The organism is Vibrio sp. MEBiC08052 (assembly GCF_001506075.1).
Classification (GTDB): Bacteria; Pseudomonadota; Gammaproteobacteria; order Enterobacterales; family Vibrionaceae; genus Vibrio.
Map to the genome: position 1 here is coordinate 1,018,864 of NZ_KQ947475.1, position 57,671 is coordinate 1,076,534.

54 protein-coding genes, 1 tRNA gene, 2 pseudogenes and 1 riboswitch (1 of these 58 running past the window's edge) are annotated in these 57,671 nt (G+C 46.9%); of the genes and pseudogenes, 32 read left to right on the forward strand and 25 right to left on the reverse strand.

The genetic code is table 11. From position 1 onward, the window contains the following. The 7 genes from VRK_RS21195 to purF all read left to right on the forward strand — a co-directional run. Positions 1-1,227, forward strand: a 1,227-nt coding sequence (locus VRK_RS21195; RefSeq protein ID WP_331456281.1) for a FimV/HubP family polar landmark protein, incomplete at its 5' end; no start/stop codon positions are given. 133 nt (positions 1,228-1,360) lie between these two features. Then, positions 1,361-2,164 (forward strand): tRNA pseudouridine(38-40) synthase TruA, encoded by an 804-nt coding sequence (gene truA / locus VRK_RS04610; protein WP_059122645.1) that lies wholly within the window; start codon positions 1,361-1,363, stop codon positions 2,162-2,164. Positions 2,165-2,328: 164 nt separating this feature from the next. Further along, on the forward strand, positions 2,329-3,243 hold the full coding sequence (accD, locus tag VRK_RS04615; RefSeq protein ID WP_059120302.1) for an acetyl-CoA carboxylase, carboxyltransferase subunit beta: 915 nt from the start codon (positions 2,329-2,331) through the stop codon (positions 3,241-3,243). Between the two features lie 36 nt (positions 3,244-3,279). Further along, the gene (gene folC, locus VRK_RS04620) at positions 3,280-4,542 is read left to right on the forward strand and encodes a bifunctional tetrahydrofolate synthase/dihydrofolate synthase (protein ID WP_059120303.1); all 1,263 of its coding nucleotides are present in this window, start codon (positions 3,280-3,282) and stop codon (positions 4,540-4,542) included. A gap of 6 nt (positions 4,543-4,548) precedes the next feature. Continuing rightward, positions 4,549-5,085 carry an SPOR domain-containing protein gene (locus VRK_RS04625; protein ID WP_059120304.1) on the forward strand — a complete coding sequence of 179 codons (537 nt, stop codon included), beginning with the start codon at positions 4,549-4,551 and terminating at the stop codon, positions 5,083-5,085. Positions 5,086-5,147: 62 nt separating this feature from the next. Continuing rightward, entirely contained in the window at positions 5,148-5,639 is a 492-nt protein-coding gene (locus VRK_RS04630; RefSeq protein WP_059120305.1) for a CvpA family protein, read from the forward strand. Between the two features lie 37 nt (positions 5,640-5,676). Continuing rightward, complete coding sequence (gene purF / locus VRK_RS04635) at positions 5,677-7,191, forward strand: amidophosphoribosyltransferase (protein ID WP_059120306.1); 1,515 nt, start codon at positions 5,677-5,679, stop codon at positions 7,189-7,191. A gap of 128 nt (positions 7,192-7,319) precedes the next feature. Here the strand turns inward: purF and VRK_RS04640 are convergent, their stop codons facing one another. Beyond that, the gene (locus VRK_RS04640) at positions 7,320-8,648 is read right to left on the reverse strand and encodes a Na+/H+ antiporter family protein (protein WP_059120307.1); all 1,329 of its coding nucleotides are present in this window, start codon (positions 8,646-8,648) and stop codon (positions 7,320-7,322) included. A gap of 33 nt (positions 8,649-8,681) precedes the next feature. Next, the gene (rnt, locus tag VRK_RS04645) at positions 8,682-9,338 is read right to left on the reverse strand and encodes a ribonuclease T (RefSeq protein ID WP_059122646.1); all 657 of its coding nucleotides are present in this window, start codon (positions 9,336-9,338) and stop codon (positions 8,682-8,684) included. A 276-nt stretch (positions 9,339-9,614) separates the two neighbouring features. Between rnt and motY the strand changes: the two are divergent. Further along, positions 9,615-10,433, forward strand: a pseudogene (gene motY / locus VRK_RS04650) (flagellar protein MotY); the annotation flags it as partial. A gap of 92 nt (positions 10,434-10,525) precedes the next feature. Here motY and gloA read toward each other — a convergent pair. The 12 genes and pseudogenes from gloA to budA form a co-directional block, all read right to left on the reverse strand. Further along, the gene (gene gloA, locus VRK_RS04655) at positions 10,526-10,942 is read right to left on the reverse strand and encodes a lactoylglutathione lyase (RefSeq protein ID WP_059120308.1); all 417 of its coding nucleotides are present in this window, start codon (positions 10,940-10,942) and stop codon (positions 10,526-10,528) included. 160 nt (positions 10,943-11,102) lie between these two features. Continuing rightward, a complete protein-coding gene (locus tag VRK_RS04660; RefSeq protein ID WP_059120309.1) occupies positions 11,103-11,852 on the reverse strand; it encodes an FCD domain-containing protein in 750 nt (249 codons plus the stop codon). Between the two features lie 16 nt (positions 11,853-11,868). Continuing rightward, positions 11,869-12,501 (reverse strand): endonuclease III, encoded by a 633-nt coding sequence (nth, locus tag VRK_RS04665; RefSeq protein ID WP_059120310.1) that lies wholly within the window; start codon positions 12,499-12,501, stop codon positions 11,869-11,871. Positions 12,502-12,567: 66 nt separating this feature from the next. Next, positions 12,568-13,266 carry an electron transport complex subunit E gene (locus VRK_RS04670; RefSeq protein WP_059120311.1) on the reverse strand — a complete coding sequence of 233 codons (699 nt, stop codon included), beginning with the start codon at positions 13,264-13,266 and terminating at the stop codon, positions 12,568-12,570. Further along, positions 13,263-13,898 (reverse strand): electron transport complex subunit RsxG, encoded by a 636-nt coding sequence (rsxG, locus tag VRK_RS04675; RefSeq protein ID WP_059120312.1) that lies wholly within the window; start codon positions 13,896-13,898, stop codon positions 13,263-13,265. Before rsxG ends, VRK_RS04670 begins: the two co-directional genes overlap by 4 nt. Before the next feature lie 8 nt (positions 13,899-13,906). Beyond that, entirely contained in the window at positions 13,907-14,953 is a 1,047-nt protein-coding gene (rsxD, locus tag VRK_RS04680; RefSeq protein ID WP_059120313.1) for an electron transport complex subunit RsxD, read from the reverse strand. Positions 14,954-14,964: 11 nt separating this feature from the next. Continuing rightward, a pseudogene (rsxC, locus tag VRK_RS04685) lies at positions 14,965-16,980 on the reverse strand (electron transport complex subunit RsxC); the annotation flags it as partial. An 8-nt stretch (positions 16,981-16,988) separates the two neighbouring features. Continuing rightward, complete coding sequence (gene rsxB, locus VRK_RS04690; RefSeq protein WP_059120314.1) at positions 16,989-17,591, reverse strand: electron transport complex subunit RsxB; 603 nt, start codon at positions 17,589-17,591, stop codon at positions 16,989-16,991. Continuing rightward, positions 17,591-18,172 carry an electron transport complex subunit RsxA gene (gene rsxA / locus VRK_RS04695; protein WP_038181867.1) on the reverse strand — a complete coding sequence of 194 codons (582 nt, stop codon included), beginning with the start codon at positions 18,170-18,172 and terminating at the stop codon, positions 17,591-17,593. The genes rsxB and rsxA overlap by 1 nt, the downstream gene beginning before the upstream one ends. Before the next feature lie 355 nt (positions 18,173-18,527). Continuing rightward, positions 18,528-19,286: a meso-2,3-butanediol dehydrogenase gene (locus VRK_RS04700; protein ID WP_059120315.1), complete on the reverse strand. Its 759-nt coding sequence runs from the start codon at positions 19,284-19,286 to the stop codon at positions 18,528-18,530. Continuing rightward, complete coding sequence (gene alsS, locus VRK_RS04705; protein WP_059120316.1) at positions 19,283-20,989, reverse strand: acetolactate synthase AlsS; 1,707 nt, start codon at positions 20,987-20,989, stop codon at positions 19,283-19,285. The genes VRK_RS04700 and alsS overlap by 4 nt, the downstream gene beginning before the upstream one ends. Before the next feature lie 31 nt (positions 20,990-21,020). Beyond that, positions 21,021-21,806, reverse strand: a complete 786-nt coding sequence (gene budA / locus VRK_RS04710; protein ID WP_059120317.1) for an acetolactate decarboxylase — start codon at positions 21,804-21,806, stop codon at positions 21,021-21,023. Positions 21,807-21,903: 97 nt separating this feature from the next. Between budA and VRK_RS04715 the strand changes: the two genes are divergently transcribed. Beyond that, entirely contained in the window at positions 21,904-22,785 is an 882-nt protein-coding gene (locus tag VRK_RS04715) for a LysR family transcriptional regulator (RefSeq protein ID WP_059120318.1), read from the forward strand. A 115-nt stretch (positions 22,786-22,900) separates the two neighbouring features. Here VRK_RS04715 and VRK_RS04720 read toward each other — a convergent pair. Next, positions 22,901-22,976: transfer RNA gene (locus tag VRK_RS04720), tRNA-Asn, on the reverse strand. Positions 22,977-23,553: 577 nt separating this feature from the next. Between VRK_RS04720 and uvrB the strand changes: the two genes are divergently transcribed. The 3 genes from uvrB (at position 23,554) to luxU (ending at position 27,598) form a co-directional block, all read left to right on the forward strand. After that, complete coding sequence (gene uvrB / locus VRK_RS04725; RefSeq protein ID WP_059122648.1) at positions 23,554-25,584, forward strand: excinuclease ABC subunit UvrB; 2,031 nt, start codon at positions 23,554-23,556, stop codon at positions 25,582-25,584. 260 nt (positions 25,585-25,844) lie between these two features. Beyond that, on the forward strand, positions 25,845-27,245 hold the full coding sequence (luxO, locus tag VRK_RS04730; RefSeq protein WP_059120319.1) for a quorum-sensing sigma-54 dependent transcriptional regulator LuxO: 1,401 nt from the start codon (positions 25,845-25,847) through the stop codon (positions 27,243-27,245). A gap of 14 nt (positions 27,246-27,259) precedes the next feature. Continuing rightward, on the forward strand, positions 27,260-27,598 hold the full coding sequence (luxU, locus tag VRK_RS04735; RefSeq protein WP_231735737.1) for a quorum-sensing phosphorelay protein LuxU: 339 nt from the start codon (positions 27,260-27,262) through the stop codon (positions 27,596-27,598). A gap of 53 nt (positions 27,599-27,651) precedes the next feature. Here luxU and yvcK read toward each other — a convergent pair whose 3' ends face one another. Further along, the gene (gene yvcK / locus VRK_RS04740) at positions 27,652-28,572 is read right to left on the reverse strand and encodes a uridine diphosphate-N-acetylglucosamine-binding protein YvcK (protein WP_059120321.1); all 921 of its coding nucleotides are present in this window, start codon (positions 28,570-28,572) and stop codon (positions 27,652-27,654) included. 174 nt (positions 28,573-28,746) lie between these two features. Beyond that, positions 28,747-28,889: riboswitch (molybdenum cofactor riboswitch) on the forward strand. Here yvcK and moaA point away from each other — a divergent pair. After that, complete coding sequence (gene moaA, locus VRK_RS04745; protein ID WP_059120322.1) at positions 28,878-29,861, forward strand: GTP 3',8-cyclase MoaA; 984 nt, start codon at positions 28,878-28,880, stop codon at positions 29,859-29,861. Its footprint overlaps the riboswitch before it by 12 nt. A gap of 20 nt (positions 29,862-29,881) precedes the next feature. Here the strand turns inward: moaA and VRK_RS20850 are convergent, their stop codons facing one another. Further along, on the reverse strand, positions 29,882-30,043 hold the full coding sequence (locus VRK_RS20850; protein ID WP_157371852.1) for a hypothetical protein: 162 nt from the start codon (positions 30,041-30,043) through the stop codon (positions 29,882-29,884). On the opposite strand from VRK_RS20850, the gene moaB reads away from it, so the two are divergent. The 6 genes from moaB (at position 30,035) to udp (ending at position 33,330) form a co-directional block, all read left to right on the forward strand. Beyond that, a complete protein-coding gene (moaB, locus tag VRK_RS04750) occupies positions 30,035-30,541 on the forward strand; it encodes a molybdenum cofactor biosynthesis protein B (RefSeq protein WP_059120323.1) in 507 nt (168 codons plus the stop codon). The genes VRK_RS20850 and moaB overlap by 9 nt on opposite strands. Before the next feature lie 18 nt (positions 30,542-30,559). Beyond that, a complete protein-coding gene (moaC, locus tag VRK_RS04755) occupies positions 30,560-31,039 on the forward strand; it encodes a cyclic pyranopterin monophosphate synthase MoaC (protein WP_059120324.1) in 480 nt (159 codons plus the stop codon). Then, positions 31,036-31,281 carry a molybdopterin synthase sulfur carrier subunit gene (gene moaD / locus VRK_RS04760; protein WP_059120325.1) on the forward strand — a complete coding sequence of 82 codons (246 nt, stop codon included), beginning with the start codon at positions 31,036-31,038 and terminating at the stop codon, positions 31,279-31,281. Before moaC ends, moaD begins: the two co-directional genes overlap by 4 nt. 1 nt (position 31,282) lies before the next feature. Beyond that, a complete protein-coding gene (moaE, locus tag VRK_RS04765) occupies positions 31,283-31,735 on the forward strand; it encodes a molybdopterin synthase catalytic subunit MoaE (RefSeq protein WP_059120326.1) in 453 nt (150 codons plus the stop codon). Positions 31,736-31,911: 176 nt separating this feature from the next. Next, positions 31,912-32,328 carry a CBS domain-containing protein gene (locus VRK_RS04770; RefSeq protein ID WP_059120327.1) on the forward strand — a complete coding sequence of 139 codons (417 nt, stop codon included), beginning with the start codon at positions 31,912-31,914 and terminating at the stop codon, positions 32,326-32,328. A 240-nt stretch (positions 32,329-32,568) separates the two neighbouring features. Next, positions 32,569-33,330, forward strand: a complete 762-nt coding sequence (gene udp / locus VRK_RS04775; RefSeq protein WP_059120328.1) for a uridine phosphorylase — start codon at positions 32,569-32,571, stop codon at positions 33,328-33,330. Between the two features lie 58 nt (positions 33,331-33,388). Here udp and VRK_RS04780 read toward each other — a convergent pair whose 3' ends face one another. After that, complete coding sequence (locus tag VRK_RS04780; protein ID WP_059120329.1) at positions 33,389-34,195, reverse strand: hypothetical protein; 807 nt, start codon at positions 34,193-34,195, stop codon at positions 33,389-33,391. Between the two features lie 353 nt (positions 34,196-34,548). Further along, positions 34,549-36,594 carry a methionine--tRNA ligase gene (gene metG / locus VRK_RS04785; RefSeq protein ID WP_059120330.1) on the reverse strand — a complete coding sequence of 682 codons (2,046 nt, stop codon included), beginning with the start codon at positions 36,592-36,594 and terminating at the stop codon, positions 34,549-34,551. A 281-nt stretch (positions 36,595-36,875) separates the two neighbouring features. On the opposite strand from metG, the gene apbC reads away from it, so the two are divergent. From apbC to VRK_RS04800, 3 genes are all read left to right on the forward strand, one after another. After that, positions 36,876-37,946 carry an iron-sulfur cluster carrier protein ApbC gene (apbC, locus tag VRK_RS04790; protein ID WP_059120331.1) on the forward strand — a complete coding sequence of 357 codons (1,071 nt, stop codon included), beginning with the start codon at positions 36,876-36,878 and terminating at the stop codon, positions 37,944-37,946. 166 nt (positions 37,947-38,112) lie between these two features. After that, positions 38,113-38,754, forward strand: a complete 642-nt coding sequence (gene udk / locus VRK_RS04795; RefSeq protein WP_059120332.1) for a uridine kinase — start codon at positions 38,113-38,115, stop codon at positions 38,752-38,754. Positions 38,755-39,061: 307 nt separating this feature from the next. Continuing rightward, complete coding sequence (locus VRK_RS04800; RefSeq protein ID WP_059120333.1) at positions 39,062-41,206, forward strand: AsmA family protein; 2,145 nt, start codon at positions 39,062-39,064, stop codon at positions 41,204-41,206. A gap of 108 nt (positions 41,207-41,314) precedes the next feature. Here VRK_RS04800 and cobO read toward each other — a convergent pair whose 3' ends face one another. After that, complete coding sequence (cobO, locus tag VRK_RS04805; RefSeq protein WP_059120334.1) at positions 41,315-41,920, reverse strand: cob(I)yrinic acid a,c-diamide adenosyltransferase; 606 nt, start codon at positions 41,918-41,920, stop codon at positions 41,315-41,317. 206 nt (positions 41,921-42,126) lie between these two features. Between cobO and VRK_RS04810 the strand changes: the two genes are divergently transcribed. Beyond that, the gene (locus VRK_RS04810; RefSeq protein WP_059120335.1) at positions 42,127-42,588 is read left to right on the forward strand and encodes a low molecular weight protein-tyrosine-phosphatase; all 462 of its coding nucleotides are present in this window, start codon (positions 42,127-42,129) and stop codon (positions 42,586-42,588) included. Positions 42,589-42,656: 68 nt separating this feature from the next. On the opposite strand, the gene VRK_RS04815 is transcribed toward VRK_RS04810, so the two are convergent. After that, complete coding sequence (locus VRK_RS04815) at positions 42,657-43,919, reverse strand: outer membrane protein transport protein (protein ID WP_059120336.1); 1,263 nt, start codon at positions 43,917-43,919, stop codon at positions 42,657-42,659. Positions 43,920-44,744: 825 nt separating this feature from the next. On the opposite strand from VRK_RS04815, the gene fadI reads away from it, so the two are divergent. The 3 genes from fadI (at position 44,745) to VRK_RS04830 (ending at position 48,884) form a co-directional block, all read left to right on the forward strand. Next, positions 44,745-46,055 carry an acetyl-CoA C-acyltransferase FadI gene (gene fadI / locus VRK_RS04820; RefSeq protein WP_059120337.1) on the forward strand — a complete coding sequence of 437 codons (1,311 nt, stop codon included), beginning with the start codon at positions 44,745-44,747 and terminating at the stop codon, positions 46,053-46,055. Beyond that, a complete protein-coding gene (gene fadJ / locus VRK_RS04825) occupies positions 46,048-48,222 on the forward strand; it encodes a fatty acid oxidation complex subunit alpha FadJ (RefSeq protein ID WP_082671312.1) in 2,175 nt (724 codons plus the stop codon). The genes fadI and fadJ overlap by 8 nt, the downstream gene beginning before the upstream one ends. Before the next feature lie 113 nt (positions 48,223-48,335). Next, positions 48,336-48,884, forward strand: a complete 549-nt coding sequence (locus VRK_RS04830) for an NAD(P)H nitroreductase (protein WP_059120338.1) — start codon at positions 48,336-48,338, stop codon at positions 48,882-48,884. 104 nt (positions 48,885-48,988) lie between these two features. On the opposite strand, the gene VRK_RS04835 is transcribed toward VRK_RS04830, so the two are convergent. After that, complete coding sequence (locus VRK_RS04835; protein WP_059120339.1) at positions 48,989-49,864, reverse strand: LysR family transcriptional regulator; 876 nt, start codon at positions 49,862-49,864, stop codon at positions 48,989-48,991. Between the two features lie 388 nt (positions 49,865-50,252). Between VRK_RS04835 and VRK_RS04840 the strand changes: the two genes are divergently transcribed. From VRK_RS04840 to recR, 5 genes are all read left to right on the forward strand, one after another. Further along, a complete protein-coding gene (locus tag VRK_RS04840) occupies positions 50,253-51,359 on the forward strand; it encodes a response regulator (protein WP_059120340.1) in 1,107 nt (368 codons plus the stop codon). A 248-nt stretch (positions 51,360-51,607) separates the two neighbouring features. Next, entirely contained in the window at positions 51,608-52,153 is a 546-nt protein-coding gene (gene apt, locus VRK_RS04845; RefSeq protein ID WP_059122649.1) for an adenine phosphoribosyltransferase, read from the forward strand. Between the two features lie 66 nt (positions 52,154-52,219). Beyond that, the gene (dnaX, locus tag VRK_RS04850; RefSeq protein WP_059120341.1) at positions 52,220-54,319 is read left to right on the forward strand and encodes a DNA polymerase III subunit gamma/tau; all 2,100 of its coding nucleotides are present in this window, start codon (positions 52,220-52,222) and stop codon (positions 54,317-54,319) included. A gap of 139 nt (positions 54,320-54,458) precedes the next feature. Next, on the forward strand, positions 54,459-54,788 hold the full coding sequence (locus VRK_RS04855; protein WP_059120342.1) for a YbaB/EbfC family nucleoid-associated protein: 330 nt from the start codon (positions 54,459-54,461) through the stop codon (positions 54,786-54,788). Positions 54,789-54,803: 15 nt separating this feature from the next. After that, complete coding sequence (recR, locus tag VRK_RS04860; RefSeq protein WP_059120343.1) at positions 54,804-55,406, forward strand: recombination mediator RecR; 603 nt, start codon at positions 54,804-54,806, stop codon at positions 55,404-55,406. Positions 55,407-55,520: 114 nt separating this feature from the next. Here the strand turns inward: recR and VRK_RS04865 are convergent, their stop codons facing one another. After that, positions 55,521-55,793: a YkgJ family cysteine cluster protein gene (locus tag VRK_RS04865; RefSeq protein WP_059120344.1), complete on the reverse strand. Its 273-nt coding sequence runs from the start codon at positions 55,791-55,793 to the stop codon at positions 55,521-55,523. Positions 55,794-55,930: 137 nt separating this feature from the next. Between VRK_RS04865 and VRK_RS04870 the strand changes: the two genes are divergently transcribed. Further along, entirely contained in the window at positions 55,931-56,374 is a 444-nt protein-coding gene (locus VRK_RS04870) for a YcgN family cysteine cluster protein (protein WP_059120345.1), read from the forward strand. On the opposite strand, the gene rrtA is transcribed toward VRK_RS04870, so the two are convergent. After that, positions 56,341-56,940 (reverse strand): rhombosortase, encoded by a 600-nt coding sequence (gene rrtA, locus VRK_RS04875; protein ID WP_059120346.1) that lies wholly within the window; start codon positions 56,938-56,940, stop codon positions 56,341-56,343. The two genes, VRK_RS04870 and rrtA, sit on opposite strands and share 34 nt — an antisense overlap. Before the next feature lie 270 nt (positions 56,941-57,210). After that, on the reverse strand, positions 57,211-57,671 hold the 3' portion of the coding sequence (locus VRK_RS04880; RefSeq protein ID WP_059120347.1) for a hypothetical protein. Its footprint extends 502 nt past the window's final position; the window shows 461 of its 963 coding nt (coding positions 503-963); its start codon lies off the right edge, out of view; the stop codon is at positions 57,211-57,213.

Genomic DNA, 57,671 nt, shown 5'->3' on the forward strand with positions numbered 1-57,671 from the left:
CCGGAGAGCGACGATGTATCAGACTTTATCGCTGATGAAGCGTTACCAGAATTCGACGAAACCGCAGCGCTGAATGAATCCGATACATCATCACCAGCCGATGCCCCCGTCGTCGAAGAAGATGACGCGCCTGAGGCCGACATCGATGGTGAGCAGGCGATTGAGCCGGAAGCGACGCAAGCCGAAGCAGCAGCGGAGCCGCCGGAGAGCGACGATGTATCAGACTTTATCGCTAATGAAGCACTGCCAGAATTCGATGAAACCACAGCGCTGAATGAATCCGACACATCATCGCCAGATGATGCCCCCGTTGTCGAAGAAGATGACGCGCCTGAGGCCGACATCTATGGTGAGCAGGCGATTGAGCCGGAAGCGACGCAAGCCGAAGCAGCAGCGGAGCCGCCGGAGAGCGACGATGTATCAGACTTTATCGCTGATGAAGCACTGCCAGAATTCGATGAAACCACAGCGCTGAATGAATCCGACACATCACCAGCCGATGCGGGTGATGTACCCGCCACTGGATCAGACGTTGCTCCAGAAACTGACTTAGCCACCAAGTCATCTGATTTTGTCGATGAAGAAATTGGTCTTGATGCGATCCCGAGAACGTCCATTGATGAAGACGCTCTGGGTGCACTATTGGATGAAAACGCTGAGCCAGAGCAGTATGTTTTTGAGCCAAATTTAGATGAAGATCGGATTGCCAGTGCGGGAATGGATTTTGATTCGATGCTGAATATGGGGGGTGAAGATTGGAATGGGTTCAAGCTTTCTCCGGAACAACAAGCGTCGATTCCTGATGAAGTTCCGGAAGAGGAGCTGGATGTTTGGCGAACTGAAAATCAAACACATGAACCTCAGGCGGATTCGGAAGATTGGGAAGTTCAGGACGATTTATTCTATAACGAGTCTGGACAGCAGCGTCATTTAACAATTGATGAACTGATGTCTCAGGTTGAAGGTCATGATCATCCTTTTGAAGAAGTCGATCTCAAACTGGATGTCGGATTAAATGAGTTCCCGGATGTCATCGGGGATATCACTAATGTTGATGTTGATAGTAATGCAGAAGCCGCAGGAAAACTGGATCTTGCCAAGATTTACATCGAAATGAATGATGAAGCAGGAGCAGTGAAGTTGCTGGAAGAAGCGATTGTTGATGGCAATGATGATATTCGTCAGGCCGCAAAACGCTTGATTGACGAGCTGAATCGAAGAAATTAACGGATGAGGTCAGTCGAATGACTCACAAAGTGCCGTACCCTATGGATATGAAAGGTACATCGCTTGTTGTCCATTAGAAATTTTTTCAATTTACGATTATACTGCCGGCCCTGTTTGACAAGAGAAGTAGATGATGAGAATCGCTTTAGGTGTTGAGTATCATGGCGCTCATTATTATGGCTGGCAGCGGCAGCGAGAAGTCCCTAGCGTTCAGGAAGCTTTGGAAAAAGCACTGAGCCAAGTTGCAAACCATCCGATAGAGGTTCAGTGTGCAGGTCGAACTGACGCTGGTGTTCACGGTACCGGGCAAGTTGTCCATTTTGATACCGAGGTACAGCGAAAAACTGCGGCATGGACGATGGGCGTGAATGCGAATTTACCCCAAGACATTGCTGTGAGATGGGCACAGGAAGTTCCGGATTCGTTTCATGCTCGTTTTTCAGCGACAGCGCGGCGTTATCGATACGTGATATACAATGATAATTTGCGGCCTGCTATTTTGTCGGCTGGTGTCAGTCATTATCATGGTGATTTATGTGTTGAAAGGATGCATCGAGCCGGGCAGTTGTTACTGGGAGAAAATGATTTTACCTCTTTCAGAGCCGTACATTGCCAGTCTCGCAGCCCGTGGCGGAATGTCATGCATCTGCAAGTGACTCGTCACAATCGTTATGTTGTGATTGATATTAAAGCGAATGCATTTGTACACCATATGGTCAGAAATATCGCGGGGAGCTTAATTGCTGTCGGCAGAGGTGAGCAAGAGCCCGAATGGATTCAATGGCTATTAGCAGCGAAAGATCGGAAACTGGCTGCCGCAACAGCCAAAGCGGAGGGACTTTATTTGGTTGAAGTCGAGTATCCGCAAGCATTCAATTTACCGGAGCAACCGGTTGGTCCGCTATTTTTACCTGATGCGTTGAACGAATCGCGCTAGTCCGATTCAAATCATAAGATCAGATCGTTGTAACGTCGTTTCACGAAGGTACAACCAGTTTTTTATCAACATACAGAGGTTTATGTGATTTAATCCTTTGGGTGTTTTTATTGTCGAATAATTTTCTCTTGCCGTTGCAAGGGAGAGGAGTAAGGGTCTTCCACATGAGTTGGCTTGAAAAAATTTTAGAGAAAAGCAATATTGTCAGTTCGCGAAAAGCATCGATTCCTGAAGGTGTTTGGACAAAATGTACGTCTTGTGAACAAGTCCTTTATTATGCTGAGCTAGAACGTAATTTAGAAGTTTGTCCAAAGTGTAATCACCATATGCGGATGAGCGCTCGTCGCCGTCTGGAAAAATTTCTTGATGAAAATAATCGTCAAGAAATCGGTGAGATGCTGGAACCGCAGGACAAACTAAAATTCAAAGATTCAAAACGTTATAAAGAGCGACTTGCAGCCGCGCAGAAAACGAGCGGTGAAAAAGATGCTTTGGTCGTCATCAAAGGGGAACTTTACGGTTATCCTCTCGTTGCTTGTGCGTTTGAATTTTCCTTTATGGCGGGGTCAATGGGGTCTGTGGTTGGCGCACGCTTTGTGAAAGCCGTAGAAGCAGCGATCGAGGCCAAGTGTGGTTTGATCTGTTTTTCTGCCAGTGGCGGTGCTCGGATGCAAGAGGCGTTAATGTCTCTGATGCAAATGGCGAAAACCAGTGCAGCACTGGAACGTTTATCCCAAAACGGATTACCGTTTATCTCTGTGATGACTGACCCGACTATGGGGGGTGTTTCTGCGAGTTTGGCGATGCTCGGTGACATTAACATTGGTGAACCGAAAGCGGTTATTGGTTTTGCAGGACGCCGAGTGATTGAGCAGACAGTACGTGAAGACCTTCCTGAAGGATTCCAGCGCAGTGAGTTCCTCCTGGACCACGGTGCAATTGATATGATCGTTGACCGCCGCGAAATGCGCTCTCAGGTTGCAAGCCTGTTGGGTAAGATGATGAATTACCCAGCACAGGCAACAGAATCCGGAAATGATAGCGTTTATGCGGTACCAGAAGCCGAAAAAAAAGAGTAAAGTAGTTTTCCCATATCTCAATACTATGCTTGTTTAATGAGTCAGAACGCTATGCCACAAGCCGCATCTTCGTTATCGATGTGGCTTGATTATTTATCCAGTATCCATCATTCATCCATAGATTTAGGCCTTGATCGCGTTCAGGTCGTGGCTCAGAGAGCCAACCTTTCAAAACCTGCACCAACCGTGATTACGGTTGCCGGCACGAATGGTAAAGGTTCTACCTGTGCGATTCTCGAAGCTATCCTGCTTGCTGCGGGGTACTCGGTAGGTGTCTATAGTTCCCCGCATCTTATTTGTTATAACGAACGTGTCCGGATCAACGGCAAAGTTTTGGCCGATGAAAACCATACGCGCGCATTTGATTTTATCGAAAAACAGCGTGGCACGACGAGCCTGAGCTTTTTTGAGTTCGGGACGCTGGCTGCATTGCGGTTACTGCAAGAAGAGCAAGTTGATGTTGCGATTCTAGAAGTCGGCTTAGGCGGACGGCTAGATGCGACTAATGTCGTTGATCATGATGTTTCGGTCATTACGAGTTTGGCTATCGACCATGTTGATTGGTTGGGGAATGATTTGGGGCAGATCGGATACGAGAAAGCGGGCATTTTTCGGGCCGGTCAGCCAGCTGTGTGTGGTGAACCTCATCCACCGGCGACCGTTGCTGCCTATGCCGATGAAATCGGTGCGGAATTTTTTCAGGTCGGTATTCAATTTGATTATCAGGTTGCAGAAGATGTATGGCATTGGCAGCATGGTGCTTTTGATCTTCGTGATTTACCAATACCGCAATTACCGTTACCCAATGCTGCAACCGCTTTGATGGCGCTTGGGTGTGCTGGGTTAGATATCAGTGATATGGATATCGTTGAGGGATTGAAGCGTGCCACCTTGCCTGGCAGAATGCAGCAGATTAGTCAGCAGCCTGTAATTATGCTTGATGTTGCTCATAATCCACATTCTGCCCACTATCTGGCATCACAAATGAAGCAACGTTTCTTGGATAAGAAAATTCATCTGGTCATCGGCATGTTACATGACAAAGATATTCAGGAAACGATCACCGCTTTATCACCAGTTATTGACTACTGGTATCCGGCTTCTCTGACAGGGCCTCGTGCTGCTTTTGCCAGCGAATTGAATCGCTATATTCCTGTTCCTAGTCAAACCTATGAATCACCCGTTCAGGCTTTTAAAGCTGCGATGACACGAGCAGGTGAAAATGATGCCATTATCGTCGCGGGTTCGTTCCACACGGTTGGAGAAGTTTTGGATTTTTGGAATAAACGAGGAGTGTAAACAGAGATGGCTAGTCGATTCCAAAGTCGTTTAGTTGGAACCGTTGTATTGGTTGCACTTGGTGTCATTATTCTTCCGGATATTCTGGACGGACAAAAATCACACTACAAAGAAGATGTTGCCAGTATTCCACTGAAACCCGATGTTGATCAAGAAACGGAACAGTACCAAATTTTAGAGCCGGAAACCGATCAGATCTCTTTACCAGATTCACCTGTTGCAGTGGACGAAAACGCGAATGCGACGTCATCGAATGATGCTGTTTCTGTCCACGTTCAGGCATCGTCTGAGTCAGATGACTTTCAGAGCAGTGGTTGGATTATTCAGTTGATGGCACTCAAGAATAGCGACAATGCGAAAAAACTCGTGGCAGACTTGCAAAAACGGGGTTATCAGGCACACACCAAACAGGAAAATGGTTATACACGCGTGATTATCGGGCCTGATGTTTCAAAAAGTAAAATGGAAAGACAACTGGCTGAATTGGAAAAAATTACCGGAGCGAAGGGTCAGTTGCTCAAATTTAAACCGTTAAATCCGTAAGAAAACGTTTGCGTCGCTATTTTTTCTGTTAGAATGCGCGCCATCTTAGAATGAGTGAATGTATGAACTGGTTAGATATTGTCATTTTAAGTGTGATTGGCCTGTCAGCACTGATCAGCCTGATTCGCGGTTTTGCGAAAGAGGCATTGTCACTGGGAACTTGGCTGCTTGCATTTTTTATTGCAAGTCACTATTACCCAAAGCTGGCTGTTTATTATACAAATATTCAGGATGACATGTTTCGCAATGGTGCCGCGATTGCAACGTTGTTTATTGCAACATTAATCGTTGGGGCATTGGTGAATTATGTTATTGCTCAGCTTGTACAAAAAACAGGGCTTTCAGGGACTGATCGGGTTCTTGGGGTGGTGTTTGGCGGACTCCGAGGCGTTCTGATCATTGCTGCGGTTCTGTTTTTTATGGATGCGTTTACCGCGTTTCCAAGTTCAAAATGGTGGGAAAACTCACAATTAGTGCCACAATTTCGGTGGATTATTGTGCAGTTTTTCGAACATTTGAAAACATCATCTAGTTTTCTTACCGGCGCGGTATAAATCGGCCGGTATAATGTCGCAAATCGAGGATTAAGACATGTGTGGTATTGTTGGAATTGTTGGTTCAACGCTTGTCAACCAGTCCATCTATGATGCTTTGACCGTGTTGCAGCATCGCGGCCAAGATGCCGCAGGTATTTGTACCATAGATAGCAATCGTTTTCGTCTGCGTAAGGCAAATGGATTGGTTACAGATGTATTTGCTGCAAAGCATATGCAGCGCCTTCAAGGAACGGTTGGCATCGGACATGTCCGTTATCCGACAGCGGGGAGTTCAAGTGCATCCGAGGCGCAGCCTTTTTATGTTAACTCACCGTTTGGTATCACACTGGCTCATAATGGTAATCTCACCAATGCCCAGTCTATCCGGGATAAGCTATTTGAGAAAGATCGTCGCCATGTCAATACAACTTCTGACTCCGAGGTGCTGTTGAATGTTCTGGCGCATGAAATTGATACGGTTAAAGGTAATGTAACCTCGGAAGATGTGTTCAGAGCGGTTGCTAGCGTACACCGTACGATTAAAGGGGCTTATGCTGTCGTTGCGATGATTATCGGGCATGGCATGATCGCGTTCCGAGATCCCAATGGCATCCGTCCACTGTGTTTGGGCAAACGCGATGTTGACGGACGAACTGAGTATATGGTTGCTTCTGAGTCTGTTGCATTGGATGCGGTTGGATTTGAGTTTATGCGGGATGTCGCACCGGGTGAGGCAATTTACGTCACCTTTGAAGGTGAACTCTATACACATCAGTGTGCTGACAATCCTCAGTTGAATCCATGTATTTTTGAATTCGTTTATTTTGCGCGTCCGGACTCTTTCATCGACCAGATCTCTGTCTATAGTGCACGGGTCGAAATGGGCAAAAAACTGGGTGAGCGGATTCAACAGGATTATGCTGAACTCGATATTGATGTTGTGATTCCTATTCCTGAAACCTCTTGTGATATTGCCCTGCAAATCGCACAGGCACTCGATAAGCCGTATCGTCAGGGGTTTGTGAAAAACCGTTATGTTGGCCGGACATTCATCATGCCGGGTCAACAGCAACGTCGTAAATCGGTACGTAGAAAGCTCAATGCTATTCGCTCTGAGTTTAAAGATAAAAATGTTCTGTTGGTGGACGATTCGATTGTTCGCGGTACAACATCAGAACAGATTATCGAAATGGCTCGCGATTCTGGCGCCAGAAAAGTTTATATGGTTTCTGCTGCTCCGGAAATTCGTTTCCCGAATGTTTATGGGATTGATATGCCAAGTGCCAATGAGCTGATTGCTCACGGCCGGGATAATGAATCCATCTGCCGTCAAATCGGTGCGGACGCATTGATTTTCCAGACGATTGAAGATCTCGTCAGTGCAGTTGGTATCGGGAATCCGAATATCAGTCGCTTTGAAACCTCGGTCTTTAACGGTGAGTATGTGACTGGTGACATCGATCAGGACTATCTGGACTATCTGGAAGCGATGAGAAACGATGACGCCAAAGAGCAGAAAGAGATCCAGCAAGAGCTGGCAAGTCTCGAACTCTATAATGAAGAAAACTGAGTTTTTCCGTTGTAACCGTTCAGAATAAAATTCGCTGACATTAAAAAGGCTTCCTCATGGAAGCCTTTTTTATCGATCGATTCGTTATTCACTTGAATTGTTCAGTACCATTAAAGTTGATGAGACAACTACAGAATCATCGCAGCAATCCAGCCGAAGATAATCAGCGGGATATTATAGTGAATAAACGTGGGGACAACGGTTTCCCAGACGTGTTCGTGCTGTCCGTCTGCATTGAGCCCGGATGTCGGGCCGAGTGTCGAATCAGAAGCCGGAGAGCCAGCATCGCCTAATGCTGCGGCGGTGCCAACTAATGCGATTGTTGCCATCGGTGAGAAACCGAAAGCTGCCGCCAGCGGGACATAGATCGTTGCAATAATTGGAATGGTCGAAAATGAAGAGCCGATCCCCATGGTGACTAAGAGCCCGACAACCAGCATCAGCAAGGCTGCCAGTGGCTTATTGTCGCCAATACTATGAGAGAGTGAGGTGACTAACGATTCGACCCCTCCGGTCTGTTTCATTACAGCGGCAAAGCCAGCGGCTGCAATCATAATGAAGCCGATCATTGCCATCATATGAACACCTTTGGTAAAGACATCATGGGTCTCTTTCCAAGCAATAACGCCACCAAAGGTAAACACCATAAAGCCCGTAAGTGCCCCGATAATCATCGAGCCAGTGAACAACTGCACACTCAGGGCGGCAACAATGCCGATAGCTGCCGTCAGAATATATCGGCCATTAATAGTATGTTCCGGATTATGATGAACCACGGTCAATTCAGTTTTACGATATTCTCTGGGTTTGCGATAACTAAAGAAAACCGCAATGAAAAGTCCGACGACCATGCCTGCTCCGGGCAGTAACATCGCGGTTGGAATCTGGCTCGCAGTGACATTGACCAAGCCATTCCCTTGGAGATTTTTCAGCAGAATATCTTTTAAGAAAATTCCTCCGAATCCTATCGGAAGGACCATATAAGGGGTAATAAGACCAAAAGTGAGAATACAGGCAATCAGACGGCGATCTAATTTGAGTTTGGCAAAAACCCCCAATAGTGGCGGAATCAGAATGGGAATAAACGCGATATGGACCGGAATAATATTCTGGGAAGACATGGTGACCAGAATGAGTGCGATCAATACCGCATATTTCAATCCGGTCTGTGTTTCCTGCTGTTCTTTGCCATGAATTTTTCGAATGACCATATGAGCGACTAAATCGGTGAGGCCGGATTTAGAAATGGCAACAGCAAATGCACCGAGCATGGCATAACTAAGTGCAATAGTCGCTCCGCCACCAAGGCCACTTTCAAACGCAGCGACGGATTCGTTCAGACTCATGCCTGAAACGAGCCCGCCAATGATTGCACTAAATGTCAGTGCGACGACAACGTTCACACGAAGCAGTGCAAGTATCAGCATGATACAGACTGAAATAACGACAGGGTTCATACAATTCTCGTGTTGTAGTATTTTGAATTAAGGTTAATTTTCTTCTGATGTGGCATCGGGCAGCGGCCAGCCGCCTAATGCCTGCCATTTATTGACAATCCCACAGAAAAGTTCCGCAGTTTTCTGGGTGTCATAAAGCGCTGAATGTGCTTCTTTATTATCAAATGGAATCCCTGCGGCACGGCAGGCTTTTGCGAGCACTGTTTGCCCATAGGCCAGACCGCTTAAAGTGGCGGTATCAAATGTGGCAAAGGGATGAAAAGGAACTCGTTTGAGATGGCTGCGTTCACTGGCTGCCATGACGAAACGATGATCGAACGTTGCATTATGAGCCACAATGATCGCCCGGCTGCATTCTGCTTCCTTTTGTTCTTTACGCACCTGTTTATAGATTTCTTTCAGGGCTTCCATTTCGCTGATTGCCCCTCGAAGCGGGCTGAATGGGTCATAAATGCCATTGAATTCCAGTGCTTCTTTTTCCAGATTGGCACCTTCGAATGGTTCGATGTGAAAATGGAGCGTGGTTGCCGGCTGAAGCTGTCCTTCATCATCCATCTTGAGTGTGATGGCACAAATCTCAAGGAGCGCATCTGTTTCCGCATTAAAACCGGCTGTCTCGACATCGATGACAACGGGCAGATATCCCCGAAAGCGATTTTTTAAACGCTGTATGTTGTTTACTTCCGTCATTTTGACCATAACCTATATATCAGGGCTCGCATTATTGCAGATTATACGCCTGATAAAAACCGCAGATATTGATTAAAATGTTGAGAGTCATGGATTGCCACGCAAGAGTGGCTAGGTTTTTGCATTTCCTTTCATGTTCCAGCGTGATGTGGCAAGAGGTTGCCACTTCGGTTGTCTGTTCGGGAACCAGATGTTTGAGAGAATAGCATGTCTATAAAGTATGGGTTGATTGCCAGTTTGGGGACGATTTTGAGTCTCTGGGGAAGTGTCGGATATGCGCTGCAAAAGCATTATGTGGCAACGCCCCAACAGTCAAAATGGGAAATGGTGTCTGATACACCGCTTGAATGTCGGCTTGTCCATCCGATCCCGTCTTACGGTAATGCTGAGTTTTCTTCCCGGGCAAGTAAGAAGTTGAATCTCGATTTTGAATTGAAGATGTTACGTCCGATGGGGGAAACCCGAAATGTGTCTCTGGTGTCGATGCCACCGGCATGGCGTCCGGGAGACAAAGCGGAATCTGTCTCGCATTTGAAGTTTTTCAAACAGTTTGATGGTTATATCGGTGGTCAGTTAGCCTGGAATTTACTCAGTGAGCTGGAGAAGGGACGGAATCCGACGTTCAGCTATGAGGAGTGGCAAGATCGGGACCATTTGATTGAGGTCTCATTGTCTTCGGTTTTATTCCTTAGTAAATTCAATGATTTTAGTAACTGTCTCAGTCGTTTGTTGCCGTATAGTTTCGAAGATATTTCGTTTACGATTTTGCATTATGATCGAGATAGTGTGCAGGTGAATAAAGCATCGCAGAAGCGTTTAGCGCAGATTGCTGAATATATTCGCTATAATCAGGATATCGATTTGGTCTTAGTTTCCACTTATACCGATGGTTCGCGTTCAAAGAATGAAAGTCAGAGCCTGTCAGAAAAACGCGCAGAAGTGCTGCGTGACTATTTTAAATCGCTGGGACTACCGGAAAACCGGATTCAGGTAGAAGGGTATGGTAAACGTCGGTCAATTGCCAATGACATGACTCCGATTGGTAAAGAAAAGAACCGCCGCGTGGTGATTTCGTTAGGCCGCACACAAGTATAATTCCCACCATAAAAAAACAGGCAGCTTACTCAGCTGCCTGTTGTATCTTGTCCGTCTCGGTGGCAAGCAGTACAACCAGTCTACTGCGTTGATTAACCTTGAAGACCGGCACTCGCCTGTTTATTCTGAATTAATTCCACCATGTAACCATCCGGGTCTTTGATAAACGCGATATGCGTTGTGCCACCTTTAACGGGGCCCGGTTCGCGAGTGACATCACCACCGGCATCTTTGATCAGCTGACAAGTCTGATAGATATCATCAACACCGATTGCAATATGGCCGTAGGCGTTGCCTAAATCATATTCTTCAACGCCCCAGTTGTAAGTCAGTTCGATGACGGCACCTTCTGACTCATCGCTATAGCCGACAAACGCGAGTGTATATTTGTATTCCGCATTTTCATTTTTACGTAGCAATTTCATTCCCATGATGTCGGTATAAAATTTGATTGAGCGTTCTAAATCTCCGACACGTAACATGGTATGTAAAATTCGATTGTTGGACATTGCTTACTCCTGAAATGACTGGATATTATTTTTGAGTCGCTCATCTGATGACGAGCAGTTGTATCAGTTTAAAGAACATGGCAGATAAGCGCAAATGGCACTGATATGCCGGTCATGATGGGCGCTAAGCATAATGAGTCGAACAGATGAACACGTTGACTCACCGGAAGAGAAACCCGTCGAATTGCGGATCGTCAGCATCCGATAAATGAAATAAAGTCTGTTTAACATGCTCAAGATGTTGCCACATTGCATCTCTTGCTGCTTCGGGCGAACGTCTTTGCAGGGCAAACAGAATTTTCTCATGGTCTTCCAGCCAGGCACTCCGGTAGTTTTCATTGGTAATACGGACATGAAGCTGACGCCACATCGGGCTTTCATCTCGCCGTTGCCAGAGATCCCGGACAATATCGTATAACACACTATTTTGTGAAGCGTGTGCGACGGCCAGATGGAATTGTTCATCGCCATCATAATCGCCATGGCTGGTTTCTAACTGCTTCCGTTCAATATCCAAGGCATCCCGAAGCTTCGAAAAATCATTTTTGGTGAGGTTCATAGCCGCAAAACTGGCAATCTGGCTCTCAATGATCTGACGGGCTTGCAACAGTTCGAATGGTCCGATATCCGAGCGCATTTTCGGTTGGGGTGATGGCGGATTTTGCTGAGTCTGAGTGGATAGGGCGATGACATAGACCCCTGAACCTTTGCGTACTTCCACCAATCCTTGCAGTTCAAGCATGATAATCGCTTCTCTGACTACGGAGCGACTGACCTGCATGGCTTCGGCAATGTCTCTTTCCGGCGGCAAACGATCACCGAGATTAAATTCCCCGGAAAGGATCCGTTGTTGCAGAATCAGGCCGATTTCCTGATAAAGACGTTTCGGGGGTGTCATCGAAGTGTTCATAGAGCCATCTCTTTGATTATTCGGTCTTATCTTTAAACTCACATAGGTCTTCAATAATACAACTACCGCAGCGTGGTTTGCGGGCGACACAGGTATAGCGCCCATGCAGAATCAGCCAGTGGTGAACATCGATTTTGAATTCTCTCGGAACGACTTTCAGTAACTTCTGCTCGACTTCGTCCACATTCTTCCCCGATGCGAATTTGGTTCGGTTGGAAACACGAAAAATATGGGTATCGACGGCAATGGTTGGCCAGCCAAAAGCGGTGTTGAGGACCACATTAGCTGTTTTTCGTCCGACACCGGGCAGTGATTCCAGCGCATCCCGGTCTTCCGGTACTTCCCCTTGATACTTTTCGAGCAGAATCCGACAGGTTTTGATGACGTTTTCAGCTTTAGAATTAAATAAGCCGATGGTTTTGATGTACTCTTTCAGCCCATCCACCCCCAGTGCCAGAATTGCTTGCGGTGTATTGGCAACTGGATATAGCTTATCGGTTGCTTTATTGACGCTCACATCAGTCGCCTGAGCTGAAAGCAGTACAGCAATCAGGAGCTCAAAGGGGGTATTCCAATTCAGTTCAGTTTGTGGGGTGGGATTATTTTCCCGTAGTCGTTCGAGAATTTCGATCCGCTTTTGCTTATTCATGACGCTGTTGCTTCCGGTTGAAATAAGTATGGCTGAGGTGTCATGCCATTGATTCAGTGGTTGTGATTATTGAGTCACTTTCGTGACCCTGGCTCTCTCAATCTGCGGTTTGGCTTGTTTTGGTTGACGAGAAGCCAGATATTTATCAATACAGCTTTTGAGTGCAATCAAAAAACCAACACAGATAAATGCGCCCGGGGGGAGTAGTGCGAGCAAAAAGCTATTGTCCAGATGTAATACGTCTATCCGGAGAACCTTGGCCCACTCTCCCAATAAAAGGTCAGCACCGTTGAACAGTGTCCCGTTGCCGAGGAGTTCTCGAATAGCCCCTAAGACAACCAGTACACTGGTCATGCCCGTTCCCATCCAAAACCCATCCAACGCCGAGGGCAGAACATCATTTTTAGACGCGAATGCTTCAGCGCGACCGATAATAATACAATTGGTGACGATCAGCGGAATAAAAATCCCTAATGACAAGTACAAACCAAATGCAAATGCATTCATCAGCAGTTGTACGCAGGTTACAAGTGCCGCGATGATCATCACGAATACTGGAATTCGGACTTCTTTCGGGACATGGTTTCTGACCAGAGAAACGGTAACATTTGAACTGACCAGTACCGCGAGAGTGGCGATTCCCAGCCCCAGCGCGTTGGTAATTGTTGAAGATACCGCGAGCAGCGGGCATAACCCGAGCAACTGGACTAAGGCGGGGTTATTGTTCCACAAACCGTTTTTCATCAATACTTGTGATTGACTCATGATTGGCCTCCGTGACAATTGTAAGGTTGACGATAAAGCTGCTCTCGGTTTTGATCAACGAATTGTGTGATTTTCTTGACGGCTTTCACCACCGCTCTTGGCGTGATGGTTGCGCCGGTGAACTGATCAAACTGCCCGCCATCTTTACGCACTTTCCACTGTGATTCGTTTTCAGCCGTCACCCGTTGACCGGTAAATGACAGTATCCAGTCGCTGATACGGCGATCAATTCTATCTCCGAGCCCCGGTGTTTCATGGTGAACAAGAACGCGAGTTCCGGTAATCATACCTTGATTATTTACCCCGACAATCAGTTTAATTGCCCCGTTGTAACCATCGGGAGCGATGGTTTCAATCGCTAGCCCCGTTGGCATATTATTTTGCTTGGCGATGTAGGCATGAAGTATCGGTTGTTTTTTTAAATAGGGAATATCCACAACGGTACACGCCCCGGAAAGGACATTGTCGTGAGTCTGGGGTGGAATAACCTGCGCCAAAATGCTGAGGAGTTGTTGTTGCTCCTGTTGTTCAATTCTGTTTTGGGTCAAGTAATGGGTGATCGCAACCACGCCTGTTGATACACAGGCAAAAACTGCGAGGATCACGCCATTTTTTCGTATTGCAGTTAACATCGTGCCCCTCAGTGTCCGTAGGTTCTTGGTTGTGTGTAATAGTCGATCAACGGTACACACATATTGGCGAGAATGACAGCGAAAGCAATCCCGTCAGGATATCCTCCCCAGCTGCGGATAATAAAGATCATCACACCGATAAACGTACCGTAGAACAGGCGGCCTTTGACAGTGGTTGAAGCTGTGACCGGGTCGGTTGCGATAAAGAATGCACCGAGCATCGTGGCTCCGGAAAAAAGATGAATCAATGGCGATGTGGTCGTTTCGACACCAAGCAGTTGGCACAGACTACTGATGACAATTAGTCCGGTGAGATAAGCAACCGGAATATGCCATTGGATCACGCGGACCCGAATCAGTAACAGACCACCGAGCAGATAAGCAAAGTTGACCCATTCCCAGCCAATTCCGGCGATGGTACCGAATTGCTTGTGTGTTAACACCTCAGCCATTGAATGGCCCGTCCGGAACTCGTTTTTGATCGCATCGAGCGGGGTTGCCATGGTGACACCATCGACACTGAGCCGCAGCTGTTGCAGGGAAAGTCCGCGGTCATTAAATCCGCTAAAAATGACTGAAAGGGCGTCAGATAATGAAGTGTTTTCCGCAGACAGCGAGTGTGGAGGAAGCCAACTGGTCATCTGGACAGGAAAAGAGATCAATAATACCACATAGCCAATCATTGCCGGGTTAAACGGATTCTGCCCGAGACCACCATAGAGCTGTTTGGCAATCACAATGGCAAAAATTAAGCCGATGACCATAATCCACCACGGTGCTAGCGGAGGAATCGCAACCGCGAGCAGCCAAGCTGTGACTAATGCACTGTAATCCCTGAGAGCGACAACGGGAGAACGCTGACGTATTTTCATGATCAGGCTTTCCAGTCCGACTGCGACGAGGATACCGAAAATAAGCTGAATGAATGTGCCCCAACCAAAAAAATAGGTTTGTGCGATTAGCCCGGGGCAAGCAGCAATTGCAACCCACTTCATCAAGTCTGAAGTGCTGCGTTTTTGATGCGTGTGCGGAGAACTTGCGATAAAAAATGCCACTACTCTTTTTCCTCCGTATCAGACGCGGATGATGATGGTGATTGTTGCTGCGCTTTTCTGGCTTTAGCGCGGGCAACTGCTGCAGCGACCGCGGCTTTTTTCGGGTCCTGCGGCGGCGTATCGGCGGCTTCGGATGTTGGGGCGTTTGCCGCGGGTGGTGTTTCGTCCGCCTCTCGTGCTGATTGCGGTTGTGCCTGCTGCGCTTTTCTGGCTTTAGCACGGGCAACCGCTGCAGCAACCGCGGCTTTCTGAGAGCCGCCACTGTCTTGCCCTGTTGTCATTGATTGCTCTGTCGCTGCCGAAGTGTCTGGGCTTAGGTCGGCTTCTTTTGCTGCTTTACGTGCCCTGGCTTGACGTTTGCGCTCCTCGCGGAGCTGCATCATTTCACGATTATCCGGCTCATCGGCCCCTGATTGACGGGCTGCTTCTTGTTTCGCTTTGGCTCGGGCGATTGCTGCTGCCACCGCCGGTTTAGCCTCCGATTGCGCCTGTGTATTTTTAGACTTCACCCGTTCAATCGCAGCTGCGACAGCATCCTGCCCGCCATTTTCTTTGACCATAGCCTGACGACGGTTATCGGCAGCTTGTTTGAAGCGATTTTCTCTTTCTTGTTTCTCCCGCTCCATCCGGGCTTTTTTCTCTTCAAAACGAATTCTGGCTCGTTCGGCGGCTTCGGCTTCTTGTCTCCGGGTTCTGATTTCAGCTTTGGCCTGACGATAATATTGGACGAGTGGTATCTCACTCGGGCAGACATAAGCACATGCGCCACACTCGATACAATCTTTGAGGTTAAGCGTCTCGCATTTATCATATTCTTCAGCTTTTGCATGCCATTGGAGTTGCTGAGGCAGCAAAGACGCCGGACAAACATCAGCACACTGACCGCAGCGAATACAGGCTATTTCTTGCCGGGTCGGTGAAATCTCCTTCCGGGTTGGCGCGAGAATGCAGTTGGTGGTTTTGGTGATCGGCACATCGGCATGCGGGAGCGTAAAGCCCATCATTGGCCCGCCCATAATCAGGCGTGGTAACCGCTTATCAGGGTGATAATGGTGAGTTTCCAGCAGATGGCGGATTGGGGTACCTATCAATGCCCAGACGTTACGTGGTTGTTCAAATGTGGCACCTGTCAGCGTTACGAGTCGCTGAATCAGAGGCTCTCCGTGAATAATCGCACGCTGAATCGCATAAACAGAACCAATATTTTGCACCATCAGCCCGATATCGGCCGGCAGCTTGTCTGCCGGAACTTCAAGATTCGTCAGGATCTTGATGAGCTGTTTTTCCCCCCCGGAAGGGTATTTGGTCGGGATGACTCGAATCACGATATTTTTGTCGGTTGCCGCGGTTTCCAGTGCGCGAATTGCTTCCGGTTTATTGTCTTCGACACCGATAATAATGAGTTTCGGGGACAAAATGTGGGCGAGGATGTCTATCCCCTGAATAATTTCCCGGGCATAGTGCTGCATCAGCACATCATCTGCGGTGATGTAAGGTTCACATTCAGCAGCATTAATGATTAAGATTTCCGTTCGGGCCAGCCCTGAAAGTATTTTTTTTGCGGTCGGGAAACCTGCGCCTCCCATACCAGAAATTCCGGCTTGACGAATCATATCAATCAAGGCTTCCGGAGCGTGTAAATGATAATCAGGATAAGCAGTGTGTTGGCACCATGTTTCTTGACCGTCCGGTCGGATGACGACCGCGAGCTCCGGTAAACCCGAAGGGTGAGCGGTTGTCCGTGGCTCGATCGCAGTGACGATGCCGGACGTCGGAGCGTGAACAGGCAGATGAAAAACGGACATCGATTGAGTCAGCGATTGCCCTTTTAAGACAGAATCACCGACAGATACCAGTAAGTCTCCCGGTTTACCGATATGCTGCTTCAGCGGAAGCACCAACTCTTCCGGGAGCGTTGCAACTGCCGGTGACGTTTGATTAGATTGATGTTTATTTTCCGGTGGATGGACACCTCCCGGAAAATCCCATAATCGGCCTGATTTAATTTGTTCGATTAATGACAGCATATCAGTCTCTAGTTGTGATTATGGTTAGATAAAGAAGCGTCTTTGATGGTGTTTGTTTCGGTCACATTGACGACTGGAATTGCGTTCATTTGCCATTTCCATGTTTCAGGTGTTGGTTGAACAGGGATCATTTCAATACAATCTGTCGGGCAAGGTGCCACACAAAGATCGCAGCCCGTACATTCGTCTTTAATGACGGTATGGACTGCTTTGGTACCACCGACAATCGCATCCACGGGACAGGCTTGAATACATTTGGTACAGCCGATGCACATATCTTCGTGAATAAAAGCAACCCGTTTGACCGCATCGCTCAGATCGTGGGCAGGTTCAGGAACATCCACGCCCATCAAATCAGCCAACTTTTCAATCGTTGCCTGACCTCCGGGAGGGCATTTATTGATGTCATCGCCGCTGGCTATTGCTTCTGCGTAAGGGCGACAACCCGGATACCCACATTGACCGCATTGGGTTTGCGGTAGAATCGAATCAATTTGTTCAACGATCGGATCGCTTTCAACTTTAAAGCGGATCGATGCATAACCGAGAATTGCGCCAAAAATTGCAGCGAGCACAGCCAGTGCAATCATGGCAATGAGAATGACGTTCATTACAGTTTAACCAATCCAGTAAAGCCCATGAAAGCAAGCGACATCAGTCCTGCGGTAATCATCGCGATGGACGCCCCTTTAAATGGCGTTGGAACATCAGAAACATTGATTCGCTCACGCATTGATGCGAACAGAATCAATACCAAAGAAAAGCCGACCGCTGCGCCGAATCCATAAATGACCGACTCGATAAAGTTGTGATTTTCGTTGATGTTGAGCAAGGCAACGCCCAGTACAGCGCAGTTCGTCGTAATTAAAGGTAAAAAGATGCCTAACAGACGATAAAGTGTCGGGCTGGTTTTATGCACAACTAATTCCGTGAACTGAACGACCACTGCAATCACCAGAATGAAACTCATTGTGCGTAAGTAGTCGATACCCAGTGGTGTGAGAATGTAACTTTCAACCAGATAGGAACAAACCGACGCCAGAGTCAACACAAAGGTCGTTGCCAAGCCCATGCCGATCGCCGTTTCCAGTTTTTTTGACACGCCCATAAACGGGCATAAGCCCAAGAATTTAACCAGTACGAAGTTATTTACCAGTACAGTGCCGATTAGCAACAAAAGGTATTCGGTCATAATTTGCCGCTTGTGATTTCAATGATCCTCCTATTATCCAGTTTTATATACGGAATAACAACCAAGGAAGTTTATGGTTTTTCCGATGCCCCGGCCTTTTGTCATTGCGTCGTACTTTCAATCGCGGGTTTTGTTTCCGGAACTGGCGTTCATGAGGGATAAGCATTATGGGGAGAGGACTGTTCAAAAAAGCGCTGGGCTGTTAACGGGGATATTTCGACCGCTTTCGGTTACGCCGGGCAAATATGTCGAGTTGCAGCACAAAGTCATGATGTGCCGTTACCCGTCGCAGGATGAGATTACGACAGTTCAGCTTTGCGGTGTAACGCTTTTCACTGAACTGTCGGTTGGATGTTTACACGATTTTAGGCTGACCATCAGATGCGGTGGCACCACCGTCTACCGGTAGGTTCACACCGTTAATGAAAGAGGCGTCGTCGCTCGCTAGAAAAGCGACCACAGATGCAATTTCTTCCGGCTCTGCAGCACGACCCAACGCAATTCGCTCATTGAATTTGTCGCGGATGTCCTGCTCCCAGCCGTTGGTCATGTTGGTTTTCACCAGGCTAGGGCAGACGGCATTGATGCGCACACCATCAGCACCGTGATCCAGTGCCATTGCTCGGGTCAGGTTTACGACTGCCCCTTTGCTGGCACAGTAGAATGCAGCACCCCAGTCACCGCCTAAGCCGGAAACGGAGGCCGTATTAATCATGCTGCCTTTGGTTTTCAGCAATTCAGGCAAGGCAAATTTAGCGCAATAAACCACACCGTCAATATTGACTGAAGAAATCTTTTTCCAATCATCGACACTGCCTTCAATGACGGACCCCGGAACATGCACGCCGGCATTGTTAACCAGAATATCCAGTTTTCCGAAACGAGCGACGACGCTGGCAATCAGCGCTTCCACTTTGTCTGGGTCGGACACATCAATGGTGTGAGCTGAGACGCGTTGCTTATCAAAATCTTCAATCGCTTTAGCAAGCTGTTCTTCATTCCAGTCCGCTAAGGCAATGTTTACCCCTTCAGCGTAGAGTCTTTTGGCGATAGCCAGACCAATTCCATTTGCGGCACCAGTGACTAAAGCAACTTTGTTGTGTAAACCTCTCATACGAGTTCTCCTTCAAGATTTTGAATAAAAATGGGATCCTGATTCGTTGCTGTGCGTGGCAGCATCAGTTTGTAGTTGTCGCTGTAATCGACAGGGATAGCCACGACTGACGGGCCTTCAACGTCCATGGCTTTTTTCAGGGTATCCGCCAGTTCATATTGACTGGTCACAGCAAACCCTTTGGCACCGAATGATTCGGCATATGCTTTGAAATCGATCGGGCCGAATTTCACGCCAGAGAAGCGCTGATATTTTTTCAGCTCCTGCATTTCAACCATATTGTAGGCGTTGTCAACCCATATAATATGAAGGATATTGCATTTCAGTCTGACGGCAGTTTCCAGCTCCATGCTCGATTGCATGAAACCGCCGTCTCCGGAAACGGAAACGACTTTACTGCCGGGTTTCAGCAGGCTGGCGCCAATCGCCCATGGCAGTGCGACGCCCATGGTTTGTTGTCCGTTGGAGACGAGCATCTGACGAGCGCGGAAGCAGCTCAGGTAGCGGGCAATCCAGATATGGAAACTGCCCATGTCGAGACAGAGTGTCGTGTCCGGCGCAATGATCGATTGCATCGTTTTGATCAGTGTCAGTGGATGGAAGCCCTGTCGGCTGTATACATTCGGATAGGTTCTGATGATCTGGCGTTGCTGAGCGACCTCTTCCAAGACTGACATTGCCATAGGAGAGAGGCGAGAATAGGCAGAGATACGATGACTCATTTGATCCAATGATTGGGCAATGTCGCCGACGATTTCCACACACGGTTGGTAGTTGAGCTGATACTCGGCCGGTTCAATGTCAAGATGAATCACCGGACAGCGTTGACTGTTCCATAACTCGGGATCATATTCTATGGGACTAAAACCGATGGTGAGGATCAAATCCGCATCGCGTAGCAGGACATCACCGGGCTGATTGTTGAACAAACCGACCCGACCGGCAAAGTTGTGGTAGTAGTTGATATCAACGGTTCCCGCTGCCTGATAGGTTCCGACAACCGGTAAATGCGTTTTTTGCAGAAAGCGGGTAATCGCAGCTGCGTTTTCGCTACGGCTGGCATGCAGGCCGAGCAAAACCACACAGCGTTGGGCAGCGTCAATTCGGTACACGGCTTCTTCAAGCGCAGTCATGTCGGCACAACCGGATTGAATGCGCCCAGAAGGGACAATAATGTCAGTCTGAGTCTGTTCGGACAAAACATCCTGAGGTAGGCTGAGGAAACAAGCCCCCGGACGGCCTGACTCGGCAATGCGGAATGCGTTGGCTATGATTTCACTGGTAGCGTCTACATGTTGGACTTCGGCACTGAATTTAGTGATAGAACGAAAAATACTGACCGTATCCATACTTTGGTGGGTTTGCTTCTGCTGGTCAGCTCGTTTGACCGCCCCACCGATGGCAATCAATGGATCGCCCTCTGAATTTGCGGTGGCGACACCGGATACCAGGTTGCCACAGCCGGGACCGGAGGTGGCCATAGTGACACCGGCTTTGCCGGTTAGCCGACCGACGACACCGGCCATAAAGGCACCGTTGGCTTCGTGACGTACCGGAATCATCTGAATACGGGTGTCTTCAATTGCATCAAACAACCGATCGATTTTGGCTCCGGGGATCCCGAAAATATATTTGACACCGAGGGACTCCAGTTGCTGAGCAATCAACTGAGCCCCGTTTTTGTTTGAAGATTTGAATTGCATTTTTTTATCCTTATTATTTTGCCTGACATTGTTATTTTTCCGCCTTTTCGATGGCGGTACGAATATCTTCCGGAGCCAGATTCGCACTGAGAAACTCCGTAGAAGCCGGTGTATCGATGACGAGTCGTGACACTTTGCCAATCTGGAGGAATCCGGATGAAATACGGTAATCCTGAATGTGGCCGCCGCCTTGACGGTCATCGGTAATGAAATGTTCGTGATAGCCGGGAACATTAATACCAGTGGTGTATTTGGGACTGCGAAATCCAGCGATGACGCCTTGTTTTTGTGTGAAACGGAAGGTGGGTTGTTCTTTGACAACCTCAAGCATCGGCCGGTAGGGTCGGCTTTGTTTGGGCACCGTGCGGGTGCGGACAAAGTCGAAAATGCCATCAATGCGTAATGCACAGAACACATTGTCACTTGGAATCATGTCATCGATCAGCTGATGAACGGTTTCACGAGACATCCGTGATGTCAGTGGTAGCTCGATATTTGCTTTGAAAAAAGTCATCACTGCAAAAGGAGTTCTTTGTGTCATGTCAGCCGGATTGGCTGAGCCATCAGATTTGAGCTGAAAAACGTTCTTATCAAAAGCAATGAGCTCACCATCGAGTTGGTTGAATGTTCCCAAACCAAAATCACCGTGTTCCAGTAGCTGTTCTACGGTTGTCGAGCCTTCGTAAACGCCGGCAATCAGGGCGCTCATCAGCGAAGTCTGAAAAATTTCACCATCATTGGTCACGTGATGATATTCAGCAAATTCTTTCGCTATATCGAGCGAACAGTCACACTGAGGGTTATAGAATCCGCGCATGAGTTAATCCAGTTGTGCAATCAAGTGTATATTTAGATTGACTTCTTTACCGTACTAAATCCAATATAAAAAAGATTTATTTTGATATGGAAAAAATATGGAATTCCGTTACCTGAAGTATTTTGTTGCAGTAGCCCGGACGCGCCATTTTACAAGGGCTGCTGAACAACTTGGGATTGCACAGCCGCCACTGAGTCAGCAGATTAAAAAGCTGGAACATGAATTGGGTGTAGACCTATTTAAACGTCTATCCAGAGGGGTGGAGCTGACTCAGGCCGGGGAAGTGTTTTACGCTGATGCAGTCAATATTCTCGCGGACGCAGAACGGGCAAAAGCGAAAGTCAGGCAGATTGCCCGTGGTGAAAATACAGAAATAAAAGTTGGGTTCGCAACCTCAACTTCAACCTCCACTCGGGTACTGGCAAAAATGAGCCGTCTTCAGAGTGAGGGGATCAACCTGAAGACGGCCGAGTTGCCGATGTCGGATCTGGCTGTTCAGTTGAGGACTAAACAGTTAGACATTGCGATTATGCGCCTGCCTTGTTACGCCAGTGAGTCTTTTGAGCGCCGATTGCTGTTTGATGATCCGTTTGTGGCGGTGATTCCTAATAGTCATGCATTAGCGCAGTTTAAGCGTATCCGGATGAAACAGCTCCGGGAGCAAAAAATTTTATTGTTCCCACGTGAAACCGGACCCGCTCTGTTTGATTGTATGAATACACTTTTCGCAGATGCCGGCATACAGCTCGAACCACATTTTGCCGCACCGCAGTTGCGCACGACGATTGCGATGGCACAGGCCGGGCTGGGCATTGCGATTGTGCCGTATTCACTGGCCGAGCATCTGGATAATTCCGCTGTAGTTGCGAGTATCGAGGATATAAAACTGACCAGCCGGATTGTGGTCGCTTGGGAAGCATCCAATCTCAATAAGCAAGTGCTAAAGGTGGCGGCAAAGATCAGCCAGCCGGACGGGTGATTACAAGGCGGTTATAAAGATTTGGTATGGACGTCGGTGATTCGATGTAGTCGATTCGAAATCACTGGGTCCGGAGACAAAAAAAAGACGTCCTAGGACGTCTTTTTTTTGAATTTGGCTCCCCCTGCGGGACTCGAACCTGCGACATACGGATTAACAGTCCGCCGTTCTACCAACTGAACTAAGGGGGAATCATGAAAACGGGGTGGATGGTACTTATCCTGACTGAATGTGTCAATGTCTGTGTATCAAAAAAAGCTCATAAAACAGCAGAAAAAACACTTTACTTTTTTGTAGCCCTTGCGGCTCTAGGGCTTTATTTACTTATCCACCAATTTTGTGGATAAGTGTGTTGATGAAAGTTGATTAAATCTAAATAAGCATTTTTTTTGAGCAAATCAGGATTGAAATTTGGATTGTTTTTGGCTCTATCTTAATGTAATTAAAGATTTTTTTTATTTATTCACAGCATTTATGAATGTAATGATAATGATAATCAAATGCGTAAATTGTTAATTTATGTGCCGAGATTGGGGAAAACTAGTGGATTGTTTTTTTTGGAAAAAGAATAGATTTTCTCGCGAGGGTAGGCAATATATCAAAACATTTTTCAGATAGCCAGATTATTTTAGGAGAGTGTGATTTGTTTTGTAAAATAACTTCTTGCTACTTCGTTGGGAAGACAGCGACAATAAGAGATATTTCTTTCCACATCTCCTGTTGTGGAAGGAACAGGTAATGACTCAACGAGATGATGCAGAGGGAAAGATGGGTAAAGCATTCGAACTGGTTTCTGCGTATCAACCTTCCGGAGATCAGCCGGCAGCGATTCAGCAATTATTAGACGGGTTGGATGCCGGTCTGGCGCATCAAACATTGCTTGGTGTGACGGGGTCGGGAAAGACATTTACATTGGCGAATGTGATTGCTCAGGCACAGCGCCCGACGATCGTTCTGGCACCAAACAAAACACTGGCCGCGCAGTTGTTTGGTGAGATGAAAGCGTTTTTCCCTCACAACGCGGTCGAGTATTTCGTCTCTTATTATGACTATTACCAACCGGAAGCTTATGTTCCGACAACCGATACCTTTATTGAGAAAGATGCTTCTGTGAATGCACATATTGAGCAAATGCGGTTATCTGCCACCAAGGCGTTACTGGAAAGGAAAGATGCCATTATAGTTGCCTCTGTCTCGGCTATCTATGGTCTGGGTGATCCGGACTCCTATTTGAAAATGATGCTCCACTTACGCCGGGGAGATGTAGTTGATCAGCGGGCAATGCTTAGACGCTTAGCTGAATTACAGTATTCACGGAATGAGGTTGGATTTGAACGGGGTCAGTTTCGGGTGCGTGGTGAAGTGATCGACATTTTCCCGGCTGAATCGGAAAGTGAAGCGGTGCGAGTGGAGATGTTTGATGATGAAATTGAACAAATCAGCTTGTTTGATCCACTGACCGGTGCCGTCATCCAAAAAGATTTGCCCCGTTACACCGTGTATCCGAAAACCCATTACGTCACGCCAAGGGAGCGCATTCTTGATGCGATTGAACTGATCAAAGCCGAACTGAAAACCCGCCAAGCCTACTATATTGAGCATAATAAGCTGCTGGAAGAACAACGTATTTCCCAACGCACGCAATTTGATGTCGAAATGATGAATGAGTTGGGGTTCTGCTCCGGTATTGAAAACTACTCTCGCTATCTGAGTGGCAGAAATGAAGGTGAGCCGCCACCGACCTTATTTGATTATTTACCTCACGATGGCATTCTCATCATTGATGAATCGCATGTGACGGTGCCTCAAATCGGCGCGATGTATAAAGGCGACCGCTCCAGAAAAGAGACGTTGGTTGAATTTGGTTTTCGGTTGCCTTCAGCTTTGGATAACCGACCGTTAAAATTTGAAGAGTTTGAAGCGTTAGCGCCCCAGACGATTTTTGTGTCTGCCACACCCAGTGCTTATGAAGTGGAGAAATCTGGCGGAGATATCGCGGAACAGGTGGTTCGACCCACTGGATTATTGGATCCGGAACTGGAAATTCGTCCGGTTGCCACACAGGTTGATGATTTATTATCTGAAATACATCTTCGCAGTGCGCAAAATGAACGGGTATTGGTGACGACTTTAACCAAGCGGATGGCTGAAGATTTAACCGAATATCTGCAAGAGCATCATGTCAAAGTGCGTTATTTGCATTCCGATATTGATACGGTTGAGCGGGTCGAAATTATTCGCGATCTTCGCTTGGGTGAATTTGATGTGCTGGTGGGGATTAACTTATTGCGAGAAGGACTGGATATGCCGGAAGTTTCTTTAGTTGCGATTCTTGACGCAGACAAAGAAGGATTCTTACGTTCCGAACGTTCTTTGATCCAAACCATTGGACGCGCAGCCCGAAACCTTCGCGGCAAAGCGATTCTGTATGCCGATCGGGTAACCGGTTCTATGCAGCGGGCAATCGATGAGACCAATCGTCGTCGTGAAAAACAGCAGCGCTATAATGAAGAAATGGGAGTTGAGCCTCAAGCATTGCGCAAAGATATCAAAGATATTCTGGAAATCGGGGATATCGCCAAATCAAGACAGAAGCGCAAAGCACCGCAGCGGCCGTTGTCTCAAGTTGCCGAACCAGATTCTGAATACGGTGCTCTCACCCCGCAACAGCTCGAAAAAGAAATTAGTAAGCTGGAATCACAAATGTATCAATATGCGCAGAATCTTGAATTTGAACAGGCAGCGCAAAAACGCGATGAAATCGAGAAACTTCGCGAACAATTTATCATCAACAGCTAAGATAAATGTATAGATAAAAAAATAGCCAATAGAAAGATAATCTATTGGCTGTCAGAATGTGAATAACTTTATTCACTAACAACGTCAGTTGGCTAGGTGACCCATGAGGGTCGATATTACTATGAGCATATACTATGCCAACTTTAGACTGTTAAAATGCTTGTTTTGAGAGGTTGTTTCAAGGTTTTTTGAAAAAATATTTGCAATATGCAATTCTCAATGCGATCATTGTGCAAAATGCAATTTAAGTTGGCTAAGTTATGCAATCTGAACAGTTACCACAAAAAAGTAGATATCTGCTGATGGTTGAAGATACAGCGTCTGTTGCCGTGCTGTATCGAACCTATCTTGAGCCTCTGGATATTGACATCAACATTGTCGGTACCGGGAAAGAGGCGTTAGAAAGTCTTGAAAAAAGAGAACCCGATCTAATTTTGCTCGATTTACGTCTTCCTGATATGACAGGGATGGATGTTCTACATGAGGTGAAACGGAAATATCCTGATGTTCCCGTCATTTTCATGACTGCTCATGGTTCAATTGATACGGCTGTTGAAGCTATGCGCTACGGTGCTCAGGATTTTTTAATTAAACCATGCGAAGCTGACCGATTACGTGTCACGGTGAATAATGCAATTCGCAAAGCTTCAAAAATTAAAAGTGATTCTGATGATCCGCGCAGCCAAAACTATCAGGGATTCATCGGTAGTAGTCAAACCATGCAGGCGGTTTATCGAACCATTGACTCTGCGGCCGCGAGTAAAGCCAGTATTTTTATTACCGGAGAAAGTGGTACGGGGAAAGAAGTGTGTGCTGAAGCAATTCATGCTGCCAGCCGACGAGGCGATAAACCTTTCATTGCCATTAACTGTGCAGCGATTCCGAAAGATTTAATTGAAAGTGAACTGTTCGGTCATGTCAAAGGCGCTTTTACCGGAGCCGCAACCGATCGGCAGGGCGCTGCCGAGCTTGCTGATGGCGGGACACTATTTCTGGATGAGCTCTGTGAGATGGATTTGGACTTACAGACTAAATTGTTGCGATTTATCCAAACTGGTACATTCCAGAAAGTCGGTTCATCAAAAATGAAAAGTGTTGATGTTCGCTTTGTGTGTGCGACAAACCGTGATCCGTGGAAAGAGGTTCAGGAAGGTCGTTTCCGGGAAGATTTGTACTATCGTTTATATGTTATCCCACTTCATTTGCCGCCACTTCGGGAACGGGGTGATGATGTCATCGAAATCGCTTACTCTTTACTCGGATATATGTCCAAAGAAGAAGAGAAAGATTTTGTTCGTCTTGCTGCTGAAGTTGTGGAACGGTTCAGACAGTACGAGTGGCCGGGCAATGTTCGCCAGTTACAAAACGTTTTACGTAATGTGGTTGTATTGAATCAGGGCAAAGAAATCACGCTTAGCATGTTACCGCCACCGTTGAATCAACCGAAAGAGAGCTATCTCCGTTTGGTTCAGCCGATGATGGAAGAAAGGAAACCTTCAGTCCATGAAATCTTTCCCCTATGGATGACGGAAAAAATGGCAATTGAAAATGCGATTGATGCATGTGAAGGAAATATTCCGAAAGCTGCAGGCTACCTAGAAGTGAGCCCTTCAACCATTTACCGTAAATTACAATCTTGGAATGCAGAAGAGAACGCATAGATATGAGTGAAATCATGAATCGAGATACGATTTCGTCATTGTCACAGGAAATCGGAGAGGACAATATTCCCGTGCTATTGGATATTTTCCTTGGTGAATTAGAAAACTATCAGGCGACGTTATCGGAAAGTGAAGGGCCAGAGCGGCATGAGTTGTTGAAAGAGATCAGTCATGCATTAAAAAGTAGTGCCGCGAGTTTTGGTGCTGATCGTTTATGTGCGATGGCGATTGATATTGATACTCGAGGGAAACAAGGATTACTGCTCAATACCAAACAGGAAACACAGAACCTGATCAAACAGCTCCGTGAGACATATACATCTTATATGAGTTTAGTTCAGCATGAATCTTGAAATCCCAATGAGCAATGATGAGCGTGACAGCTCGTCATTGAGCTCTGCTGACACTATTTTTTATACAGCTCGTTGATAAGCTGCTCTTCAATTACCTGTCTTAGTTTTTCCCGCTCGTGACGCCATCCTTTATCCGGGGAGGCAAGGTTACTGGTGATCATCCGACAATCTGTGGGATATTTTTCTGGCGGTGTTTCACACAAAATCAGATCAACCAGTCGTCCGCCACAAGCCCGTTGGCACCAGATGAGTTTTCGGTTGAGATCCATCTTCTGAGCAGGTCCATATTCCGGGGCGAGGTTGTCAATATAAATAAGGACGGCCCGACGGTTTTTCGCAATGGCTTTACCCAATTCAGGAAGTAATAACGGTGGCATAATACTGGTCAAAAAACTACCGGGGCCAAGCAGAATTGCATCTGCGTGAGTGATAGCTTCAACCGCTTCATGAGTTGCCGGTACTTGTGGAGAAAGTTCCAGCCGGATGAGTTCCTCAGTCATTTCATCCACATTGGTTTCTCCTGTGACGATGTTCCCATCAATGGCATGAGCGGTGAGATCTGCCGGGTGTTCTGACATCGGCAGAATATTGATCGATACATTCAACAGGGTTCGAATCAAATTGATCGCTTCAAGTGGTCGGACGGATAGGTTACCCAACGCGGTTAACATCAGATTGCCTAAATTATGGCCATCAAGTTCCCCCTGTCCCCGGAATCGGTACTCAAACATCATCGAAGCGGTCGAGGGTTCGGTAATCAACTGATTGATGCAATTACGAGTGTCACCCCATGCAATACCGCCCTGACAGTGACGAATCCGACCTGTTGAACCCCCGTTGTCAGTCGTCGCAACAATGCCCGTTGCATTTGGGCCAAAATCACGAATGGCAGCCAAAACACGCCCAAGTCCATGTCCTCCACCAATCGCAACAACTTTTTTCTCTTGATAAAGTTTTTTTTGATAAGAATTCATTGTTGTCATTATTTATAAATTAATCACGACTAAGAGTAGTTGAATTTTTTGATCCAGAATACTTCTTCTGTGAAAATTTGACTGGAATCCTCAAATTTTTTGATAAGAAAGTAGGATCTGTTCAAAAAAATTTGTAAACTGAAAAACATGTTAATTGTGATGACACATGTCTCATAGTTGCCATAGCTCCGAGTTTTTCGGGCTAAGTTCCGGATGGAATAGGCTTGTTAAACCTGTGGTCGATGTTGATGACCCGAGGGTGGGATTGGAAATGATCTTGCCTCCCGTGTTTGGAAAGGTGTTCCATGGCTCAATTTGAAGATAACTTTCAGCGTAAATTCTACTATTTACGTCTGTCGTTGACGGACGTATGCAATTTTAAATGTACCTACTGTTTGCCGGACGGATATCAGACTGAGGCTCAGCGTCCCCAGTTTTTATCATTACCGGAAATTCAGCGGGTTATCACCGCATTCGCAAGTTGCGGGACCTCTAAAGTTCGGCTAACCGGTGGGGAGCCGACGCTACGTCGGGATTTTACCGATATCATCCGTCTCGTTTCCTCAACTCCCGGCATTGAACAAGTGGCGATGACCACCAATGGGTTTCGTCTGGCAAAATCAGCCGCGGAATGGCATCAGGCCGGGTTGACCAACATCAATGTCAGTGTTGATAGCCTCGATCCGAGGATGTTTCATCAGATTACCGGTGAAAATAAATATCGACAGGTCATGGATGGTATTGAACAAGCTCTGGCGGTCGGTTTCACTCAAGTCAAAGTGAATGTTGTCTTATTGAAGGGGCTGAATGACCGTCAGTTACCCGCATTTCTGGACTGGATCCGTGATTTGCCCATCCAGCTTCGTTTTATTGAATTGATGCAGACCGGAACCATGGATGATTTCTTCCGTCTGCATCATGTCTCGGGGCAGTCCGTTTATCAGCAACTACTCGGTAAGGGATGGATTTCGAAGGTGCGCGCTTGCCATGATGGACCCGCTAAAGTTTTAGCGCATCCCGACTATCAGGGAGAACTTGGTTTCATCATGCCTTATGAAAAAGACTTCTGTGCGAGCTGCAATCGTCTTCGGGTCTCAGCGAAAGGCAAGCTGCACCTGTGTCTGTTTGGTGAATCCGGTATTGAATTGCGTGATTTACTCCAGCAAGACAAGCAGCAGTCAGTACTGATTGAGCGGATTCAGCAGGCCTTGGGTGAAAAAGCCGTCAGTCATTTTTTACATGATGGTCACACGGGTATGACACCCCACTTAGCATCGATTGGCGGTTAGTCCGTTTTTACAGTCACCAGTCAATCGTATTGAACGGATTGGCCGGAGAGTAAGACGCTGACAATAAACGTCTGTTTCAACGATGGACCGGTGGGGGACGAAAACTGCTCATATGGTGCATCAGGACGACGAATCAATCGATTATCATCAATGATCAAAATAGGTAAATCTCTATGGGACATGCACAAACCGAATTCAGACCAGCCAAGATTGCGGTCTTAACCGTTTCTGATACCAGAACGGAAGAAAACGATACATCCGGTGGTTATCTGGCCGAACAACTTCAGCAAGTCGGCCATCAGCTAGTGGATAAACAGATTGTAATTGATGACCGCTATAAAATTCGGGCGATTGTTTCGCAGTGGATTGCTGATGAAGACGTTCAGGTTATTTTGATCACCGGTGGGACAGGCTTTACTTCACGAGACAGTACACCGGAAGCATTGATACCACTATTTGATAAACAGGTGGAAGGATTCGGTGAGTTATTCCGTATGGTCTCTTATGAAGAGATTGGTACCTCGACAATTCAGTCGCGGGCGATTGCTGGTTTTGCCAACCATACGGTTATTTTTGCGATGCCGGGTTCAACGGGAGCCTGTAAAACTGCATGGACGAAAATTATTTGCCAGCAGTTGGATGCATCACACCGACCATGCAATTTTATGCCTCATTTATAAGCTGTATTGGAGTTAAACATGAGTCAACTCACTCATATTAATACTGACGGTGAAGCCAATATGGTTGATGTTTCCGCAAAAGACGATTCAGTTCGGGAAGCTCGGGCCGAAGCGTTGGTTTACATGGCGGAAGAAACATTGCAATTGATACTTTCCGGTCAGCATCATAAAGGCGATGTCTTTGCAACGGCCCGCATTGCCGGGATCCAAGCCGCGAAACGAACATGGGAACTGATCCCGCTTTGCCATCCACTGTTGTTATCGAAAGTGGAAGTTCGGTTGACAGCAATCGAGACTGAATTGTGTGTCAGAATCGAATCTTTGTGTCGGTTGAGAGGGAAAACCGGGGTTGAAATGGAAGCTTTGACCGCCGCATCTGTGGCGGCGCTGACGGTTTATGATATGTGCAAAGCCGTCCAGAAGGATATGGTCATTGGCCCTGTTCGATTACTGGAAAAATCCGGAGGAAAATCAGGCCATTTTAAGGTGGAATCATGATTAAAGTACTATTTTTTGCTCAAACTCGGGAGCTCGTCGGGCAGGCGGATATGGAATTACCATGTACATTTGCAACCCTTGATGAATTGCGGCGAGATTTGGCGAAACGCTCCGAGAAATGGGCTTTGGCAATGGACTCTGATAGCTTGTTGGCTGCGGTCAATCAAACCATCGTTTCTCTGGATACTGCAATTCATGATGGTGATGAAATTGCATTTTTTCCACCGGTGACAGGAGGTTGATATGGGGTACTCAGTTGCTGTTCAGCAAGATGATTTTTGTATTGACGATGAATATCAGGCGCTGTCTCAGGGAGAAGATGTTGGTGCCGTTGTAACGTTTGTCGGAAAAGTTCGAGACATGAATCTGGGGAGTCAGATCACTGGGTTACACCTCGAACACTATCCGGGAATGACAGAAAAAGCGCTGAATACGATTTGTGAGCAAGCGTTACAACGTTGGCCTTTGCTTGCGATCCGAGTGATTCACCGTATCGGTGATTTGGAGATTGGTGCGCAAATTGTTTTTGTCGGTGTGAGTAGTTACCATCGGGACGCAGCATTTGCTGCCTGTGCCTTTATTATGGATACGCTGAAAACCCGGGCACCCTTCTGGAAGAAAGAAACAACCAATAGCGGAGAACGTTGGTTAGATAGTCGAGAGTCGGATCGAGCGGCTGCTGAAAAATGGCAGTAATTTCCAATAATTATTGTGATTCAACCTCAAGTTCAATGGATTCTATCTTTCTCTAGATATTTTTTGTTTCTCTGTTAACAATGATGAATGAAATTGAGTGATTCTATTTAGCAATTAGCTGAAATTAGTCAACACTTATCTTAAAGGCCCAGATGAAAGGCTTGAAGGAGAGAACGATGGAATCACTCAAAGTTAGACATTATATGACACAGCATTCGATTACCTTTAAAGCTGATATGTCATTATCTGCCGCATTGGAAAGAGTTATTGAGTTTAATGATTTTTTTAGTGGCCCGGTGATCGATGATCATGGCAGAGTGATTGGCTTTTTATCGGAGCATGATCTACTCGATAAATTGGTGAAAGTCAGTTATTTCTGTCAGGACTCTCATATGGTGGGCGACTGTATGACACCTGTGGTTGATACCGTCAGTCCGGATTTACCGATTATAGAGTTAGCAGATTATATGCGTGATGGTCGATCAACTTATCCAGTGGTTGAAGATGGCCGATTGGTCGGTGTGATTAATCGGCGGGCTGTACTCAAAGCGATTAATAAAAATCTACATAGTTGCTTTAAACGTCAGGTATAAATTTGACCTATCGAATCAGTATTTACTTGCATTCAACAAGCCTCGAAATATTATTTCGCGGCTTTTTTTTGTACTCATTAAAGACGTGAGTCACATATTGATGAAATATGATGTTATGTAGATTCATTATGTGTGATCCAGGTTGACACTTATGGGCTAGATCTTGGTTAAAGTGCTGTTAGCATTTCATGATATTGAAGTTTGAGTATTTCAATCAAGATTACAATGAAGGAGACAATAATGTCAGATAAAGTTTTTCATCTCGGAGTCACGCAAGCAGATCTGAATGGTGCGACACTGGCGATATTGCCCGGTGACCCTGAACGCGTTAAGAAAATTGCTGACCAGATGGATTCCCCGGAATTTCTGGCGAGTCATCGTGAATTTACGCTGTATCGGGCAAAAGTTGAGGGTAAACCTGTCATTGTTTGTTCAACAGGTATCGGTGGACCATCCACTTCAATTGCGGTAGAAGAACTGGCACAGTTAGGGGTTCGCAGTTTCTTACGTGTTGGAACCACCGGGGCAATTCAGCCCAATATTCAGATCGGGGATATCATCGTGACGACGGCGGCTGTCCGGTTAGACGGGGCAAGCTTGCATTTTGCACCGATGGAATTTCCGGCGGTGTCGGATTTTGCCGCGATGACAGCATTAAAACAAGCTGCTGATGACGAAGGGGTTCCGGTTCATACGGGGGTTACCGCTTCCAGTGATACGTTCTATCCGGGGCAAGAGCGTTATGATACTTATTCGGGGCGAGTCACACGTCGTTTTCAGGGCTCAGTTGAAGAGTGGCAAGGGATGGGTGTTCTGAATTTTGAGATGGAATCTGCGACATTGTTCACCATGTGTGCCAGTGCGGGCTTACAAGCCGGCTGTGTGGGCGGTGTGATTATCAACCGGACTCTCAAAGAAATTCCTGATCATGCTGTTGTGAAAGAAGTAGAAGCAAAATCGATACGAGTGGTTGTAAAAGCTGCAGCGCTCTTGCTTGCTTGATTCGCACCTAAACTTTTCGGGGCGTCATGTTCGATGACACATGACGCCTGTTATTGGTCTAGGCCGTGAGTAACTTTGGGAGCGGAAGGTACAGTGTCTCAATGAGCTCTCCCAACATATGATCGTAAACATGAGCAATACTCAGCGAAATATCAGCGGTCATCTGATACATGGCTTCGGCACTGATATTGTAGTCAGGGTGTTTACTCACATCGGATAAAATCGTCAGTGCTTTGGTACACGTCGGGGATGAAATCGATAAAGGGCTCACCATTGTCAACTGATTCACTTTTCTCGCGAGTATTTCAGCACAGTGTTGTAAACGCGTTTGTCCTTCGGGTGTGTTCATCTCTTCGATACAGATTCGGAATTGTGTCAAAGCGTCCATCGCATCAATGACTTGTTGCCAATTCATATGATATTCATCACTCAAATCTTCCCGATTGACTTCAACTAACCAAGCCAGCATGACTTCATCCATGAGAAACATACAGTGGCGGATTGCTTTGCCGTGAATCATTTGATTACGGGAAATCGTCCGTTCGGACCAATCCTGTATCAGTGCTTTCAGTTTGAGCTGAAGCACGCGATACATGGGTTTGTTATCAAAATGAGCAATGGAAATGAGGTGAGTGGTTTTATCATTCAGCAGTTCGGCAAGGTGCTCAATTTCAATATCTCTGTGCTCACCAAACATGAGCACATGATGGGTGGCACTCCGGTGTTGGCGGCATAGATACAAAACCTGACGTAAATCAACAAGCAGCTCATACTTACGTTGCAAGGTAGACTCACGTTGTTTGGCAAGATAAAACATGAATCCGAGTATGCCGACGGAAACCAGCATGGAAATAATGACGAACATAACCAACTCCTTGTTTGTGTAGAGATGCCTTGATTTTTATGGTTGTTGAGCCTTGTGCAGAAGAGCGCTGTATGTGCTAAAAAAGCAGCCTATACAATTGAAAGTAAACAAGTCCAACCCACAAAGGTCAAGACACCTTTGTATCTTTATAGCCAAAAACAAGCAGAATTAGTGCCAGATTGTTTTATCTTCAAAATCATCACTTTAACGTTTTATTTACAATTGTATTGCACCGTTATTGTGCATAAATGATGATCTTGGGGAAACGTTGTTTAAGCGTGTAGATGCGTATTGATAAAAAAGGCCTTAACGGTAACCGATAAGGCCTCTCATAGATTGATAATTATATTGATTTACATTACTCGCATGCCCGGTTGAGCGCCTTCATGCGGTTCGAGTATCCACAGATCTTTGCCACCCGGACCCGCAGCAAGAATCATGCCTTCAGACATGCCAAACTTCATTTTCCGCGGCTTCAGGTTGGCAACCATGACGGTATATTTACCGACGAGCTCTTCAGGCTGATAAGCGGCTTTGATACCGGAAAAGACCTGACGAACTTCGCCACCGATATCTAACTGGAATTTAAGCAGCTTATCTGCTTTGGGCACCGCTTCACAAGATAAGATCTTGGCAATCCGTAAATCAACTTTGGCAAAATCATCAAATTCGATTTCCGGGGCGATTGGGTCTTTGCTGAGTTCAGTCTCTTCCTGAGCGTCCGCTTGAATAATCGCTCTCTCGACTGCAACTGCTTCTTTCGAGGCCTCGATCATTGCTTCAACCTGTTTTGGATCGATTCGGCTGAAGAGGGCTTTGAAGGTGGCAATCTCATGATCAACCAAAGGTTGCTGGATGTTATCCCAGCTCAGCTCTTGATTGAGGAATGCTTCACTCCGGGCTGCCAGTGCTGGCATCACCGGTTTTAGGTAAGTCATCAGGATGCGGAACAGGTTCAGACCCATAGAACAGATCGCTTGAAGTTCCTGTTCTTTACCTTCCTGTTTGGCAATCACCCACGGTGCTTTTTCATCAACATATTGGTTGGCTTTATCCGCCAGTGCGGTGATCTCCCGGATCGCCCGGCCAAACTCCCGGTTCTCATAAAGTTCACCGATATGTTCAGCCGCAGCTATAAATGTCTGATACAGCTCTGGTTCGACACATGTTGCTGCCAGTTGCCCCGCAAAACGTTTGTTGATAAAACCTGCATTGCGTGACGCAAGATTGACGATCTTATTGACGATATCTGAGTTCACCCGTTGGGTAAAATCTTCCAGATTCAGGTCGAGGTCATCAATCCGGTTATTCAGCTTGGCAGCGTAATAATAACGCAGACATTCCGGGTCCAGATGGTCTAAATACGTACTCGCTTTGATGAATGTTCCTTTGGACTTAGACATCTTCGCGCCATTCACCGTGACATAGCCGTGAACATACACGTTGTCCGGCTTCCGGAAACCGGCGCCTTCTAGCATGGCTGGCCAGAACAGGCTGTGGAAGTAGACAATATCTTTACCGATGAAGTGGTAAAGTTCAGCCTGACTGTCTTTGTGCCAGTATTCGTCGAAATCCAGATCATCGCGACGGTCACATAGATTTTTAAATGAGCCCATATAACCGATCGGTGCATCGAGCCAGACGTAAAAATATTTACCGGTTTCGCCCGGAATTTCGAAGCCGAAATAGGGTGCATCGCGTGAGATGTCCCATTGTTGCAGACCGGATTCAAACCATTCCTGCATTTTGTTGGCCATTTCTGTTTGCAAAGAACCAGAACGTGTCCACGCTTTCAGCATCTCTTCAAACTGGGGTAAATCGAAGAAGAAATGCTCAGAATCTTTCATGACTGGCGTCGCACCGGATACGGCAGACTTCGGATTGATCAAATCTGTCGGGCTATAGGTTTCGCCACAGGCATCACAGTTGTCGCCGTATTGGTCTTCTGAATGACATTTCGGGCAGGTGCCTTTGACGAAACGATCAGGCAAAAACATTTGTTTTTCAGGATCATACAACTGGGAAATTGTCCGACTCGAAATAAATCCGTTGGTTTTGAGTTGTTGATAAATCAGTGAAGAAAGTTCACGGTTTTCTTCACTGTGCGTGCTGTGATAGTTATCAAAGCTAATATCAAAACCGGCAAAATCTTTCTGGTGTTCCTGACTGACCGAGGCAATCATTTCTTCTGGCGTGATCCCCATCTGCTGAGCTTTCAGCATAATCGGGGTACCGTGTGCATCATCTGCACAGATAAAGTGAATGACATTGCCGCGCAGGCGTTGGTAGCGCACCCAAATATCCGCTTGAATATGCTCCAGCATATGACCTAAGTGGATAGAACCGTTTGCATACGGTAGGGCACAAGTTACCAGAATTTTTCTTGGTTCAGTTGCCATAACTTATCTTTCGCTCTGTCTGTTATACTCGGATGGCCTCAAAATATAGTTGTATGAAAGCTTGGTATGTGATTCTGAGGTTGCCGGAGTGATGTATCAAAAATTTGTGACTGCTAATACTACCTGATGACAGGAATAACGCCAAGGCGTTATTCCTTTATCTTGCAGGGGTTCTGTCTGGTTTACTGTGGTGTTAGCATAGGCTTTTGGCGCTGCCTGATGAACGTGTCATCACAGGTGAGCGTGTCGATTGAAATTATATCCGGTAAAGAAGGTAATCTATGCGGCAGCTTACACCTCCCCAACAACTCTGTGTCTGGTTGAATCAATTCTCTCACCCTTGTCTGCTTTCTGACTGGGCATCCCAGCCGGGGTTGGTTTATACCCATGAAGATGACCACTATCACATTGAAATTCCTTTTGCTGCCAATACGTTGGCGGACGAGTTACGTCAATGGATTGCTGCCCAAACTGAGCGACCAGTCTCGGGTGACATCGATGTGCATATTGTGCCGAAAACCTTACAGACTCAGGTCGCTTCTCCCGTCAAAGGCGTTAAAAATATTATCGCGGTTACTTCCGGAAAAGGCGGTGTCGGCAAATCAACCACGGCGGTGAATCTGGCCTTAGGGCTGGCAGCCTCTCATGCCCGTGTCGGAATTTTGGATGCAGATATCTATGGGCCATCGGTTCCGATGATGTTAGGGACAGTGCATGCTGAACTGGAGGTGCGTGATGAGCGTTGGATGCAACCGGTGCAGGCACACGGACTTTATTCGCATTCGATCGGTTATCTCATGAATAAGGACGATGCCGCAGTATGGCGCGGTCCGATGGCTTCCAAAGCGTTCCAGCAGTTGCTCAATGAAACCGAATGGCCGTCGTTGGACTATTTGGTGGTGGATATGCCACCGGGCACCGGAGACATTCAACTCACCTTGTCACAGCAGATGCCGCTGACTGGCGCAGTGGTGGTCACCACGCCTCAGGATTTGGCCCTCGCGGATGCCCGCAAAGGTGTGGCGATGTTTGAAAAGGTCAACGTTCCTGTGGTCGGATTGGTGGAAAATATGAGTTATCACATCTGTAGTCAGTGTGGTCACCGTGAAGACCTCTTCGGCACCGGTGGGGCAGAGAAAATGGCGCAAGAGTACGGATTGAGTCTATTGGCGCAAATTCCGTTGCATCGACAAGTTCGGGAAGATATTGATATCGGTTGTCCGACCGTTGTCGCGCGACCTGAAAGCGAACATTCTCGTCTTTATCTGGCGATGGCTGAACGGGTTGCCAGCCATTTGTACTGGCATGGTCAGGTGATCCCGGATGCGATCCCCTTCACTAATCTGAACTGAGTTTTGTATTGATTGGACAGAGATTGTCTGCGGTGCAGGCTGCTTTGATGAAAGACAAGATAAATTATGCTTTTTTGCCTCTGTGAATCTGGTATCCGGTGGAGCTTGTCTCTATAATCACGCCGGCTTATCTGGTTTCTTTGTCAAATGTATCGAGTGAACAATCATGTCTGATCACAATCAATGCGTCATTATAGGAATTGCTGGCGCTTCTGCCTCAGGGAAAAGTCTGATCGCGAGTACCATATATCGTGAATTGCGAGCCAAAGTCGGCGATCACCAAATCGGTGTGATTACCGAAGATCGCTACTATAAGGATCAAAGTCATCTGAGTATGGAGCAGCGGGTCAAAACCAACTATGACCATCCGAGTGCGCTGGATCATGATCTGCTATGCGAGCATTTACAGCAATTGGTGCGGGGGGAGTCCGTCGATGTTCCCGAATATAGCTACACAGAGCATACCCGGACAGAAAATACCCATCATATGAATCCGAAAAAGGTGATTATTCTGGAAGGGATTCTGTTGTTGACTGAGCCGCGTCTGAGAGAATTGATGCACGCGACTATTTTTATGGACACTCCGTTAGATATTTGCCTGCTGCGTCGTGTGAAACGTGATGTTGAAGAGCGGGGGCGTACACTGGATTCGGTGTTGAAACAGTATCAGGAAACAGTCAGACCGATGTTTTTGCAGTTTATCGAGCCGTCTAAACAGTATGCTGACATCATTGTCCCACGTGGCGGGAAAAACCGGATTGCCATCGATGTGTTGAAAGCACATATTGCTAAGTTACTCAAATCCTAAGCTGCGCATCGTCACTGACTTTTTGTTGATATCGGAAATGGCACCAAACAGCGTGCCATTTTTTATTCCTACCATATGATTCTTCCCGCAATATGATTCTCAGCGGTGTACAACGGTTGACGGGGGAGGCTGCTATTTCCTCATGGTTTGTCATTTCTTGACATGAAGCTGACGTTGTTGAGGAAGAGACAAAGTGCATATGGTTGTCATTTGATTATAAAATACCTATCTTAAGAAACATTCTTATCTGTCAATGGTCTTAGTTTTCTCTAAGTGATTAGAAAAATAAGTGTTCAGGAAAATGCCAATGAAAAAATTGTTCCTTGTGATTGTGATAATTTGTGTTGTGATTGCTGCCGGCATCGTCACATTAGTCACGGTAGTTGACCCGAATCAGTTTAAGCCGCTGATTGTCGAACAAACGAAAAAAGCAACGGGGATGGATGTTGTGATTGGCGGTGATATCCGCTGGCAGTTTTTTCCTGCAATTGGTTTTCAGATCGATGATGTATCTCTCAAAAATCCGGCAGGCTTTCAACGACAGAACTTCCTACACGTATCACACCTTTCCATTAATGTGGCAGTGATGCCGTTACTGGATAAAGAGCTGGACATCGGCAGTGTCAATCTGGACGGTGCTGATATTCAGATTGAAACATTACGCGACGGCACCACCAATGTAGACAGCCTGTTGAGTCAACAACAAACAACACAGCAATCCGATGTGGCGCAGCAGACTGAGACTGCCGCTGATGCGCAAGCGCAGACCGATACGGCTTCATCTGCGACAGATGCGCAACCATGGAAAATTCGCGTGGCCGGTGTGGATATTCGTGAGGCTCGCGTCTCTGTGCTCAATGAGGCTCAGCCTGAAAATCAACTGGCGCTGAACGATGTGAATCTGACCATCAGTGCTTTTGCCCCGAACCAGTGGACGACATTTTCTTGGTCGATTCAGGGGAAACGGGCTGTGCAACAGTTCTCGGCTGCGGGAGAAGGAGAATTTCGCTTATCCGATGATTATCGCAGCTACGCACTACGCCAGATAGCTGTGAAGGGGAGTTATCAGGATAAAACCAACGATGTGCGTTCTCTGACGCTGTCTTTACCGCAGTTCGAGATCGGTCAGGATGCACCGTTTGAGGTGGCTGTTGCCGGTAAACTTGCTGATAATGAGGTTGATTTTACCGGGAAAGGCACATTGAATCTGGATCAGCACTATCAGCAAATCCGGGTCAGCGGGTTGGATACTCAATTGAAGTTGACCGGAGCACAGCTGCCGATAAGCCCGTTACCCGTTGCTTTACAGGGAAACCTTCTGATGAACCTGCCTGCGAATCAACTGGCGCTAAGCGATTTAAAACTACAAGTGGCGGATGTGGTACTGCAAGGTAAGACGTCGCTCCATTTGGGAAGTAAACCAGCTATTCGCTTCCGGCTTCAAGGGGATCAGATTGATCTCAGCCCGTTTTTACCGCCTGCGACAGAAACTGCTTCGTCATCGCAGGATGCGCCATCCGCTCAAGCTTCGGTCGTGGCAGATTCGACTACGCAAGCACCGCAAACCGCGTCGAGTCGAGAGCCAGATCTGACAGCTCTCAAAACATTTGATCTCGATGGCACATTAAATATTGCCGGGCTGAAAGCACAGAAACTGATGCTCAATAACTTAGGGATCAAAGTCAGTCTACGGCGTGGTGTTCTGACACTGTCTGAGCTACAAGCCGATTTATATCAAGGTCATTTGCAAGGCAAAGGGGTGCTCAATGCCAGCGTGACACCGGCGACTTATCAGATGCAGCAATCCTTGCAAGGTATTCAGATTCAACCGGTGCTGAAAGCGCTGGCTGATAATGATCGCCTCGAAGGGAAAGGGTCTGTCGAACTAGACCTGCGTGGCCAAGGGTTGAGTGAAAAACGCCTCAAAGAGAACGTTGCAGGCACAGTGAAAGTTCAGTTACAGGATGGTGCTGTCAACGGTATCAATATTGCTCAGGTCATTCGCCAAGGCTATGCAAAACTGAAAGGAAAACCGTTAGGTGACACCGAAGGTGTGCAGAAAACGGACTTTAGTGCAGCCAGTACGACTCTCCATTTAAATCAAGGTGTAGCGACCATCAAAGAGAGCACGTTGCAGTCCCCGTTATTACGTGTCCATACCAAGGGCGATGTGAATTACGTGGCGCAAACGGTGGATGTGGTCATCCATACATCGATTGTCGGGACGTTGAAAGGTCAAGGCGGCAAAGATATCAATGAACTGAAAGATGTCACCATTCCGATACAGGTGAAGGGAAGCTGGACCCAGCCTAAATATAAGTTGGTGTTTGATGATGTCGCGAAACAAAAAGTGCAAAAAGAACTCGATAGAGGTTTGGAAAAACTGGATGGAAAAATTAAAGATGAGAACACCAAAAAAGCGCTGAATAAGTTGCTGAAAGGACTGTTTTAGCCGAGACAAGCCGGTTATTCCGATGATTGCAAGCTACGATAAAAATACAGGGACAGATGTATGCCTGTCCCTGTTGTATGGCGTCTTTGGGTCAGAAAAGCGGGCAGTTTACCAGTCGATCCCTTGTTGCGCTTTCACGCCGGCCTGAAAAGCGTGTTTGACATTTTTTACTTCAGAAACGGTATCTGCCAGATCAAGCAGTTCCCGATGGGCGCCACGACCCGTAATAATGACAGTTTGCATCGGCGGACGTTGTTGTAGTGCCGTGAGAACCTCTTCCAACGGGACATAGCCATAACTGACCATGTATGTGAGTTCATCTAACAACACCACGTTGAGCGTTTCATCTTGCAGCATCTGCTGGCATTTTTCCCACACGGCCTGTGCGGCAGCAGTATCTGTCGCTTTGTTTTGAGTTTCCCAAGTGAATCCGGTTGCCATAACATGGAATGTAACGCCTAATTTTTCCAGTAGGTTCCGTTCTCCGTTATCCCATGTCCCTTTAATAAACTGCGCAACGCCGCACTTCAGCCCGTGTCCGACGGCTCTGGCAACTGTGCCGAACCCTGATGTTGACTTGCCTTTGCCATTACCGGTAATCACGATCACAATCCCGCGTTCTTCGGTTGCTGATGCAATTTTCGCATCCACTTTTTCTTTGATTCGTTGCTGGCGAGCCTGATAACGATCAGATTGGTTATTTTCATGTGACATAATGTCAGATTCCTATTTCATGGGCGCAATAACAGTATCATAGCGTAATGCTGCGACAGCAAAAACCACAGCTTGAGTATGGTCAGGGCAAACAGATTGAGCAATTGGCAAATTTGGGAATTAGGTTGAAACCTGCTAAGTTGATCGAAGTATGATTGAATGTATAAACGTTATTTGTCAAAAGTAATCCACATAAAGGACAGTCCATGAGTCAACGTAAACCATCCATTCTGGTAGTCTGTATGGGCAACATTTGTCGTTCTCCGACCGGAGAAGCGGTGCTCAAAGCAAAAGCCGCGCAAATGGGAATCGCCGTTGATGTCGATTCTGCCGGCACCATTGCCTATCATCAGGGGAATCCTCCCGATACCCGGGCCAGAATAGCCGGTGAAAAACGTGGGTATGATTTTACCGGAATGGCCGCCAGACCAGTGACAAGTGATGATTTCGCGTGTTTTGATATGATTCTTGCAGCGGATCGTGACAACCTTGCTGATTTACAGGATAGATGTCCCGCTCAGTATCAGCATAAGTTATCGCTGTTTCTCAGTCATGGTCAGTCAGCAGCAGAAGAAATCCCAGACCCTTATTATGGGGGTGATGATGGCTTTGAACGCGTGTTAGATTTGTTGGAAGAGTCGGCAGACGCGGTGTTAAGAAAATTATAATCCGTCATCGATAAAAAATCCGCCTCTTGGGCGGATTTTGCATTGATAACAGCAAACAACTTCTGCGCTTAGAAGCTCCGGCTGTATTGGACTCCCAGCAGAACTGCGTCAGCATGTGTAGTCCCGGTGATCTTGCCAAATTTTTTATTATCTTCAGTGACGGATACATCTTCACCGATTAAGTAGGTGAAGCCAAAATCGATATTCGATTTTTCATCCAGATGATAAGTGAAACCGGCAGAAAGCCACTGACGATCTGAGTCAGGTACAGAGATCGAGCGGACATTGTCTTGGGCACTGGTGTCATACATATACCCGGCGCGTAGCGTCCATGTCTGGTTCAAGAAGTAGGTGCCCCCCAGAGAGTAATGCCAGCCATCTTTCCACTGATATTGGTTAATGATGCCACTGGTATCGGCTGCGAGCACATCGAATTCAGACCATTTAATCCACTGAATACTATAGTGAACTGCGTAATCGTCATTCAGACGATGATAACCGGAGAATTCGGCAAAATCAGGCAGTGGCATCACGACCGTATCAGAGATACTGCCACTGGCTTGGGAGTACTTTACAGATTCTACATCGCCATCAGCTTTGAGGTCCGGGCTATAGTGATAATCGACACCGAAACGGTTGTTCTCATTATATTCGTATACGGCACCCAAGTTATAGCCGACAGCCCAGCCGTCCGCATCAAGGTCAGTACCGACACCTGAGCTCAAGTTGAGTGCTTTCACCGCAACTTGTGCCTGAGGGCTTAACGGGCGTTTAAACTTACCTTGCCCGTAGATCAGATCCAAACCGGCACCAATACTCCATTGTTCATTGATTCGGTAGGAGCCGACGACACCGAAGTTAAAACTTTTCACGTCGGTCTTACCACCGAATTCATAGCCGGCATAATTACTATCAAATTCAGTCTTGGTCCCGAAGTTAGAATAGGCGTTGAGCCCCCAGGCAAATTTTTCATTGACCGGGACTATGAGATAGATATTCGGGGCAAACGATGTGTCACCGGCATCTGAGTAGTTGGCACTCGTTTGCGTTTTGGCGATGTTATTGGTATAGGTCGCATCGTCCACATCAATCAGTGTGGTGATACTTTCAACACCGAGTGAAAGGGAAACATCATCAAACAGAGCCATGGCGGCCGGGTTTTTCGCAATCACAGAGGCATTGTCTGCAATCACGGCATCACCGGCAAAAGCACGACCGAGCCCGGTGGCTGATTGTGCGTTAAGTTGGAAACCTGCGGCAAATGACTGCTGAGCGGTCACTGATATTGCCACTGCGATCAGGGTTTTCTGAAACAGGCGCGTGTTGTTCATAAGATAAATTTCCTTTTTTAACGGTCTCTAAATGGACCTTGTTCAGCAAATATCCCTATTATTAGAGCATTTACTTAGTTGGCGGCTGATACTAGTGACTAGTGTAGGGCATAGAAATCCGACCAGTTTAAATTCATGATGTAAAATTACCGAACTGGTAGCTATATAGCATGAATTTGGGCAAAAAAGTCTCTTTTTAGAGTTTATGCTCTATCAAGTTCAGGCGGTTTAATCATCAATTTGTCATATTTTTAGTGTTGAATGATAAGGTTATACTGATGGATATATCACACCGAGCGGAGACGTTGAGCAATTCATATCTGTGGTAAACTTCCATACATTTTCGGGGGTTTTTGCGTGCTTCGGAAAGAACTTAGGCTATTTTTCTGTAAATCAAAACAAAATTGATCTATTTCAAAAATTATTCACAGAAAGTCTTTATAGTAGCTCATGTCATCTGGTTAGCCGTCAGGTTAACATGTTGAGCAAGATGACACTTCCTTTTGAAGGCTGACTTTACTTTCTCCTAATCAGGAAACTGATTTTTCAATTGGCGTAAGTTAATTGCTTTATACATTCCAACCACACAGTTTTGTGTGGTTTTTTTTTGCTTCTATATCTGCTTTGATTCCCTTCGTGATGTGATGTCGCGCGGTCACCCAATCATTTTTCATCTGAGTCAACCGTGATCAAAATGTGCTTAGTCACTCTTTTTGAAAAAGAAAATGCATTTTTGCAACAGAAAATGAGTGGGGGTGTTTGGCACCTGTTAACAATTTAGCTACAATCCTAACAGGTCAGACCTCTAATCTATAAGGACATCATATGGCGACAAAACTATGCCGGACACACGCAGGGGAGCGAGTCGCGATTGTGAGTGGTATTCGCACTCCTTTTGCCCGTCAGTGGACAGCGTTCCGCCAAGTCACCGCGATTGAATTGGGAACCATGGTGGTGAATGAATTACTGCAACGCACGGGGATTGATAAGCAATTAATCGACCAAGTGGTTTTTGGTCAGGTGATCCAAATGCCTGAAGCCCCCAATATTGCCCGGGAGATCGTGTTGAATGCCGGACTGGATGTTCATACGGATGCCTACAGCGTAACACGTGCCTGTGCGACAAGTTTACAAGCATTGACCGCAGCATCAGAAAGTATTTTGTGCGGTAACGTTGATATTGCCATTGTCGGTGGGGCGGACTCTTCGTCTGTCCTGCCAATTGGTGTGTCTAAAACATTGGCATCTGCATTATTAGCCAGCTCGAAAGCGAAAACCCTGACGAAAAAGATTCGGGCCTTTAAGCGCATGAAATTTCGTGATTTATTACCGGTTCCACCTGCAATTGCCGAGTATTCTACCGGTTTGTCGATGGGGGATACGGCTGAGCAAATGGCAAAAACTTATCAAATCAGCCGGGAAGATCAGGATGAACTGGCCTTTCAGTCTCATCAGAAAGCCGCCGCAGCGTGGGCGTCTGGTCAATTGAGCGCTGAAGTGATGACCGCATACCCAAAACCTTATCACGAAGTGCTGGCTCAGGATAATAACTTACGGGCGGATACCTCCCGTGACGCATACCGCAAATTACGGCCTGCGTTCGATCGCCGTTTCGGCACGGTCACCGCAGCCAACAGTACCCCCTTAACCGACGGTGCCGCAGCGATGTTGATTATGCGTGAGCAGCGCGCGAAAGAATTAGGACTGCCAATCTTAGGTTATTTACGCTCTTATGCTTATCAAGCCATCCCGGTCAAACAGGATATGCTGATGGGGCCGGCGTATGCGACACCGCTTGCCTTAGAAAGGGCGGGGCTGACATTAGCGGATATATCGCTGATCGAAATGCATGAAGCGTTTGCATCTCAGGTGCTGGCAAATCTGAAAATGTTTGCCAGCCCCGGTTTTGCCAAGCAGATTGGACGCAGTCATCCTATCGGAGAGGTCGATATGACACGGTTTAATGTTTCCGGCGGCTCGATTGCGTATGGTCATCCGTTTGCGGCAACGGGGGCCAGACTGGTCACACAGTTACTTCATGAGCTGAAGCGCAGAAATGGCGGTTTCGGTTTGGTGACTGCATGTGCTGCGGGTGGTTTAGGGTCTGCATTGGTACTGGAGGTTGATCATGACTGAATTGCATCATTCTGAGCAGGGAAGTTTTCATCTGACGATTGAAGACGATCTTGCTTGGCTGGCGCTGGATGTGCCAGAGGAAAGCATGAATACGCTGAAAGCATCATTTAGCGATGAAATTGACGCCATTCTTGCTGATTTGTCGCAAGCGGAGCAGCACGTCAAAGGCTTGGTGATTTATTCCCGCAAACCGGATAATTTTATTGTCGGTGCAGACATCACCATGTTCGAGCAGTGCCAATCGGCCGAAGATGCTGCGAGTCTGGCAAAAATGGGACAGGATATTTTTCACAAAATAGAAGCGTTGCCGTTTCCGGTGGTTGCTGCGATCCATGGCGCATGTCTGGGCGGCGGGCTTGAACTGGCATTAGCGTGTGATTATCGGATATGTAGTGATGACCCGGTCACGGCTTTGGGCTTACCAGAAGTTCAACTGGGCTTGTTACCCGGTTCGGGAGGCACACAACGGCTCCCGCGTTTGATTGGATTACTGCCCGCACTCGATCTGATTCTGACAGGTAAAAAGGTTCGTAGTAAACAAGCATTGAAACTGGGTCTGGTCAACGCTTGTGTCGCGAAGGATGGGCTATTGAATGCGGCGCGGATGATCATCGAAAAACCGACTGACTTTAAGATCCGCTCAAGCTGGAAAAAGCGGCTGACAAGAGGTGTGCTGGCGTTGAAAACGGTCCGTCATTGGGTGATCGAACAGGCGCGTAAGAAAGCACAGGCGAAGGCGAAGCATCATTATCCGGCAATTGATACTATCTTAGACGTGATTCAACAAGGGCTCGATGACGGTATGAGTATCGGGCTGAGCAAAGAGTCTCAGGCGTTTGGTCGCTTGGCGATGACCAGCGAATCTCAGGCATTACGGTCGATTTTTCTCGCCACAACTGCGCTCAAACGGGAAATGAGAGCGGATGACCGGGGGAAAGCGGTTCAACATGTCTCGATTTTAGGCGGTGGACTGATGGGTGCCGGTATCGGCTATGTCACGGTTGATAAGGCTAAAAAGCGGATCAGGATCAAGGATGTCAGCCATCAGGGTGTGCTGCATGCATTTCAGTATATTTATCAGCGCTTGAATAAAAAATGTCAGCGGAAATATCTCTCTGAAGCGGACGTGCGGGCGACAATGGCAATGGTGTCTGGCAGCGTCGATTTTTCCGGCTTTGGTGAAACCGATGTGGTGATTGAAGCGGTGTTTGAAGATTTAAAACTGAAACAAGAGATGGTGGCATCGATCGAATCACATACCGGGGAGCACACGATTTTTGCGTCCAACACCTCATCTCTGCCGATTCATGACATTGCGGCTCACGCCGCCCGGCCGGAAAACATCGTCGGCTTACACTATTTTAGCCCGGTCGAAAAAATGCCGTTGGTTGAAGTGATTCCCCATCAGGGGACAACACCTGAAACCGTTGCGACGGTTGTCCGGTTAGCCTATCAACAAGGGAAAACCCCGATTATTGTTCAGGACAGTGCCGGATTTTATGTCAATCGTATTCTTGCCCTCTATATTAATGGCGCCGTACAGTGTTTGCTTGATGGTGAGCCGATCGAGAAAATTGATCAGGCGTTGGTCGATTTCGGCTTCCCGGTCGGTCCGATGACGTTACTTGATGAAGTCGGGTTTGATGTAGCTTTTAAGATCTCACCGATTCTCGTTCAAGAATTGGGTGAGCGCTTCCTCATCCCATCAGCATTGGAACAACTCATCAGTGATGGGAGAAAAGGGCGTAAGTCCGGGTTGGGATTTTATCGCTATAAAGGCAAGAAAAAACAGCCGGATCGTTCGATCTACCGTCAGCTGAAAATTCGCGAACAAGTGTCACTCAGTCATCACGATATTGCATTACGCTGTGTACTGCCGCTGTTCAACGAAGCGGTCATGTGTCTTGACCAGTCAGTGATTCGCCATGCTCGTGACGGAGATATCGGTGCCATTTTCGGAATCGGTTTCCCACCGTTTTTAGGCGGGCCTTTCCGGTATATGGATCAGGCCGGGTTACCGCAGATTGTCGAACAAATGCAGCGGCTGTCTGGTGACCTTTGTCAGCCGTGTCCGGCATTAATGGCGCGTCTGGAAAATCAGCAGCCATTTTATTCAGAGGAAAGTTATTCAGAGAAAAGTCCCGATAAAACATCACAGGTTGGTTGAGTAATGATGCTGAGTCGGGTGAATATGCTGCCCGGTCGCAGAACCATTGGAGACTCGATAAAGCTAGTGTATGCTAATTTGGACTGTCAAACTGTCGGCCAAAAGGACGAAAAATGGATGCACTAGAGTTACTACTGAATCGCCGCTCCGTTGCGAAATTAGGCGCACCTGCGCCAGAAGGGAAAGTATTGGAAAATATTATCCGGGCGGGGCTTCGGGCACCGGATCATGGCGGGTTAATGCCTTGGCGTTTTGTGATTGCCCAAGAGCACGGATTAAAGAAATTATCGGATATTTTAGTGCAAGCTGTGATTGCTGATAATGGTGATGAAGCGCAGCTTGAAAAAGTTAAAAATGCGCCTTTCCGAGCCCCAATGGTGATTACTGTGATTGCCAAAGTTACACCCCATGAGAAAGTCCCGGCATTGGAGCAGCACTTATCGGCCGGATGTGCCGTTCAGGCCATGCATATGGCAGCGCAGGCTCAGGGATTTCAGGGCGTGTGGCGTTCCGGTAAATGGATGTTCCATCCATTAGTTCATCAGGCTTTTGGTCTTGAAGGTGATGATGAGATCGTCGGTTTTCTCTACTTGGGAACACCGTTGCTTGAACCGATGAAAGTACCTGACCGAAATTTGTCCCGTTTTGTTGAATACTTATAAGATAAGTGCAGTCGTCAATGTATTGAGTCTTGACGAGCGTGAATCATCCTGATGATTTTGTGTCGGGGTGATTCACCGATTTCTGAACTGACCAGATGTCGTTATTAATCCATATGATATGACATGATGAAATCAATAAAGAGTCTGACTTTCTCGGGCAGATGATCTTTGTGATTGTAAAGCATATAGATATCTCTGGAGTTGGCGCTCCAGTCTTCCAGAATCTGAACCAATTCACCGACTTCCAGATATTCTTTGATCATAACGTCCGGCATGAGCGTAATGCCTAATCCCTCAGAACAGGCCATTCGGATGACATCTAGTGTATTGGCCTGAAACCGTCCCCGTTCATTATTGGTCACATGTTCACCCTTGGTATTCGTCAGTTGCCATTTTAGCAGCGGATTCCCTTTAAGCAGTGAATGGTGAGTGAGTTCTTCAGCGTGATGTGGTGCCGGGTGTTTTGCCAGATAGGTCGGACTGGCGACAAGAATATCTTTGACTTCATTAATTTTTCGGGCAATGAGCGAAGAATCACGTTGAGGACCGACCCGAAAAATGACATCCCACTCGGTGGGATCGAGCTGGTCAGCATGGTTACTCGTCGTGAGCTCAAGGTTGATCTCTGGATAGTTTTGCATGAAAGCCGTAAACATCGGCATCATCATTCGTTTCGTCAGGTTTGAGGGGGCCGATATTCTTATCTTGCCTGATGCCCCCCGACATTCGTCACTGATTTCTTCAGCGGCCATCGATAAGCGTTGTAAAAGAGGAGAACACTCTTTGAAGAAACGCTCACCCGCTTCAGTCAGCGATAATTTGCGGGCATGGCGGTTGAGTAATCTTAAATTCAGCGAATCTTCAAGCGCCTGAATACGCCGGGTGATAGTTGCCACCGGTATCAGGGTTCTCCGTGATGTCGCTGTGTAACTGCCATTCTCGACTACCAAGCGGAATAGATTTAAGTCGTCTAATTTCATAGTTTCCTGACATAACGGTTAATTAACGGGTTTCACCTATATACACGGAACTGAATTGTCAAAGTTTGAGGCATATCAACATGTTTATCGAAAACTCATTTTCCAAACATAGTGTATATCCGTAAGAATGGCAGTGGAACATAGAATTTGAAGCTTATTTTTGCATTTAAAAATAATATTTGTTGTGGTGCATGACTATTTGAACCGGTGTTTTAATGTATAGTATAAGATGCAAAACGAAAGTGAAACGTTTGTACTAATGGCCCGAAGAGGCTACTTTTAGTAAAAGCTATTATAATTCTCAATAATAAATTCGTGATGAGGTGTTTTACCCAGCGAAGCTTTTGAACTCACTTTCTCCACATTTTGCGTTTGTGAGGCAGTTAGTATGTTTAAACCCGAATTTCCTGACTCAGAGAAATTTTCTGGGCAAACACCGTTAAGTAATAAAATGATCCTCATTGTTGATGACGATCCGGTTTTTCGGCGGATTACCAGCGGCTATCTCCTGTCTCAGGGATGCACCGTTGATGAAGCTGAAGACGGTTTGGCAGGGCTAAAACAATTGAGGGTGCAACGTCCTGATTTGGTGATCTGTGATATTTCAATGCCGGTTTTGAGCGGTTTGGAATTTGTTGAAGAAGTGAGTCTGGCTTATCCCTGTTTACCGATGATTGTCATCTCCGCGACTGATGACATGTCCGATGTTGCACGCGCGTTGAAGCACGGTATTAAAGATTTCCTCTCTAAACCGATCAGTGACTATTCTCATTTAGGACAAGCGATTGCCAATACCTTGAGTGATACACAGAGTCATGTCTCGGATCAACGTGATTTCTCCAGCCAGTGGTTTCAAGTCGAAGATGGTGGGGATATTCCAGAAGAACAGGAATTATATTGGCATCTGGAATATTTACAGCAGAATTTGAGTGCAGCCCGGGAACTGCTCAATGCGTTGTTGCCGGAAAATGACACCAGTCAGGGCGTATGGCGATGTAGTTATCGTTTGCTGCAGTCTGCCGAAACCATGCCTCTCGTATTTGATTATGCTTGGCTCATGAACGGTCAATATGCTTTCTATATTGTGGATTCAGGGTCTCAGTCGTGTGATGGCATCGCGACGACTTTATTGATCCGTGCTCTGTTCCATGACTATCTGCGTAGCCTGAAATCGATGGGCGCTGATTTGAAAGATCTGGCTGATATCTTAGAGAAAGGTATTAACTGTACCGAATGCGCCTGCTCAATTTCAGCCATGATTGGTATTGCAGATCTCAGCGATGGGACGTTGTCGATTTTGCCAGCTGGCATGGATTGCTTCTGGAGTAACGGTCAAAATAGTCAGCATATTGCCGGTGGCGTTTCTCTGGGCGACAACTGCCGGAAAAATTTCATCACACAGGATTTACCATTACGAGAAAGTTCCGAGATTTCTGTTAGTCGTCTCGGTATTAGTTCATTTTCACTGAATATCAGCCAAAAAACCGAATCATAAAACGACATTACTTTTGTTGCTCATCATTGCATTATGCACTTTTCACGCGATTCCGGTTGAAGACCCTGTTGCGAAGTCCGAAGAAAATCACTAGCATGAGCGAGAAGTGTGCCCACTCTTCGAGTGGGCGTTTGTTTTTTTAGGCACTACCAATTTTGAGGTGGTATGCTTGTTTTTTTACTGAGACCGCGCGAACTTCAATCAACAAGCCAGTTTGATGCGGGTATCCAGACAAATAGACATAGATGATGACTACAGACACAATTTCACTAATTAAATCCAGCATTAAGAGTATCCCGGATTATCCGAAACCAGGCATTCTGTTTCGTGATGTCACCAGCCTGATGGAAGATGCGCAAGCATATCGGGCAACGATCCAACTGCTGGTTGAACGATATAAAAATATGGGATTTACCAAAGTCGTCGGAACGGAAGCGCGAGGATTTCTCTTTGGTGCACCGTTAGCGATTGAGTTGGGGGTCGGATTTGTGCCCGTTCGTAAACCGGGGAAACTCCCGAGAAAGACGCTGGCTGAGTCTTATGAACTGGAATACGGTATCGATATGCTAGAAATTCATGTCGATGCGATTCAAGCAAATGATCAGGTCTTGATTATTGATGATCTACTAGCTACCGGTGGCACGGTTGAAGCGACGAGCAAGCTGATTCGACAATTAGGAGGTAAAGCTGAACACGCCGGCTTTGTGATTAATTTGCCTGAATTAGGCGGCGACAAGCGTCTGGAAGCTTTAGGCTTAGAGATTTTCAGTATTTGTGATTTCGAAGGCCACTAAGGCTGACGATCATTCATGATCAGCACAGATTTGAATGATGAACAGAAAGTGTAAACGGAATAATTGATGAGTTATCTAGCATTAGCAAGAAAGTGGCGACCAGCGCAGTTTTCTGAAGTTGTCGGACAGGCACATGTACTGTCAGCTTTGGAAAATGCATTGGCACAGAATCGACTGCACCATGCCTATCTTTTCAGTGGTACGAGAGGGGTAGGGAAAACCACAATCGGACGGTTATTTGCTAAGGGGCTGAACTGTGAAACCGGCATTACCGCCCATCCTTGTGGGCAGTGTGCTGCTTGTCAGGAAATCGAACAGGGCCGGTTTGTCGATTTACTTGAAATCGATGCAGCATCGCGCACGAAAGTCGAAGATACCCGCGAATTGCTGGATAATGTGCAGTATAAGCCTGCCCGGGGGCGGTTTAAGGTCTATCTGATCGATGAAGTCCATATGCTGTCCCGTCACAGTTTCAATGCACTGCTAAAAACGCTGGAAGAACCACCAGAATATGTCAAATTCTTACTGGCAACGACGGATCCTCAGAAATTACCGGTGACCATTCTGTCCCGCTGTTTGCAGTTTCACTTAAAACCGATTGGCATCGATCACATTGAGCAGCAGCTCGCGTTCATTCTCAATGAGGAACAAGTCACTGCCGAGGCGCGCGCTTTGGGCATGATCGCTCATGCAGCCGATGGCAGTATGCGAGATGCACTGAGTCTGACGGATCAGGCCATTGCACTCGGAGATGGGTCGATTCAGGCCAACCTTGTGTCTCACATGTTGGGAACCATTGATACTGATCAAGCACTTCATCTCTTGCAGGCATTAAGTCACAAGCAGCCTCAAACCGTGATGGCCTACGTCGAACAGATTGCGGCGAATGGCATCGCATGGGATGCATTGTTGCAATCGCTTGCCACTCAAATTCATCGGGTTGCAATGTATCAAATGCTGCCTTCGACGTTAGATAAATTGCAGCCGGATGCAGAGAAAATTAAGCAACTGGCACAAGATCTGAGTGCAGAAGATGCTCAACTGTTTTATCAGATTGCATTGAAAGGTCGGGAAGATTTGCCACTCTCGCCGACACCGCGCATCGGTCTGGAAATGGTATTACTACGTATGCTGGCTTTCCGTCCGGTTGCAGTTTCACCTGTTCATGGCATCAGTACTGAGGTTAGTTCTGATGTTGCAACGCAAAAACCGGCACCTATGGTGAATGGTCCGACTGCATCAACAATAGCGCCTGCTACATCAATGCCGTCTCAGATTCAGCCGGAATATCAACGCGAAACGTCTGAGATAGCGCATACTGCGCCAGATGTGACTGCAAATACAAATCATGTTTCTCAGTCTGTCGCTGAAACCGAGTCACCAGCTCCGGCTGATAGTGAAGCGTCAGTCGCACCGACAGTGCATGACAACTCATCCTCACCACGCGTTGGCCTGAGACATCAGCTTCGTTCTCAACGTCAGTCTGTCCAGTCGTCAGGATCATCGACCAAAGGTACACCGACAAAAAAGTCTGAAACGGCATCAACAAAATCAGATTCGGTTTTTGATCGGCTGATGCAAAAGCGGAATGATGATCTTCTGATGCCGTCGGACGTTGATTCTCAATTGGATGCAGAGACCGCAGTGGATGCAGCTGAGCCTTATCAATGGCGTCCGACAATAGAAGTTCCGGACACACCCGTCGATAAGTCCATCACACCGGCAGCACTGAAACAGGCATTGACGCATGAAAAAACTCCGGAAATGGCGGCCAGACTGACCGATGAAGTCATTCAAGAAGATGAGTGGGCCGCGCTCATACCGCAGTTGAATTTGCCGAAACTTATCGAGCAGTTAGCGCTGAATGCATCCTATCAACTGGAAGGTAATACGGTTCATTTATCGTTACGTGCCCATCAGGCGCATTTGAATACCGATAAAGCGCAAGCTATTTTGAAAGAAGCATTTGAACATGTGCTGGGAATGGCTTGTGCATTAGAGATTCGAGTGGCGGATGACGGAGTGACACCGTTGGAACGTCGGGAGCTGCATTATCAAGCAAAACTGGAACAGGCGTTCGTGAGTTTGAACGATGATCCCAATGTTCAATTTATCCAGCAACGTTTTCAGGCACAGTTAGATCAAGAGAGTGTCCGTCCGGTTTAATTCGCTTAATGTTTATCCGGTGTCGACGTTAAAAATGAGCGTCAGAATCGGGTGTAAAACGTAGGCCTAAGAAGGGGGTTGAATTCCCGGCAGGGAACCCCCACAGTATGTGTAATATATCAATGACAGAGAGATAAACATGTTTGGTAAAGGCGGAATGGGCAACCTGATGAAGCAAGCCCAGCAAATGCAAGAGCGTATGCAGAAGCTTCAAGAAGAAATTGCAAATATGGAAGTCACTGGTGAAGCTGGTGCCGGTCTGGTGAAAGTGACTATGACCGGTAGTCATAGCGTTCGCCGGGTCGAAATCGATGAAAGTCTGATGGAAGACGATAAAGAAATGGTTGAAGATTTGGTTGCTGCTGCCTTTAATGATGCTGCCCGTCGTATTGAAGAAACCCAAAAAGAGAAAATGTCATCCGTGACGGGTGGAATGCAACTTCCTCCCGGTATGAAGATGCCATTTTAATGGTTCAGTAAATTTATGCGTACCAGTCAAATGCTGGAACATCTGATGGAAGCCTTGCGTTGTCTGCCCGGGGTCGGCCCCAAGTCAGCACAACGCATGGCTTTTCATTTGTTACAGCGTGATCGTCAGGGGGGGCTCCGCCTAGCGGATGCGCTGAATCAGGCAATGACTGAAATTGGCCATTGTCAGACGTGCCGGACCTTTACCGAAGAGGATGTTTGCCATATTTGCAAAAATCCCAAACGACAGGAAAATGGTCAGCTCTGTGTGGTGGAAAGCCCAGCGGATATTGCAGCCGTTGAAGCGACAGGACAGTTCTCGGGCCGTTACTTTGTTCTCATGGGACATTTATCACCATTGGATGGTATTGGCCCCGCAGATATCGGTTTGGATCTGCTCGATTTTCACTTGCAACAAGGCGATATTACCGAAGTGATTTTGGCGACCAATCCGACCGTCGAAGGAGAGGCAACGGCACACTATATTGCCGATTTGTGCCAGGCTCATCATGTTTCAGCGAGTCGTATCGCGCATGGCGTGCCTGTTGGCGGTGAGCTAGAACTGGTAGATGGGACGACGCTGTCCCACTCGATCATGGGACGCCAGCGACTCTCCTGATTTTATCTCATGTTTTTAGCCATCAATCATGCGAGACATTCGTCATATCGAATCTCTCGCATGTTGTATTTGGATGATGCAGAGATAAATACAATCTTATCCTTATCGCGTGATTCAGCGTGACTGCTGCGATGGCGAAAACGTGGTGTTTTCCAGCTCACTGATAATCGTCAGTGCCTCTTGATTGCTGGTACCACAGATTGCCTCATCACTTTTGAAATCACTACACACCTGAGGACGATCATCGGACCCGAACAGTTTACAGAGATTGTTTTCATCTAATTGGACACAGCGAACCCCAGCCGGTTTTCCGTCAGGCATTCCCGGAATCGGGGAAGAAATACTCGGTGCGATACAGCAGGCGCCACAGCCTAAGCGACATTCCATAAATCCTCTAGAGTCATCATGATTCAAAACAGCGGATCATAGCAGACTGAATCCCAATTGGCATACGTTTATGCTTGAACTCTTTGTTGAGGGCAGGTATAACCCGTATCCGGATCCATAACCACAAAAGTACAAATATGACTATTCCATTCTGGCAAACCAAATCATTAGATGAGATGAGCGAAAGCGAGTGGGAATCGCTGTGTGACGGCTGTGGCAAATGTTGCTTACATAAGCTAATGGATGAAGATACCGAAGAAGTTTACTACACCAATGTGGCTTGTAGTTGGCTGAACAGTAAAACATGTGCCTGCAAGGATTACCCCAACCGTTTTCAATCCGGTGAGGAATGTCTGAAACTGACCCGGGAAAATATCGATGAATTTCACTGGTTACCGGAAACCTGTGCTTATCGTTTGTTAGCTCAACATCAACCGCTGCCCGCATGGCACCCGTTAATCACGGGCTCTAAATCAGCCATGCACGCTGCCGGAGAGAGCGTCCGCAACAAAGTCGTTTATGAGATTGATGTGGTGAGCTGGGAAGATCATATTTTGAACAAGCCGACTGAACCCAAATAAGCCTTGATTCGGGTACTGAATCCGAAGAGCAACCCTCCCGCCAGACCGAGCAAATGCGCCTGAATGGCAACCGGTGCTTCAATGAGCGCCTGAGTTGCCTCGGAAGCACCGAAACACTGCTCCCAGATGACCTTGCCACATACACCCACAACGAGCAGCCAGCTACTTTTCCTGCCTTGCAAAGCTTCACTCAGTGCGAAGCTGGCAAACAGGCCATGCAATGTACCGGACAGTCCGACATAGAAATCAAGATCGCTCCAGAAAAGCCCGATGCCAATCAACAAACTCAATAGCAGTAGTTGTTGCCAGAGTGCGCGGACTGAGGGACGAAAAATCAAGGTAATTAGCCAGAGTGCAATCAGATTCATCGCTAGGTGGGTTGTATTGGTATGGGTGAAGTTTCCTGTTACGATCCGCCACCATTGACCTTGCGTGATAGCTTGTTTGTCCCAGACCAGCATATCCGCAAGCGGAGAGAATTGAGCGAGGATACATATGATACTGATCAGACTAAGGGTGAGATAGATATGGGATCGCGTTATTGTATTCAATGTCAAAAAGCGCATAAGGCCTGTCTTTGTTCCACGATTGTCCCGTTGTCTTGAGCTTATCATCCTTCTGCATCCGACAGAAGATAAAGGACACACACCGACCTCAATCAATTGATGAGTGTGTTTTATTTTTCAGCATCATTTAAGTTTTTAGATGGATTTTTAAGCGTAAGTAGGATGTAACTCAGATAAAGGGCTGGGGAATAATTTGTGAAGTACGGATTTTGGAGTATAACGAAAACCCAAGGATAAGGGGAAAAACTAAGGCTGAATGCTTTGCGTCGATTAAGAAATATGAATGCCGATCATGCGTTTCCGTTTGAGGTGATGTTTGGCGAAGTTCAGACGTTCTGCTGAACCAATCCAGAGCCTTGGCTTCTTTTCCAACGTTGTACAAAGGGTGAGAGATTCTTGTTGGGACAACAATAGCCGCGTTAAAATATTTGGTAATTGAGGCGAGATATAACCGCGCTTATCTGCTCGGATTTGCCGACCGACCCAGTCTACGAATTCAATATAGTCTGTTAGCCGGAAAGGAATTGCGTGTTTTTTATCCGGATGTCCATATCCCATAAAATCAGCCAGTTCGGGGATTTTTATTTTTCCTTGTTCGAGTGCAATCAGCCGTTTTTTCAGCGATGTATGTTCCGATTGTTCCGGCGTTTCAGAGATACCGGCCCGAACCGGGTTGAGATCAACATAAGCCATAGCCGCCAGCAACGCTTTGTCATCAAGTAAAGCCTGAG

Bases quoted from the DNA above. Each gene is read 5' to 3' on its own strand.
- rsxA (WP_038181867.1), bottom strand. From the start codon at position 18,172: ATGACCGAATACCTTTTGTTGCTAATCGGCACTGTACTGGTAAATAAC.
- VRK_RS04835 (WP_059120339.1), bottom strand. From the start codon at position 49,864: ATGAAATTAGACGACTTAAATCTATTCCGCTTGGTAGTCGAGAATGGC.
- rnt (WP_059122646.1), bottom strand. From the start codon at position 9,338: ATGACGGAAGTAAACAACATACAGCGTTTAAAAAATCGCTTTCGGGGA.
- VRK_RS04855 (WP_059120342.1), top strand. From the start codon at position 54,459: ATGTTTGGTAAAGGCGGAATGGGCAACCTGATGAAGCAAGCCCAGCAA.
- VRK_RS04660 (WP_059120309.1), bottom strand. From the start codon at position 11,852: ATGAACACTTCGATGACACCCCCGAAACGTCTTTATCAGGAAATCGGC.
- VRK_RS04815 (WP_059120336.1), bottom strand. From the start codon at position 43,919: ATGAACAACACGCGCCTGTTTCAGAAAACCCTGATCGCAGTGGCAATA.
- luxO (WP_059120319.1), top strand. From the start codon at position 25,845: ATGCAATCTGAACAGTTACCACAAAAAAGTAGATATCTGCTGATGGTT.
- moaE (WP_059120326.1), top strand. From the start codon at position 31,283: ATGGGGTACTCAGTTGCTGTTCAGCAAGATGATTTTTGTATTGACGAT.
- VRK_RS04640 (WP_059120307.1), bottom strand. From the start codon at position 8,648: ATGAACCCTGTCGTTATTTCAGTCTGTATCATGCTGATACTTGCACTG.
- dnaX (WP_059120341.1), top strand. From the start codon at position 52,220: ATGAGTTATCTAGCATTAGCAAGAAAGTGGCGACCAGCGCAGTTTTCT.
- VRK_RS04670 (WP_059120311.1), bottom strand. From the start codon at position 13,266: ATGAGTCAATCACAAGTATTGATGAAAAACGGTTTGTGGAACAATAAC.
- VRK_RS20850 (WP_157371852.1), bottom strand. From the start codon at position 30,043: ATGTCCCATAGAGATTTACCTATTTTGATCATTGATGATAATCGATTG.
- nth (WP_059120310.1), bottom strand. From the start codon at position 12,501: ATGAATAAGCAAAAGCGGATCGAAATTCTCGAACGACTACGGGAAAAT.
- folC (WP_059120303.1), top strand. From the start codon at position 3,280: ATGAGTCAGAACGCTATGCCACAAGCCGCATCTTCGTTATCGATGTGG.
- fadJ (WP_082671312.1), top strand. From the start codon at position 46,048: ATGACTGAATTGCATCATTCTGAGCAGGGAAGTTTTCATCTGACGATT.
- VRK_RS04770 (WP_059120327.1), top strand. From the start codon at position 31,912: ATGGAATCACTCAAAGTTAGACATTATATGACACAGCATTCGATTACC.
- VRK_RS04700 (WP_059120315.1), bottom strand. From the start codon at position 19,286: ATGAGAGGTTTACACAACAAAGTTGCTTTAGTCACTGGTGCCGCAAAT.
- apt (WP_059122649.1), top strand. From the start codon at position 51,608: ATGACTACAGACACAATTTCACTAATTAAATCCAGCATTAAGAGTATC.
- VRK_RS04780 (WP_059120329.1), bottom strand. From the start codon at position 34,195: ATGTTCGTCATTATTTCCATGCTGGTTTCCGTCGGCATACTCGGATTC.
- rsxB (WP_059120314.1), bottom strand. From the start codon at position 17,591: ATGAACGTCATTCTCATTGCCATGATTGCACTGGCTGTGCTCGCTGCA.
- fadI (WP_059120337.1), top strand. From the start codon at position 44,745: ATGGCGACAAAACTATGCCGGACACACGCAGGGGAGCGAGTCGCGATT.
- VRK_RS04630 (WP_059120305.1), top strand. From the start codon at position 5,148: ATGAACTGGTTAGATATTGTCATTTTAAGTGTGATTGGCCTGTCAGCA.
- apbC (WP_059120331.1), top strand. From the start codon at position 36,876: ATGCGGCAGCTTACACCTCCCCAACAACTCTGTGTCTGGTTGAATCAA.
- budA (WP_059120317.1), bottom strand. From the start codon at position 21,806: ATGCGCGGATTCTATAACCCTCAGTGTGACTGTTCGCTCGATATAGCG.
- moaC (WP_059120324.1), top strand. From the start codon at position 30,560: ATGAGTCAACTCACTCATATTAATACTGACGGTGAAGCCAATATGGTT.
- uvrB (WP_059122648.1), top strand. From the start codon at position 23,554: ATGGGTAAAGCATTCGAACTGGTTTCTGCGTATCAACCTTCCGGAGAT.
- VRK_RS04625 (WP_059120304.1), top strand. From the start codon at position 4,549: ATGGCTAGTCGATTCCAAAGTCGTTTAGTTGGAACCGTTGTATTGGTT.
- purF (WP_059120306.1), top strand. From the start codon at position 5,677: ATGTGTGGTATTGTTGGAATTGTTGGTTCAACGCTTGTCAACCAGTCC.
- accD (WP_059120302.1), top strand. From the start codon at position 2,329: ATGAGTTGGCTTGAAAAAATTTTAGAGAAAAGCAATATTGTCAGTTCG.
- udp (WP_059120328.1), top strand. From the start codon at position 32,569: ATGTCAGATAAAGTTTTTCATCTCGGAGTCACGCAAGCAGATCTGAAT.
- yvcK (WP_059120321.1), bottom strand. From the start codon at position 28,572: ATGAATTCTTATCAAAAAAAACTTTATCAAGAGAAAAAAGTTGTTGCG.
- moaB (WP_059120323.1), top strand. From the start codon at position 30,035: ATGGGACATGCACAAACCGAATTCAGACCAGCCAAGATTGCGGTCTTA.
- udk (WP_059120332.1), top strand. From the start codon at position 38,113: ATGTCTGATCACAATCAATGCGTCATTATAGGAATTGCTGGCGCTTCT.
- metG (WP_059120330.1), bottom strand. From the start codon at position 36,594: ATGGCAACTGAACCAAGAAAAATTCTGGTAACTTGTGCCCTACCGTAT.
- VRK_RS04870 (WP_059120345.1), top strand. From the start codon at position 55,931: ATGACTATTCCATTCTGGCAAACCAAATCATTAGATGAGATGAGCGAA.
- VRK_RS04840 (WP_059120340.1), top strand. From the start codon at position 50,253: ATGTTTAAACCCGAATTTCCTGACTCAGAGAAATTTTCTGGGCAAACA.
- VRK_RS04810 (WP_059120335.1), top strand. From the start codon at position 42,127: ATGAGTCAACGTAAACCATCCATTCTGGTAGTCTGTATGGGCAACATT.
- moaD (WP_059120325.1), top strand. From the start codon at position 31,036: ATGATTAAAGTACTATTTTTTGCTCAAACTCGGGAGCTCGTCGGGCAG.
- recR (WP_059120343.1), top strand. From the start codon at position 54,804: ATGCGTACCAGTCAAATGCTGGAACATCTGATGGAAGCCTTGCGTTGT.
- VRK_RS04865 (WP_059120344.1), bottom strand. From the start codon at position 55,793: ATGGAATGTCGCTTAGGCTGTGGCGCCTGCTGTATCGCACCGAGTATT.
- moaA (WP_059120322.1), top strand. From the start codon at position 28,878: ATGGCTCAATTTGAAGATAACTTTCAGCGTAAATTCTACTATTTACGT.
- cobO (WP_059120334.1), bottom strand. From the start codon at position 41,920: ATGTCACATGAAAATAACCAATCTGATCGTTATCAGGCTCGCCAGCAA.
- gloA (WP_059120308.1), bottom strand. From the start codon at position 10,942: ATGTCCAACAATCGAATTTTACATACCATGTTACGTGTCGGAGATTTA.
- rrtA (WP_059120346.1), bottom strand. From the start codon at position 56,940: ATGCGCTTTTTGACATTGAATACAATAACGCGATCCCATATCTATCTC.
- VRK_RS04800 (WP_059120333.1), top strand. From the start codon at position 39,062: ATGAAAAAATTGTTCCTTGTGATTGTGATAATTTGTGTTGTGATTGCT.
- alsS (WP_059120316.1), bottom strand. From the start codon at position 20,989: ATGCAATTCAAATCTTCAAACAAAAACGGGGCTCAGTTGATTGCTCAG.
- VRK_RS04715 (WP_059120318.1), top strand. From the start codon at position 21,904: ATGGAATTCCGTTACCTGAAGTATTTTGTTGCAGTAGCCCGGACGCGC.
- rsxG (WP_059120312.1), bottom strand. From the start codon at position 13,898: ATGTTAACTGCAATACGAAAAAATGGCGTGATCCTCGCAGTTTTTGCC.
- truA (WP_059122645.1), top strand. From the start codon at position 1,361: ATGAGAATCGCTTTAGGTGTTGAGTATCATGGCGCTCATTATTATGGC.
- VRK_RS04830 (WP_059120338.1), top strand. From the start codon at position 48,336: ATGGATGCACTAGAGTTACTACTGAATCGCCGCTCCGTTGCGAAATTA.
- luxU (WP_231735737.1), top strand. From the start codon at position 27,260: ATGAATCGAGATACGATTTCGTCATTGTCACAGGAAATCGGAGAGGAC.